Raw genomic sequence first — 57,671 nt, forward strand, 5'->3', positions numbered from 1 at the left:
TATACCTTCACCATTACGGATGATTGTGGAAACAGCGATACCGAGACTACGTTAGTATCGAGAGATTACGACATGACCAATCCTGTGATAACTGATTTACCAGAAAGTTTAGAGTTATGTAATGGTGAATTGCCTGAAATTCTGAATGCTAAATGGACAGACAACTGTGCAGCAGGTGGTGATTTAGTAGCGTATCCAACTAATATAAGAGAAGAAAGTTGTGTTACATATGCAGATTATGTATTTACAGCTACAGATGATTGTGGTAATACAGTTACAGAAACTATTACAATGTCAAATAAAACAGATTTATTTGAAAACTGTGGAACTGCATTTGCAAGAGGTAATGAGTATACATGTTTCTTAGATGATGGCTTTAACCGTTGGGGTTGGACAAATTACTTTGGAGAAGAAGGAGTTTATGTATTGCCATTGTATACTGGAGCTGCACAATGTGATCCATCTAAAGGAGTACAGTCAGGAGAAGTAACCATCACTTATCAAGATGGATATGTGTCAGTAGAGTATAATCTGTATGAAGGATATGTAATGAGTGTAGCGCATGTATACATAGGATGTGAAAAATATCCTACCAAGAATGGTAAAGAAACTGTAGCACCTGGACAGTTTAATTTCAATACAGCTACTTTAGATTATGTATCTAATTACACGGTAGGACCTATTGAAGCTAGCGGACCAATTTATGTGATTGCTCATGCAGTGACCTGTGAAGAGGTTTGTAGATGTGTTCCATCAGAAGATGATGGAGGAACGTTCACTCCAAGTGGTTCAGTAGAACCTTGTAATGAAGAAGTACTGGAACCAATTCAACAAGAACCTTTAAACTTTAGTGCATACCCAGTTCCGTTTGAAAATGAGTTAACACTTGAGTATAATTATAAGTTTGACACAGATGTAGCTATTGAAATTTATAGTATGAATGGAATTTTGATTAAGAGAGTTGAAAACAATTCTTATATCAAAGGAACTTTAGAACAAATAAAAATAGATTTATCAGATGTGCAAAATCAAGCTTTAATTGTAAGAATGATTACAAGTAGAGGAGTTGTTAATAAGAAAATTATAGCAATGCGTCCTAAGAAGAAAAAGTAATCTGAATTATAAAAGGAATAGTTTGGAGGAGTAAATAGTTTAAACTCCTCTAAACTTATTCTAAAAGTAAAAAGTAAGATAATATATTTAAATAAAAAAACCGCTAAGATTTAAATCTTAGCGGTTTTATATTTATTGTTCTTTTTTTAAATTTTGAAAGTAAGCATAGGTTTAATCGATTTTTTTGATAAATGCCTAGTAATGCTTCCGTTAAAAATATGCGATAAACCACTTCTGCCATGAGTAGCTAGAGCAATAATATCAGCATTTATTTTATTAGAAAAATTTAGAATTCCCTTTTCAATAGAAGAATCATTATAAACATTAATAGAGTAATTTTTTAAATCATATTTTTTAATAAAGTTTTTAATGCGTTGGTTTGTTTCTTGTGTGTTTTCAAATTTCTGAGGTGTATTAACCTTTAATAAATGAATTTTGCTGTCGAAGTTGCTAGCAAACTCTAAAAAACGTTCAAAAGCTTGATTTTTTTCGGGTTTAAAGCTAGAAGCGAAAACAAAGTTTTTTGGATCAAAATTTTCTCCGTTCTCTTTGGTTGCTATAACAGGTATTTCAGAATTCCTTACAATTTTTTCAGTATTAGAACCGATAAGAATTTCTTCTAAATTAGTGTGTCCTTTGGCTCCCATAATAATGAGATCAACATTGTGTTTTTTAGCGTAGTCGCAAATACCATCATAAGGGTTTTGAAAACGAATAGCATGTTTAACAATTTCATTTCTTGAGAAAAATTGTTGCTTGTAATCAATAAGCCTATCACGAACTTTTCTAATGTATAACATGCTTTCAGGAATACTAAAGTTGGTTCCAGAGCCCATGTCAATAATTCCAGTAGGAAGCTCAACCATGTGTAAAAGATGAACTTCGCTGTTAGCCTTTTCAGCTAGTTTCGATGCTAGTTTCGAAGCATACTCAGACGGCTTCGAAAAATCAGTGGGTACAAGTATTTTTTTCATAATAAGAAGATTTAAAGAGAGATAGTCTTTTAAATATACAAAAAATCAGCGTAAAAAGGAAAGATATTTGTGTGTTAATGAATAACTTACTATATTTGCAGCAAATTTATTAATCAGATAGATGAAGGGGACGAGAGTCCCCTCTTTTTATACCTAGTATGAATCAAGAACGAGTTAAAGAATTATTACAAGAAGCCTTACAAGAAAACGAGTCATTATATTTAATAGACTTGCAGTTTTTGTCAGACAATAAAATAAAAGTAATAGTAGATGGAGATTCAGGTGTGCCTTTAAGCGAATGTATTCGTGTAAGTAGAAAAATTGAACACAATTTAGACAGAGAAGAAGAAGATTTTTCGTTAGAGGTAACCACACCAGATATTGCACGCCCGTTAACGGTGAAGCGTCAGTATAAAAAGAATATTAATAGAATTCTTACTGTTAAAACAGCAACAGAAGAAGAGTTCGAAGGAACGTTAACCGAAGTAACAGAAGATAACATTACGTTACATTGGAAAGCAAGAGAACCTAAACCAGTAGGTAAAGGAAAACATACGGTAGAAAAAACAAAAACACTAGCGTATGAAGATATTAAAGAAGCAAAAGTGAAGATCATATTTTAATTAGAGAATGAAATGGAAAATATTGCATTAATTGAATCATTTTCGGAGTTTAAAGATAATAAGAGTATAGACAGGGTAACCTTAATGTCTATCTTAGAAGAAGTATTTCGTGCAGCCTTAAAACGTAGGTTTGGGTCAGACGAAAACTTTGATATCATCATCAACCCTGATAAAGGAGATTTAGAGATTTGGAGAAACCGTGTAGTTGTGGCTGATGGGATGTCTGAAGATGATAATGAGGAAATAGAACTTTCTGAAGCAAGAAAAATAGAACCAGATTTTGAAATTGGTGAGGACGTATCTGAAGAAGTTAAGTTAATTGATTTAGGAAGACGTGCTATTCTAGCATTACGCCAAAACCTAATTTCTAAAATACATGAGCACGATAGTACAAATGTCTTTAAACATTTTAAAGACCTAGAAGGAGAAATTTATAGTGCAGAAGTGCATCATATTCGTCATAATGCTGTAATTTTGTTGGATGACGAAGGAAATGAGATTGTTTTACCTAAGAGTGAACAAATTCGTTCTGACTTCTTTAGAAAAGGAGATGCTGTTCGTGGAGTTATCAAATCAGTAGAGTTAAGAGGTAACAAACCAGCTATTATTTTATCAAGAACTTCACCTGCATTCCTAGTGAAGTTATTTGAACAAGAAATACCTGAAGTTTTCGACGGTTTAATTACTATTGAAGGAGTAGCAAGAATACCTGGAGATAAAGCAAAAATAGCTGTAGATTCGTATGATGATAGAATTGATCCTGTTGGAGCTTGTGTTGGTGTAAAAGGTTCTCGTATTCACGGTATTGTTCGTGAGTTAGGAAACGAAAATATTGATGTAATCAATTACACGAAGAACGAGCAATTATTCGTAGCAAGAGCACTAAGTCCTGCAAAAGTAACTTCTGTAGAGATTGAAATGTTTGACGAAGAGAAGAATGGTAAAAAAGGACGTGTAGAGGTTTTATTAAAACCAGAAGAAGTGTCAAAAGCAATTGGTAGAGCTGGGGTTAATATTCGTTTAGCAAGTGAATTAACAGGTTACGAAATTGACGTTAAGAGGGAAGGAATCGAAGAAGAAGATGTTGAGTTAACAGAATTCTCTGACGAAATCGAAGCTTGGGTAATTGAAGAATTCAAGAAAATTGGTTTAGATACTGCGAAGAGCGTTTTAGAAAAAGATGTATCAATGTTAGTACAAAGAACCGATTTAGAAGAAGAAACTATTTTAGATGTTCAACGAATTTTAAGAGAAGAATTCGAAGATTAACATATAAATTATAAAGAGGAAGCCAGTATCCTTTGTAGATTTACTACATAAAATCTGGCAAAAAGTAGAAAAAAAGCATAACTATGCGTGCTACGTGTAAAGTGTGTTTTTTCAATAAAAAAGTATAAAACAATATATGGCTGAAGGCAAAAAATTAAGACTAAATAAGGTTTTAAGAGAATTAAACATTTCTTTAGATAGAGCTGTAGAACACTTGGCTAAAAATGGTCATGATATAGAAGCTCGCCCTACTACCAAAATATCAGATGCAGAATATCAAATTTTATTTGACGGATTTCAAACTGATAAATCTAAGAAGGTGGCCTCTAAAGAAGTTAGCGAAGAAAAGAGAAAAGAAAAAGAGGCAATTCGTCAGCAATTAGAAGAGGAGCAAGAAAAGAAGAGAATAGAAGAGGAAGCTAAAAAACAAGAAGTTTTAAAAGCCAAAGCTGAAAAATTAGAACTTAAAACTGTAGGTAAAATTGATGTTGAAACAGGTAAAGCTGTAGAAAACAAAGCAGAAGAGCCTGTGGTAGAGAAAGAGATAGAAGCTCCTAAAAAAGAAGAACCTGTAGCTGTGGTAGAGAAAGAGGTTGAGGCTCCTAAGAAAGAAGAGCCTGTTAAGGTAGAAGAACCAGTAAAAGCTGAAGAAAAAAAGCCAGAGCCTCGAAAAGTAGAGCAGCCTAAAGAAGAAAAACCAGTAGAAGCTCCAAAGAAGGAAGTGAAAGCTGAAAAGCCTAAGCAAGAAAAAAAGCCTGTTGAAAAAAAGGCTCAGGAAGTAAAGCAACCTACAAAAGAGGTGGAAATTACTCCTGAAAATGCTGAAAAAATTAAAACTCAGTATAAGAAATTAGAAGGTCCTAACTTTACTGGTCAAAAAATTGATTTAAAACAATTCGAAAGACCAAAAAAGAAAAAACCTGAAAATAAAGGTGCTGCTGCAAATGATGCAGATAAGAAGAAGCGTAAAAGAATAAGTAAGCCTGCAGGAGCAACGACAGGAGGTGGTAACAACGCTGGAAGACCAAACCAAGGTCAAAATCGTGGAGGTCAGAATCGCGGTGGCCAAAACCGTGGTGGACAAAGAGGAGGAAGAAGACCTGTAGTTACCCCAAAAGAAGAGTTAACAGAAGCACAAATCCAAAAACAAGTTAGAGAAACCTTAGAAAAACTTCAAGGTAAATCTAAAAAAGGAAAAGGTGCAAAATATCGTCGTGATAAGAGAGATGCTCACCGTCAACAATCGGAAGCAGAATTACAAGCAGCACAAGCAGAAAGTAAAGTATTAAAAGTTACTGAGTTTGTTACTGTAAGTGAAGTTGCTACGATGATGGATGTTCCTGTTACACAAATCATTTCTACATGTATGATGTTAGGAATGATGGTAACTATGAACCAACGTTTAGATGCTGAAACTTTATCAATTGTTGCTGAAGAATTCAATTACACAGTAGAGTTTGTTGGTGCTGAAGTAGAAGAAGCAATTGAAGAAGTAGAAGATAATCCAGAAGATTTAATTACTCGTGCACCAATTGTAACTGTTATGGGACACGTAGATCACGGTAAAACTTCGTTATTAGATTACGTTCGTAAAGCAAATGTAATTGAAGGAGAATCTGGAGGAATTACACAGCACATTGGTGCATATTCTGTAAAAGTTGGCGATCAAAGAATTACGTTCTTAGATACACCAGGTCACGAGGCCTTTACAGCAATGCGTGCTCGTGGAGCTCAAGTTACTGACTTAGTTATTATCGTAGTTGCTGCCGATGATGATGTAATGCCACAAACAAAAGAGGCAATTGCTCACGCACAAGCAGCAGGAGTACCAATCGTATTCGCGATTAACAAAATAGATAAGCAAAACGCAAATCCAGACAATATTAAAACGCAATTATCTGCTATGAACTTATTAGTAGAAGATTGGGGTGGTAACATTCAATCACAAGAAATTTCTGCAAAAACAGGACAAGGGGTTGATGAATTACTAGAAAAAGTATTGTTAGAAGCAGAAGTATTAGAATTAAAAGCAAACCCTAGTAAGAATGCTAACGGAGCAGTAGTAGAAGCTTTATTAGATAAAGGTAGAGGGTATGTATCTACAATTTTAGTACAAGCAGGTACGTTAAAAATTGGAGATTATATATTAGCAGGAAAGCATAGTGGTAAAGTAAGAGCTATGTTTGATGATAAAGGTAAAAAAGTACAAGAAGCAGGACCTTCTATGCCAGTATCAATCTTAGGATTAGATGGTGCACCACAAGCAGGTGATAAGTTCAATGTATTTGATGATGAACGTGAAGCAAAACAAATTGCAGCAAAACGTTCTCAGTTACAACGTGAGCAATCAGTTAGAACGCAAAAGACATTAACACTTGCAGAAATTGGTCGTCGTATTGCATTAGGAGACTTTAAAGAATTAAACATTATCTTAAAAGGAGATGTGGATGGTTCGGTAGAAGCGTTAACAGACTCGTTCCAAAAATTATCTACTGAAGAAATTCAAGTAAATATTATTCATAAAGGAGTTGGAGCTATTACAGAATCTGACGTGTTATTAGCAACTGCATCAGATGCAATTATTGTTGGATTTAATGTACGTCCGCAAGGAAATGCACGTGCCGTAGCTGATAGAGAAGAAGTAGATATCAGAACGTACTCAATCATCTATGACGCTATCAATGACTTGAAAGATGCAATGGAAGGAATGTTATCTCCTGAAATGAAAGAAGAAGTTCTTGGTAATGTTGAAATTAGAGAAGTTTATAAGATTTCTAAGGTTGGTAATATTGCAGGATGTATGGTTATGTCTGGTAAGATTACAAGAGATTCTAAAGTTCGTATTATTAGAGAAGGAATCGTTGTTCATGATGGTGAATTAACTTCGTTAAAACGTTTTAAAGACGATGTTAAAGAAGTAACTAAAGGATACGATTGTGGTCTTCAAATTAAAGGTTATAACGACATTCAAGAAGGTGATGTTATAGAAGCTTACATTGAAGTAGCAGTAAAGAAAAAGCTTAAGTAAAATAAGCTAAATATATATAGAAAAGGGATGTCTTAAATAGACATCCCTTTTTTTGTTTATAAGGGAGAATGAATCTTCAATTGACTTTTTTTGAAAAATTTTACGTTTTTGATCTTTTTGATAAGCAAAAGAATTAGCTGCCTCATAAGTGATGTTTAAAGGGTTTAAGTGCTTGTTTTACAGTCTTTAAAAATATTTTTGATTGTATAATGAAAATTATATATTGCGTATCGTTAAAAAACCCTTCAAATTGTTATTAAAATAACAAAAAATTAACAACATCTTTTTTAAAAGTTTTGTTTCTCGTTTTTTAACAAAACAAAAGGCACTTTTAAGTGTATCAAATAACTAATTTTTTAAATTTTCACAACATGAAAAGAATTTTTCTTACCATGGCAATTGCCGCTGGAATTTTAGTGGGTTGTCAAAACAATGAACAAAATCCTAATTCAGAGCCAGAATTAGAAGCGATTAACTTACAAAAGGCAGAAAAACAATGTTTTACGAATGATGTTTTAGAAGCAAATATGGCAATGGATCCTAGCCTAAAAGGTAAAATGGAAAACATTGAAAGTTTTACAGCAAATTATCTTGAAAAAATAGCAAAAGGAGAAGTTCAAGCTAGACTAGTAAACGGAAAAATCCAAATTCCGGTTGTTTATCATGTAATTTACCGTCAAGCAAGCGAAAACTTATCACTTTCAGTATTACAAGATCAAATTGATGCAATGAACGAAGACTTCAATATGCAAAACCCTAACAGAGGAGCAATGCCTGCTGAGTTTGCTGGAGTTGAAGCTAATGTAAATATCGATTTTGTAATTGAAGACGTAATTAGAGTTCAAAATAAGCAAAAAAGAAGCTGGAGACCAGATGATTCAATGAAATTTACATCTTCAGGAGGTAGTGATGTTGTAAACCCACAAGAGTTCTTAAATATTTGGATTGTAAATGTTATGCCATATAGAGGAGGACAAATTTTAGGATATGCACAATTTCCAGGGGGTAGCTGGTCTACTGATGGAGTGGTTTTAGCGCATCAATTTGTGGGGCGTAATCAAAGAACAGCAACACACGAAGTTGGTCACTACTTAAATTTACGTCACATTTGGGGTGATGGTGGATGTGGTGCTAGTGACTTTGTTGCTGATACTCCTGATGCTGATGGAAATAGTAGAGGGTGTCCTACTTACCCAGTAATTGAGTGTGGAAGTGCTAACATGACTATGAACTTTATGGACTATTCTGACGATACTTGTATGTATATGTTTACTGAAGGTCAGAAAGCTAGAATGGATGCAGTTTTTGCTCCAGGAGGATTTAGAGCTACAATGGCAGACTAATTATAACTCATACGAATTTCATATATAAAGACGTTCTTTACTTAAAGAGCGTCTTTTTATTATTATAAATATTATAAATTATAAAAAATTAAGCACACATGAAATATCTAAAAATAATGACTCCTGTGGTCTTTTTATTGATGGTTAACTGCACTGCACAAAATATCTCTAAAAACTTCGATACAATCGCTTATAAAGCTCAAACAAGAGGAAGTTTAATACAGATAACTGTTGAGGATGATAAATTAAATTATAAAACAAATCAAGTTGAAGGAACAAAAGAAATCTCAAAAGAAGAACTTGAAGAGTTTAAAAAAGTGATAGGTGGGTTAAACTTAGAAAGAATAGCAGATTTAACGGCACCAAGTGAAAAAAGAATTACTGATGGAGCTTTACATGCAGAATTCACCATAAAAATAGGTGATAGGGAGTACAAATCAATTACGTTTGATGCTGGGAATCCTCCAACAGAATTAAAGAAGTTAGAAGATTTACTTTACAGTATTTCTAAAATAAAGGAATAAAAAAACCGAGCAATTTGCTCGGTTTTTAGTTTTATAATACTAGACTATTATAATCCTTTTGTCCATCCGTTAGTCCAATCAGGAGCAGCAGCACCGTTACCAGCACCAGTAGCAGTTCCTTCAGTAACAAAGGATTGGTTAGCGCCAGCGTAATCTGTTAAAGAAAAACCTGCAGCATTGTTATCAAACTGAACATTAGTCATTTTTAAATCTCCATTTTCAATTCTTACAGCAGCTTCAGCATCAGTATCTTTTACCTTTACACCTAAGTCTACTCCAGAAATATAGAAGTTATCGATAGTAAAGTTACCACCACCTTCTTTGTAATATAAAGCACCTTCGGTTACAGGTCCTACTACAGTAATATTTCTTAAAGTAGCGTTAGTTACAGGAGCAGCATCACCATCATTACCGTTGTTAGATCCTTCGATACCAGCTTTAGCACTTCCTGAGATATACCAGTATTCACCAGTTCCGGCCCATCCGTCAGCAAAGTCAATTGAATCATCTCCAGAGTTGGTTGAAACTAAATATTTACCGTTAACAGTACCTCCGAAAAACTCGATACCGTCATCACCACCTTCAAAAGATTGAACGTATTCTACAGTAGTTCCTGAACCAACACCGAATAATGAAAGTCCGTTGAATTCTTTAGAAGAGTTAAAAGTAGCTCCAGTATATTCAATTCTTAAGTAACGAATAGATCCTGAGTTGTCATCAGCAATATTGCCACCATAAGCTAAGCCAGCAACTTCAGAAGTAGCAATTGAACCTACATTTGTAGGAGCTTGACCACATACTACTAATCCTCCCCAATCTTTAGGTGCAGGAGTAGCAGCACCAGATGTCATAACTACAGGATTATTAGCTTCACCATCGATAAAGATTTGTCCTCCTTGAGCTACAGCAATATAAGCAGAAGTACCTCCGATAGCCTTAATAACTGTTCCTGCAGGAATTGTTAATTTTCCACCATCTTTTACTACAAAAGAACTAGTTAATTGATATTCAACATCAGCTTTTAAAGTTACTTCACCAGTTACTTCACCAGCTAAGTTTTCTTTAGAAACTCCACTGTTACTTAATCCTCTTGTCCAACCAGCAGTCCAATCAGGAGCAGCAGCACCGTTACCAGCACCAGATGTAACACCTTGACCAATAAAATCTTGATTAACTCCAGCGTAGTCAGTTAAAGCAAAACCGTCAACATTTTCAGCAAATTGAACATTAGTCATTTTTAAATCTCCATTTTCAATTCTTACAGCAGCTTCAGCATCAGTATCTTTTACCTTTACACCTAAGTCTACTCCAGAAATATAGAAGTTATCGATAGTAAAGTTACCACCACCTTCTTTGTAATATAAAGCACCTTCGGTTACAGGTCCTACTACAGTAATATTTTTTAAAGTAGCGTTTGTTACAGGAGCAGCATCACCATCGTTACCGTTGTTAGATCCTTCGATACCAGCTTTAGCACTTCCTGAGATATACCAATATTCACCAGTTCCAGCCCATCCGTCAGCAAAGTCAATTGAATCGTCTCCTGAGTTAGTTGAAACTAAATACTTTCCGTTAACAGTACCTCCGAAAAACTCGATACCATCATCGCCACCTTCAAAAGATTGAACGTATTCTACAGTAGTTCCTGAACCAACACCAAACAAAGAAAGGCCATTGAATTCTTTAGAAGAGTTAAAAGTAGCTCCCGTATACTCAATTCTTAAATAACGAATAGATCCTGAGTTGTCATCAACGATGTTACCACCATAAGTTAAGCCAGCAACTTCAGAAGTAGCTGTACTACCTACGTTAGTTGGTGCTTGACCACATACTACTAATCCTCCCCAATCTTTAGGAGCAGGAGTAGCTGCACCAGATGTCATTACTACTGGATTTTCTTTACTACCATCAACAAATATTTTTCCTCCTTGAGCTACAGCAATGTAAGCAGAAGTTCCACCAGTAGCTTCGATTCTTGTACCAGCAGGAATTCTTAAAATCCCACCTTCTTTTACTATATAAGACCCAGTTAATTTATAAGTAACACTAGCGTCTAAAGTTACTTCTGTAGTTACTTCACCAGCTAAGTCTACTGAAGTACATGGTTGGCAAGATCCTCCACAATCTACACCTGTTTCATCTCCATTTTGAATTCCGTCAGAACAAGAAGAAGTCTGTATTGGATCATCTTCTCCACAAGAAACTACCGTTGTTAAGGTAGCTGCTGCTATCATTAAAGTAAAAAGTTGTTTTCTCATTTTTTTTAGTTAATTTATTTTTATGCTACAAAAGAAAGACCCCAACATTAATTTAGTGTTCTTCTAAAATTAATGTTGGGTTATTGGATTGTTAATTAAAAGTTATATGATAATGATAACTTAAAGTCCACACCTTTTTTGTAAGAAAGTATTGTAACATCTTGATTATCTTGGAATCTTTCTATCGAAGGGTTTAGAAGGTTCTTAGCAGAAGCCCCAAGACTTAATCTTTCGTTTAATTTAGATTTTAATACTAAGTCTAATGTTCCGAAACCTTTATCAACTAAGTTTCCTTTTCCATCAGTACCTAAAGCAAAGATTCTATCAGAGAAGTAGTTGTATACTAATGTTGATTGAAAGTTCATCCCATTATTGAAGTCTTTTGAAAAACTTAAATCTGTATTGATTAGTAAGTCAGAAGCACCAGCGAAACCGTCTTCAGTTTTACTAAAGTCTACACTAGTTCCTGGGTTTTCTTTAATAACTTTATCTTTATTTAATTCTTGTTCATGGTTCATGTATGAAGCGTTTAAACCAAAAGATAATTTGTTGTTTAAAGCATTTTCTCCAATTTCTTTATTGAATAATACTTTTCTTAATTCAAGCTCAACTCCATAAGCCATACCCCAGTCTCCAGTGTTAGCATAACTAATGTCGTTAGAAGCAGAGTTAATTCTGATTTCGTTAATTGGGTTTTCAATGTATTTACCAAAAACACCTACAGAGATAATTTCTTCTCTCTCAGGGAAAAATTCCCATTTAAAATCAGCATTATAGTTATCTGAAGAATATAAGTTAGGATTACCAAGAGAGCTGTTTACTACACCTTCGTATAGGAAAGGAGCTCTTTCTTTAAATTGAGGTAAAGTATATGATTTACTTGCGGCAAACTTTAAGTTATGCTTATCGTTAAGTGCATACTTTAAAGATGTTGCTGGTAATATTTGGAATTCATCTAATTCACTTTGACCAACATTAACAGAAGTGTTGTATTCTAATGATTGTTTAACTTGTTCACCTCTTACACCAAAAACACCTGTGAATTTATCAGAGAATTTGTATTCAAACTCTAAATACCCAGCGTTTATATCTTGATTTCCTCCGTAAGTTTGTGGTAATAAAACATCAATAGAAGCATTTAAACCTCCCCTAAAAGTACCAATAGAATATAAACCTGCGTTAAAGTTTGCTTGATTAAAGTAGCTATCTAAATTATAAACATCATCAATGTATGGTTGCGCTGTTCTTTGGTTAATTACAAAGTTAAATTGAGTAGCGTCAAAATCTACATTTTTAAATCTTCCACTATATCCTAATTTAACTTTAGCTCTATATATATCATCGCTGTTTTTAGCAAATTGATATGTAAATGCTGCGTTAGCTGCTAATTCTTCTTCTTCTAAATCTGAGTAGAATCTATGGTTATCTGAATCGTTACTGATTAAGAAAAATGATTTAGGACCGTCAGGATCGTCGTTTCTATGTGGTAATACAGTTGTTTGTCTACGATCTGGAACATTGTTTTTGTTAAAGTTATAAGCTGCTCCCCATTCCGCTTTAAAAGCATCACTAATTCTATGATCTCCTAATAATTGATGAACATATAAAATGTTTCTCATAAATGTTTGCCTTTGAATTACAGCTCCACCTTCTGGTGCATTATCAAAAACATCATATATTCCTTGATAATCATCATGAGAGTTACTAGAGTTATTTACCATTAAAGCGTTATACTTTAACTCTTGACCTTTGTGTTTTAATCTAATATTACCCATAAAAGTAGTATTAGTGTCATAAGAATAAGATTCTCTAGTTAAATCTTTTCTAGCTACTCCAGAAACATTAACATCTCCTCTAGCTACTCCTTCTTTATAGCTGTAACCATTATCAAACGATCCAACAGCAAAAAAGCTTATTTTAGTTTCAGGAGATAAGTTGTAAGAATCTCCTCCTTTAATAGCTATAGAAGAACTTACAGGGAAGTTACCAGTTTGTCTATCCCAGCTAGTTGTAAAATTGTAGTTATTTAAAGGGAAAGCAGGGTAATATGTTTTGTAAAACCCGAAATTATTAGGGCCATCAGCAACATAAAACTTACTTTTTTGTGAAGCAACTGTATTTAAAGAAGACCCTAAACTAACTTCAGCAAATCCGTTACCTTTATATACTTTTGAAGCAATATTGATATTAGCCCCACCAAAGTCTCCATAATTTTTTGGAGAATACGTTTTATCTAAACCAATATATTCAACAATATCAGTAGAAAAAATACTTAAGTCAATGTTTTTTCTTGATGGATCATTTGATGGTAGTGGAAGTCCGTTTAATGAAGTTACATTATATCTATCTCCAAGACCTCTAACAAAAACACTACCTCCTGAACCTTCTTGTTTAGAAACTCCAGTAGTTTTTGTTACAGCTGTAGCAATGTCACTAACTCCTTTTCTTGAAAGTTCTTGATTGCCAATTTTGGTTTCAATAGTTACAGCTTTTCTTTGTTCTAAAAGTAAAGCACTTTCTTTTTCTCTACTAACAGTTGCGTTAATTTTAACTTCATCTAAAGCAACCCCTTGATTAGCTCCAATTTCTTGGTTTACAACAAGTGTTTCGTTTGCTTTAACAACTATAGCTTTTTCTTCAGTTTGGTATCCTACGAAACTAAAAACAATAGTTTGATTTCCTGCAGGAACACTTAAGGTATATTTACCTTCCATATCGGTAGTAGCACCAATTGAAGTTCCTTTAATAAAAACATTAGCAAAAGGTAATGCTTCACCGCTCATTTCTTTGTCAGTAACTGTACCAGTAACAGTACCTTTGCTTTGAGAAAATGCTAAATTACATAAGCTTAAAAAAGCTATAAATAATATTTTTTTCATTCTAATCTTTGAATTCTGTTTATTTATGGCGCAAAATTCAAGTTAAATAGTAAAGCTAATGTTATGTAGGAATTACTTTTGTATTATTAGAATGTTTACTTAATGTTAACTGCTTTTAGTTATGTTTCTTTAATGTTAATTACTAGTAAATTTTATGCCAAAAACAAAGGTTCTTGGGGTTGCGGGACCAAAAATAAAGTTACTATCTCTGTTTTTTCCTTTATCAAATTCACTTTGATAATCGTCTAAGATGTTCTTAATGCCTAGATTAAGTTCTGTGTTAGTGTTAAGTTTTTCTATAGTAAAAGTATAACTAGTGTTAACACCCAAGTTGAAAAATGATGGAGAGCTAAAATATTCACCAATATTTTCATTATCATCAGTTGGTGGATTGAAATCTGGATTAGGTATAATGTGTAAAACATCCATTTGCCCTGTGTATACTAAATTTAAAGCCGTTTTAAATTTTTGATTAGGTGTGTATGTTGCTGTAGCATAACCATAAGTGTTAGGGGTGCGTAAAAATTCTCTCTTTGAAGGTAAATTATGAAAATTATCAACAGGAGTATCAAACTTGCTAGATTGATAAGTGAATCCTGCATCTAACTGTAAAATTCCATCGTAATTTAAACGAGTTTCTAAAGTAATTCCTTGCACAACCGCTCCATCTCCATTTCTTTTTTCAAAAATTTCCCCAAAAGTATCTTTGTTAATAGCTTCTAAATAAAAAGCGTCTTTTAAATTGGTGTAAAAACTTTCAATAGTAAAACCATATATGTAATGTTCTGTAGGTTTGTCGTAATTAAACGAAAACGTATAGCTGTTAGAACGTTCTCTTTTTAAATCATCAGCTAGTACTACTCGAGATACTCCTCCACCAGCAAAGGCAATGTGTAAATCGGTATCAAAAGCTTGCGGAGCTCTAAATCCAGTACCCCAAGTCCCTCTAATTTGAGTGTTTTCAAAAGGTTTGAATAACAATGATACTCTTGGGCTTGCAACGTTGTTCGTAATGTTTTTCTGAGTGCCATCTGTTTTAAGTGTGTTTAATGTGTGGTTATCGTATCGTACTCCTGAAAGTAAGTTCCATTTGTCTGAGATTTGCCAATCACTTTGAAAAAAGAATCCGTAGTTTCTGGTAAGCTGATCTACTTTATATTGATAAGCATCAATAATATCAAAAACATCATCTTGTACAAATTCACCACCTAAAGTAAGTACATTGTTTCCTTCTAAAAACTTCTCTAATTTATGATTGAATTGTAGGCCTCCTTGAAAGGTTGTTGTGGTTGAATTTCCGTAAGGAGGGTTAGCTAAATGCTGAGTGTCTTGAGGAGTGTTAGTATCAGGACGTATACCTGTATAGTGTTCTCTTCCGGTATATTGTGTAGCAAAATAGGAGATGATTGAACTTTTATCATCGTTAAAATTAATTTGATAATCAACATTACCAACATATACATCATGTACACGTTCTTCTGATTGCATAGCAAAATGTGGAGCATTATCAATCATTTCTCCTCCATAACGATATTCATTCATTTTACTGAAGTTGACTTCTATTTTTTGATTTTCTGTTGGGAGAAAGAATAGGTTGGTTCCAAAAGAGTTGTTTTTTAGCTCTGGAAGTTCAGAAAAATTATCGCCATTAGCGTCATACATAGCTCTTCTTCGGTTATTGATAAAAAATGAAGCACCTGCGTTTCTGTCTTCATTAACGATGGTTGCATTTCCAGCAATAATATGGTCAGAAATTCCTTTAATGTTTTGATAAGTATAACCAATACTATAATTGTTTTTCTTCGGAATTTTAGTAATTATATTCACGGTTCCTCCAATAGCACTTGAACCATACAAAGCTGAACCACCTCCACGAACAACTTCAATTCGATCTATCATGTTGGTTGGTATTTGTTCCAAGCCATATAACCCTGTTAAAGGACTAAAAATAGGACGACCGTTAATTAATATTTGTGAATATCCCCCAGCTAAACCATTCATGCGAAGTTGTGTATAATTGCAAGTTTGACAGTCTGTTTCTACACGCAAACCCGTTTGAAATTTTAATCCTTCAGATAAATTACATGCCTGAACATCAGCTAAAGTTTGGCTATTGATAACATTTACAATCACTGGGCTATTCGTTCGGCGTTTATCTGTACGTGTTCCGGTAATCGTTACTTGGTCTAAGATTTCAGCAGTTTCGGTTAAAGTAAAGTTGATTGTTTTTTCTTCTGAAGGATTTATTGTTACAGTTTTTCTTTCAGATAGAAAACCTATGGAAGAGGCAACTAAAACAAACTTATGCTGAGTTGTTTTTAACTCGTAGTTTCCGTGTTCATCAGTAGTGGTTCCTTTTTCTGTTCCTTTTATATATATACTAGCAAACGATACTACATCACCTGATGTGGTGCTAACTTTTCCTTTAATAGTTTGTCCTATAGCAATATTAGATAGTAATAGAATTGTAAAAGCAACTAGATTTTTCATATTGAAAATAGTTTGTTGTTGTGGTTTTTAAATAAAATTTAATGCAAATATAAATATATTTTTAGATTAGTCTAAAAATATATTTAATTAAACTAAAATCTATATATTTGTGCATCTAAAAAAGAATATGATGTTTAGTCAATCTGAAGAAAATTATATAAAAACGATATATCATTTAGAAGCTGATTTTAAAAAAGGAATCAGTACAAATGCTATAGCTAAAAAGTTAGATACCAAAGCGTCTTCTGTAACAGATATGATTAAGAAACTATCTGAAAAAGATGTAGTGACTTATAAAAAATATCAAGGAGTAACTTTGACCGATTTTGGAAAAAAAACAGCAGCTAATATTGTTCGTAAGCATCGATTATGGGAAGTTTTTCTGGTAGATAAATTGAATTTTTCTTGGGATGAAGTGCATGAGGTGGCAGAACAGCTAGAGCATATTAAATCGCCTAAATTAATCAATGAGCTAGATGCTTTTTTAGATTATCCTAAGAGAGATCCACACGGAGACCCTATTCCAGATAAAGAAGGGAATTTACAGGTAATAGAAAAAAGTTTATTATCAACGTTGAAGGAAGATGAAATGGGAGTTTGTGTAGGAGTTGATGACAGTTCTTCAGAATTTTTACGCTTTTTAGATAAACAAGGAGTTGCTTTAGGAAAACAAATAAAAGTAAAAGAAAAAGAACCTTTTGATGGTTCTTTGGTAATAGAAATGGATGGGAAAACACTATCTGTTTCAAATAAAATAGCTAGTAACTTATATATTCAAAAATCACGTTAAACAACTAATAAGAGATATTATTATACATGAATTTATTTAATCAATTGATAGAATTTGGTAAGGAACACCCAATTCAAGCAGCATTTTATGCATCGCTTTTTACATGGGGTTTAACAGCTTTAGGAGCTAGTTTAGTGTTTTTTTTCAAAAAAATGAATCGGGCAGTTTTAGATGGGATGCTTGGATTTACAGGAGGAGTGATGGTTGCAGCGAGTTTTTGGAGTTTGTTATCTCCAGCAATTGATAATAGTCCAGGTGAAGGGTTTGTAAAAGTACTTCCTTCAGCAATTGGATTTGCTTTAGGAGCTTTAGCTTTGTTTGGGATGGATAAATTATTGCCGCACTTGCACATTAATTTTAAAGAGCATGAAGTGGAAGGTGTTAAGACGAGCTGGCATAAAACAACTTTACTAGTATTAGCAATCACACTACATAATATTCCAGAAGGTTTAGCAGTAGGAGTATTGTTTGGGGCAGCTTCTACCATGGTTGGAGTTGAACAAACAGAAATGATTATTGCGGCGATTTCATTGGCTATCGGTATAGGGATACAAAATTTCCCTGAAGGTTTTGCAGTTGCCATGCCGCTTCGTAGACAAGGAGTTAGCCGTTTTAAAAGTTTTTGGTACGGGCAAATGTCAGCAATTGTAGAGCCCATGGCAGCCGTTTTAGGAGCGGTGGCTGTATCGTTTTTTACACCAATTTTACCATATGCTTTAGCATTTGCTGCAGGTGCAATGATTTTTGTGGTAGTAGAAGAAGTGATTCCGGAAACTCAAAGAGATAAATATACTGATATTGCTACACTGGGGTTTATCGGTGGATTTATAGTAATGATGTCGTTAGACGTAGGTTTAGGATAGAAGTAGGCTAAATTAAATAAGTATAAAATTATGATTCCTGTGAAAGTGGGAATCTTTTTTTTGGTAAATTGCTTGCTTAATTATATTATCATTTTGCTTCAAAATCCATCTGTTTTTCAAGTATATAACGCTTCAGCGGGTAGTGGTAAAACCTTTACTTTAGTAAAAGAGTATCTAAAGGTATTGCTACAATCTGAAGATGTTTTTCGTTTTCAAAAAATATTAGCAATTACGTTTACCAATAAAGCTGCTGGCGAAATGAAAGAACGTGTATTGCATAATTTGCAAGTTTTTTCAGAAGGAGAAAGCAATGATTTACTTGAAATTATTTTAGAAGAAACTTTACTAGATCGAATCGTTGTAAAAGAACGAAGCAAAAAAATATTAGACGAAATCCTTCGGAATTATGCTGCATTTTCAATTACTACGATTGATAGTTTTACACATAAAATAATCAAGAGCTTTGCTTACGATTTAGGGCTGCCGCTTAACTTTGAAGTTGAAATGGATGCGGGTTCGTTACTAAATGAGGCGGTAGATGTGCTCATTTCAAAAATAGGAACCGATGAAGCTTTAACAAAAATACTGATTGACTTTTCCCTCGATAAAGCAGATGACGATAAATCGTGGGATATTTCACGTGAACTAAACGAGTTTTCTAAAATCTTACTGAATGAAGATGATACAAAGCATTTTCGAAAATTAGCCAATAAACAACTTGCTGATTTTACCAACTTAAAAGCGAAGTTGTCCAAGCATCAAAAAGAAATAAAAAAGCGTTGGAAAGAAATTGGTGAGGAAGCCTTAAAAATAATAGAAGGAATGCAACTGGCGCATAACGATTTTTATCGTTCAATGTTGCCTAATCATTTTGTAGCACTGGCTCAAAACCCAGAAAAAGCAAAGTTTTTCGACCAAAGTGCTCTTCGAGAACGAATTGAAGAGAATAACTTTTATGCTAAATCAAAATCAGATGATGTAAAGACAGCTATTGAAGGAGTTTTGCCAGAACTCTTAAAGTTGTATACGGAGTCTGAACAAATGTATCAACAATTTTTAATGAATAATTTGGCTTTGAAAAGCCTTATTCCATTAGCGGTTTTAAATAACATCAACCAAGAACTTTCACATTTAAAAGAAGAGAATAATTTACGGTTAAACGCTGAGTTTAATCAGTTAATTTCTGATAATATTAAAGACCAACCAGCGCCATTTATTTATGAGCGAATAGGGCAGCGATTTATGCATTATTTTATTGATGAAATGCAAGATACGTCAATGCTGCAATGGCAAAATCTAATTCCGTTAATTGATAATGCGTTGGCGCAAGAAAATAGTAATTTACTATTAGTAGGTGATGGTAAACAGGCAATTTACCGCTGGCGAGGAGGAAAATCTGAGCAGTTTATAGGATTAGGGTCAGAGAAAGACAATCCGTTTCATGTTCCAAAAGAAGTAAAAACCTTAGAAACCAATTTTAGAAGTTATGCTGAGGTAATTAATTTTAACAATCAGTTTTTTCAACATACAGCAAACTTCTTACAAAATGAATCGTATAAACAATTGTTTGTTGATGGAAACAAACAGCTAGAGAATGCAAAAAAAGGAGGATTTGTATCACTTACTTTTTTAGATAAAGAAGAAGATAAAGAAGAGGAGTTGATAAAATACCCGAAGAAGGTATTAGAGGTTGTAAAAAATCTTTCAACTCAGTTTTCGTTGAATGAAATATGTATTTTAGTTCGTAAAAAGAAAGATGGAATTGCAGTTGCAAATTATCTGTCAGAAAACGGAATTGACATTATCTCTTCAGAGACTTTATTGTTAGAAAATAGCTCAAAAGTTAACTTTGTAATGGATGTGTTGCAGGTAATTCAACATCCGAATGATAAAGAAACTTGTCTTCAAGTGCTTTGTTTTTTACAAGAGCATTTAAAAGTTGCAAAAGCTAAACATTCTTTTATAGCTGAGTTGATACATCAACCCAACGAAATAATTTTTCAACAATTAAAAAGCTACGGAACTTCATTTGAGTTATCAACCTTTCATCAGCTGCCTTTTTATGAGAAAATAGAAGAAATTATTCGAGGTTTTCAATTAGTTACATCTTCAGATGCATATGTGCAGTTCTTTTTAGATGTTGTGTTGGAACAGCAAAGAAAGGGCACAAGTGTTCAAGAGTTTTTAGATTTTTGGTCAGAAAAAAAAGACAAGTTAAGTATTGTAGCTCCAGAAAGTGGAAATGCAGTGCAGGTTATGACGATTCATAAATCAAAAGGATTGGAATTTCCAGTAGTGGTTTTTCCATATGATTTAGATGTGTATAGACAAGTAAACCCTAAAGTTTGGTTAGATGAATTACCTGAGAGTTTTGACGGGTTTAAAGAATTGTTGATTCCTTTTGGTAAAGATTTAAATTATGTAAACGATCGAGGTTCCGAAATTTATCAGCAACAAAGAGAAGAATTAGAGTTAGATAATTTTAACTTGCTATATGTAGCGCTAACTAGAGCTGTAGAGCAATTATATGTTGTTACAGAAAAGAAAATATCATCTAAAGGAGAAGAAAATACTAACTTTTATTCTGGAGTCTTTATTAATTATCTAAAAGTTCAAGGTTTATGGGAAGAAGAACAGTTAGAGTATACTATTGGAAATCCTGAAAGAATGAGTGAACGTAAGGAAAATGTGAATGCTGCAGAAATTCAAGAAATGTTTATTTCTACACCATGGCAAGAACATAACATTCATATGTTGGCGAGTGCCTCTAAATTATGGGATACTGAACAGGGTAAAGCTATTGAATTTGGTAATTTGATTCATGAAATGATGGCAGAAATTATTACAAAAGACGATATTGAAAAGGTTGTTTATCGTTATGAACAACAAGGAATTTTGCCTCAAGAAAAATCATCTGAAGTAATAAAAAACATACAGCAAATCGTAAATCATCCAGAGCTGGAAAAATATTTTTCAGATAACGTTGTGGTGTTTAATGAAAGAGAAATTGTAGATATTGATAACCAAATTATAATTCCAGACAGGTTAGTTTTTGATTCAGAAAATCAAATTACAATTATTGATTATAAAACAGGGAAACCATTTAAAACCTATCATCAACAATTGTTGAAATACGAAAGAGTATTGAAAACAATGAATTTTAAGGTGCAAAAAAAACTGCTTGTATATATTGATGAAGAAATTTTGGTTGAAGAAGTTTAAAAACTAACTTTGACCTTTTTATAGCAAACAACTTTCAAACATAAATTATGTACGGAAAAATAAAAGAACAATTACAACAAGAAATCCAGGATATTAAAGATGCTGGATTGTATAAATCAGAACGTATCATTACCTCGTCTCAAGATGCTGTGATAAAAATTTCAACAGGAGAAGAAGTAATTAACTTTTGTGCCAATAATTATTTAGGGTTATCAAATAACCCAGAAGTAATTCAGGCAGCAAAAGATACTATGGATACACACGGCTTTGGAATGTCATCAGTACGCTTTATCTGTGGTACACAAGATATCCATAAGCAATTAGAGCAAAAGATAGCTGATTTTTATACCACAGAAGATACCATATTATATGCAGCAGCTTTTGATGCAAACGGAGGTGTTTTTGAACCACTTTTAACAAGTGAAGATGCAATTATTTCTGATAGTTTAAATCACGCATCTATCATTGACGGAGTTCGATTGTGTAAGGCGGCACGTTATAGGTATGACAACAATGATATGGCTTCTTTAGAGGAACAGTTAATTGAAGCAAACAAACAGGGACATCGTTTTAAAATTATTGTAACTGATGGTGTTTTCTCTATGGACGGAATTGTAGCAAAGCTTGATGAAATTTGTGATTTAGCAGATAAATATGACGCTATGGTGATGGTGGATGAATGTCATGCAGCTGGGTTTATTGGAAAAACGGGGCGTGGAACTGTAGAGTTGAAAAATGTAATGGATCGTGTAGATATTGTTACAGGAACCTTAGGTAAAGCACTTGGAGGAGCCATGGGAGGATATACTACAGGTAAAAAAGAAATTATTGAAATTTTACGTCAACGTTCACGTCCGTATTTATTTTCAAACTCATTAGCACCAGCAATTGTAGGAGCTTCATTAAAGGTATTTGATTTATTATCTAATGATACTACATTACGTGATAAATTAGAATGGAATACCAATTATTTTCGTAGTGAAATGGAAAAAGCAGGTTTCGATTTAGTAGGGGCTGATGCTGCTATTGTACCTGTAATGCTATACGATGCAAAATTGTCGCAAGTAATGGCAAATAAACTGTTAGATGAAGGTATTTATGTAATTGGCTTCTTTTACCCTGTAGTACCAAAAGAGCAAGCAAGAATTCGTGTGCAACTTTCAGCAGCACATGAAAAAGAGCATTTAGATAAGGCAATAAATGCATTTATAAAGGTGGGGAAAGAGTTGAACGTGATATAAATTAGTTATTCAAAAACTTGCATTTGTTGTAAGTTTTTGTAGATTTGTTTTTGTAAATAAGTTTTAACAACTTACATTTGCGTAATATATAAACGAACTTTTAATTTAAATTTTTAATAATGAAACAATTAAAATTAGCTGTGATGGCTTTATTTGCGTTTGCCGCAGTAAACGTTAGCGCACAGGATTCGAACAATCCTTGGGCAGTTGGTTTTGGAGTTAACGTTGTTGACTTTAATTATCCTTGGACTAATAATGTTCCTGTCGAAAAATTAGGTGCGGATTACATAGGTACTAGTGACTGGAATATCTTACCGTCAATTTCAAGAGTAACTGTTGATAGATACTTGAATGATGGTTTTACATTACAGTTAGCAGGATCGTTAAACAAAATCGAGACTGTTTATGAAGAGAATGATTCAGATATGCTTTACTGGGCAATTGATGCCAACGTTAAGTATGATCTAAACAATTTGTTTGGTCAAACTGGATGGTTTGATCCGTATATCTATGTTGGTGGAGGTTATACTTCTGTTGACGATGAAGGAGAAGGGATGTTAAATGGAGGTTTAGGATTTAATACTTGGTTTAACGATAACTTAGGATTAAACTTCCAATCAGGATATAAGCAAGAGTTTGCTGATAAAGTAATGAACCACTTCCAACACTCAGCTGGTTTAGTGTTTAGATTTGGAGGTAAAGATACTGACGGAGATGGAATCTATGATAAAGATGATGCATGTCCAGAAGTTGCTGGTTTAAAAGAATTCAACGGGTGTCCTGATACTGACGGAGACGGAATCAAAGATTCTGACGATGCATGTCCAGAAGTTGCTGGTTTAGCTGCTTTAAACGGATGTCCTGATGCAGATGGAGATGGTATTGCTGATAAAGATGATGCTTGTCCAACTGAAAAAGGAACTAAAGCTAACAACGGATGTCCTGATGCTGACGGAGACGGTGTTGTAGACGGAAAAGATAAGTGTCCTAACACTGCTGGTCCAGCTGCTAACAACGGATGTCCTTGGCCAGATACTGACGGAGACGGAGTATTAGACAAAGATGATAAATGTCCAAACGAAGCTGGTGTAGCATCTAACAACGGATGTCCAGAAGTAGTAATCAAAGAAGAAGCTGTTAAGCAATTAAACGAATTTGCAAGAGCTATCTACTTTAACTCAGGTAAATCTACTTTCAGAACTGGTACTACTGGTAAATTAGATTTAATCGCAGGAATTATGAAAGAGTATCCTAAGGCTAACTTTAGTATCCAAGGACACACTGATAGTTCAGGATCTAATACTTTAAACCAAAAATTATCAGAAAAAAGAGCTAAAGCTGTTTTAGATTATTTAGTTGCTAAAGGAGGAATCGCTGCTGATAGATTAACTTCTGCAGGTTTTGGTGAAGATTATCCAATCGCTGACAACAAAACTAGAGCTGGTAGAGCTGAAAACAGACGTGTTGAGATTAAATTAGTAAAATAATTTAATTACAATTATAACATCAATAAAGGCCTCACATTAGTGAGGCTTTTTTTTATGGAAAAATACTTCGAAAGGTTTTTTAAATTCCACTAAAAAAATTACCTTTGCACCTTGAAAAAATGAGTTAAAACTCATATAGTAAATAATATAACTTTAATTACATATAGTAATGTCTACAATAACAGGTAAAGTTTCTCAAATTATTGGTCCAGTAATCGATGTTGAGTTTAATACAGAAAACGCTGAATTGCCAAAGATTTATGATTCATTAGAAATTAAAAAAGCAGACGGTTCAACTTTAGTTTTAGAAGTTCAACAACATATTGGTGAAGATACAGTTCGTACTATTTCTATGGATGCAACTGATGGTTTACAAAGAGGGCAAGAAGTAATTGCTACTGGTAACCCAATTCAAATGCCAATAGGTAGCGATATCTACGGTCGTTTATTTAATGTAACAGGTGATGCAATTGATGGATTAGGAAATTTACCTAAAGAAGGTGAAGCTGGTTTACCAATTCACCGTCAAGCACCAAAGTTTGAAGAGTTATCAACTTCTACCGAAGTATTATTTACAGGGATTAAAGTAATCGATTTAATTGAACCTTACGCTAAAGGAGGTAAAATTGGATTATTTGGAGGAGCAGGAGTAGGAAAAACAGTATTAATTCAGGAGTTAATTAACAACATCGCAAAAGGACACGGAGGTTTATCTGTATTTGCAGGTGTAGGAGAAAGAACTCGTGAAGGAAACGATTTATTACGTGAGATGTTAGAATCTGGAATTATCAAATATGGTGATGATTTCATGCACTCTATGGAAGATGGAGGATGGGATTTATCTAAAGTTGATAAAGCTGGAATGAGAGATTCAAAGGCAACTTTCGTATTCGGTCAGATGAATGAGCCACCTGGAGCACGTGCTCGTGTAGCTTTATCTGGATTAACAATTGCTGAGTATTTCCGTGATGGAGCTGGTGAAGCTCAAGGAAAAGACGTATTATTCTTCGTAGATAATATCTTCCGTTTTACACAAGCAGGTTCTGAGGTGTCGGCATTATTAGGTCGTATGCCATCTGCGGTAGGTTACCAACCAACATTAGCAACAGAGATGGGAGCAATGCAAGAGCGTATTACTTCTACTAAGAAAGGATCTATTACATCTGTACAAGCGGTTTATGTACCTGCGGATGATTTAACGGATCCAGCACCAGCAACAACGTTTGCTCACTTAGATGCTACTACAGTATTATCTCGTAAGATTGCCGAGTTAGGTATTTACCCAGCGGTGGATCCATTAGATTCTACTTCAAGAATTTTAACTGCTGATATTTTAGGAGATGAGCACTATAACTGTGCACAAAGAGTAAAAGAAATTTTACAACGTTATAAAGAATTACAAGATATTATCGCAATTTTAGGTATGGAAGAATTATCTGAAGAAGATAAATTAGTAGTTCACAGAGCACGTCGTGTACAACGTTTCTTATCTCAACCATTCCACGTAGCAGAGCAGTTTACAGGAATACCAGGAGTATTAGTAGATATTAAAGATACTATTAAAGGATTCAACATGATTATGGATGGTGAATTAGATAAGTATCCTGAAGCAGCATTCAACTTAAAAGGATCGATTCAAGAAGCAATTGATGCTGGAGAAAAAATGTTAGCTGAAGCGTAATTAATTGCCTTAAGCAATAGCTTAAAGCCCTAAAGCATTAAAATATGTATTTAGAAATTGTAACACCAGAAGCTATCTTATTTTCATCAGAAGTTGATTCTGTAGTAGTACCAGGTGTAAATGGAGAATTCCAAATGTTAAATAATCACGCACCTGTGGTGTCTATTTTAAATGAAGGAAGAGTAAAAGTACATGTACATACTCAAGAGCATTTAGTTTTTGATGATTTACATGGAAGCATTGAAAGGTTGCCAGAAGATGATAAAGTTTTAACTTTAAAAATCAAATCAGGAACCATAGAAATGAAAGATAATAAAGTGATTATTCTTGCAGACTAATACATTTTATCATTATAAAATAAAAAGCAACCAAACTTGGTTGCTTTTTTTTATTCAATAAAGTATAGAACATTGAATTTAACTATCTTTGCAGTGATGAATGGAATATTTTTATTTATTGGAGGACCAGAGATTTTTGTAATCTTATTAATCGTAGTCATGTTGTTTGGAGCTGATAAAATCCCTGAAATAGCAAGAGGACTAGGAAAAGGAATGCGTCAAATTAAAGATGCAACAAATGACATTAAACGAGAGATTAATGACAGTGCAAAAAATCAAGGTATAGACACAGATTTTGTTAAAGATATAAACAACGAAATTAACGAAGTAAAAGATAATATTGATGATTTTACAGGCCCTATAAAAAGAAGCCGTTAAATCAAATAAAATTGACATAGTACGTAAGAACTATGTCAATTTTATTTTTGTAGTATTTTTTACTTGCTTCATTACAAACGAGCTTTGAATGTTCGAAATTACTTCTAATTGCGATAACTTTTTCAATACAAAATCTTGATATTCGTTCATGTCTTTTAAAACGACTTTTAGTAAGAAGTCATAGACACCAGCTATGTAAGAGACTTCTAAGATTTCATCTATTTTAGACATATACTCTTCAAACTCTTTAAATGCAGTTTCTTGATGTTTTACTAAGGTGACTTGACAATAAACAATTAAACTTTTGTCAATTGTTTCTAAGTTTACTAAAGCAATATATTTATCTATTATTCCGTTAGCTTCCATCTTTTTTACACGCTCATGAGTAGGCGTTATAGATAGATTTACTTTGCTAGCTAGTTGTTTTATAGATTGCTTACAGTCTTTTTGTAGTTCTTCTAAAAGTTTTTTATCTACACTATCTAGTTGATGCATGGTATGTTTTTCTGTTTTAAAGTGATTTTCAGAAGTTAAATAGAGATTTAATCTTTTTAAAATTTAAAAATAGGTGTTTTTTCTTTAATGATAGTGTTAGTGTAGTTTTTTATACTTTAATAATATATTTGTTAAGTGATTTAATACTATTTAAAGTAGTTAGATATGAGTAGAATAAAAGAAATTTATGATAGAATTAGTGATGCTTCATCACATTTTCTTGGGTATCCTTTAGCAAAGGACTTCAATTATAGTGAATTTGCACCTTTTTTAAACTTATGTATTAATAATGTAGGCGATCCAGAATCACCTTCTACTTTATCTATAGATACAAAAGATATAGAGCGAGAAGTAGTTGGCTTTTTTGCTAATATATTATCTTCCTCAACTAAAGATGTGTGGGGTTATGTAACCAATGGAGGAACAGAAGGAAATCTTTATGGCTTGTATTTAGCGAGAGAGAGTTTTAATAACCCTGTGGTTTATTATAGTGAGTCTACACATTATAGTGTAAAAAAGAATTTACACTTATTAAATTTAAAGAACATAGTTGTAAGAAGTCAAGATAATGGAGAAATCGATTATGAAGATTTAGAGAATCTTATAACATTACATAGGGATAAACCAGCAGTTTTCTTTTTAAATATAGGGACTACCATGACAGAAGCTGTTGATGACTTAGACAGAATTAAAGCAATTATTAAAAAGTATGCTATCAAAGATTATTACATTCATTGTGATGCTGCTTTTTTAGGATGTATAGCTCCTTTTGTTGATCCGAAACCTAAATTTGACTTTGCTGAAGGTATTGATAGTATTTCTATATCTGGACATAAGTTTATTGGCGGACCAATACCCTGTGGAATAGTTTTGGCAAAACGAAAACATAGAGATAGAATTGTAAATTCTGTTTCGTATGTAGGAACTTTAGATACAACTATTACAGGTTCAAGAAATGGATTAACTCCTTTATTATTGTGGGCTTTTATTGAAAAACATGGGAAAGAAGGATTAATCTCAAGAGCAAAAAAATCACAAGAGTTAGCGGCTTACACAGAACAAAAATTAAAAGAGATAGGTATTAATGCTTGGAGAAATAACGAAGCGCTAACAGTTGTATTAGATAAACCTTCAGATGTTTTGTGTAAAAAGTACCAGTTAGCTTCAGAAAATGATATGGCGCATATCATATGTGTTCCTGGTATCGAAAAATGGCAAATAGATGCTTTTATTGAAGACTATGCAAAAGAGTTATTTATTGCTGAAAGATTAACTCATAATTAAATCGATATCACATCCATAAAGTAAAAAAGCAAACCTTCGGGTTTGCTTTTGTCTTTTATAACACTCTGCTAATCGTTAATCCGTCTCGTATGGGTAGTAAAACGGTTTCTAAGCGACTATCTTCATTTAAGAGTCTATTGTATTCTAAAAGAATTTTAGTGTCTATATCTTTAGGGTCTAGTTCCTCAATTACTTTTCCACTCCAAAGTACATTATCTGATAGAATGATACCTCCTTTATTCATTTTTTCAATGATTAAATGAAAATAATTCACATAGTTAGATTTATCAGCATCGATAAATACTAAGTCAAATTTAGTGTCAATTGTAGGAATAATATCTATAGCATTTCCAACATATTGAGTTACTTGATCCCTGTATTCCGATTTTTGAAAATATTTGTGTTGCAATTCTTCCAATTCTTCATTTTTATCAATGGTATGAATCATACCGCCTTTTGCCAACCCTTCTGCTAAACATAAAGCAGAATACCCAGTATAAGTTCCAATTTCTAAAATTGACGTGGGTTGTACTAATTTAGAAATCATTGATAAAACCCTACCTTGAAAAGCACCACTTAGCATACGCGGATTTAATACTTTTTGCCAAGTTTCTCTGCTTAACTCCTGTAGTAGTTTAGGTTCAGCTTGAGAATGCTGAACAACATAATTATCTAGTTTTTCTGGTAAAAAGTGCATATGATTATTTTTTCTGGGGCAAAATTAAAAAAACGGAATTTATCGCTACAATAAATTCCGTTTCAATCTAACAAAAAATCAAAAATTGGTTATAAAAACCAAACTTGTTAATTAAAGTTATTTAATTGTTCTTTTAAATCCTCTTTTTCTTTTTTAGAGAAACAAGAGTTGTTTTTTTTACAATCGTCTGATTTTAATTTTAAAATATCAGATATTTTTCTGTTTTGTTTAGAGTATAAAATACAAATTTTACAAACTAGTAAATGCCAACTAAGTTGCATTCTTTCATATACTGACGCCTCACCATATTGACTTTTATCACAAATAGTAGTAGCTTCATCACATGTAATTTTAAAAAATTTAAACATCTTTTTACTTATTAAACCAGTTTTGCTCCATACAATTTCTTAGTTGTGTTCTTGCTCTATGTATCATTACCCATAGGTTTGACGGAGTAATATTTAGTTCCTTACAAATATCTTCTGTTTCAAATTGTTGAATAGTTTTCATTTTAAAAACCATTGCATATTTTTCAGGAAGACTATCAATACATTTATCTAGCTGATTTTTAAGTTCTTCATTTTCAATGTTCTTTTCAGCTTCATTGTTCCATGATTGAGGAACACGTTCTTCAATCCAATTTCCTTCGTTATCACCACTATCATAAAAGTTCATTCTAATTTCAGCTTGTCCTTTTTTAGAATTTATTTTTCGATAATAATCGATAATCTTTCTTTTTAAAATTGAAACCAACCAGGTTCTTTCGCTAGATTTTCCTTCAAAATTCTTTGCAGATTTTAATCCAGCAAAAAAGGTTTCCTGTACCAAATCTTTAGCAATATTTGAATTATTTACACGAGCAATTGCGTAATTAAACAAGTAGTCAGCATAGTTGTCTACCCATTTATCAGGAAATAAAATATTTGAAGGATTCGATTGGCTCATTTTTTCAAAGATAGGTTATTTTTTAATGAATGGGCTAACATAAATTCTACTCAATCCATTAGGATTTGTGTTTAAATACTTTTGAAACTCTGACAAAGTCATTTTTTTAGGAAGCACTTTAGGAATAGATGAACTACTAGAAGTAAAATACAATGTGTTAGTTTGTAAATCGACAAACGGGCAGTAGTCTAGTTTATTAGAGTTAATATTTGTTAAATGACTAGCAGGTAACCATTCGTTATTACTTCCTTTTTTACTGATGTACAAATCGCCTCTTCCTAAATCATCTTTTCTACCATAAGAAGTAAAAATGATAAAACTTTCATCAGGAGCTACAAAGGCATTAAATTCATACTTGTCTGAATTCACTCCAGAACTTAGTGGAGTTGGTTTAGTGTACTCTCCATTAACTAATCTACTAACATAAATATCTTCTTTTCCTTTGGTGTTGTCTTTGTATTCCGCAGTGAAAAATAAATCACCTTTTTCGGTTACTGAAGGATAAAATTCATCAGCATTTGTATTTACTGTAGTTCCAATATTTATGGGTTTCGACCATTTATCATACAAAGAGTTTCTGGTTACATACCATATATCCATATCATTTTTTACTTCTCCAGAGTTGCTATCTTTCCTGTTAGAAGCAAAAAAAAGTTGTAATCCGTTAGGAGAAAGGAAAGGCTCTAAGTCTTTATACTGTCCAGAAAAATTAACCACTTCAGGTTTTTGCCATTTTCCATTTATTTTTTTTGAATAAGCTATAAATGAATATTCTTTTAAGTAGCTTTCTACAGTAAAGTAAAACTCATCTTGATTTTTACTCATTGAAAAATCTCTGACATTTGGTAAACCGCTAAATAATTCTGGATGAAACAATTTAGATTCTTGAGCAAAACTGAAACAAGAAAAAAGTAAAAAAAATAAGCTAAGCTTTTTCATATAGTTATTGTTTATTGGCTTCACAATCATTTCTACGTCTCATATCTACTAAATAGATGATTTCCCATTTCCCATTATTGTTAAAAAGTTGAAATGAATTGGCTCCACAATGACTAAAATTATTGTTTAAATAAAATTCATAAGGAGTCCATACAGAAGCTAAATTCCCATCAATTTTTATATCCCACAATATTAGTTTTTCTAAATAAGTGTGTTCAGGTTTTTTATTAGCAATACTAGTTAGTAATTTGCTTTTATTTTCAGTGACTAATACATTTTTACCTTCTTTATTGGTAAATGTAGTTTGAATAGTAATTGTTGGATGTAAAGTAGTGTTTACAATCGAACTGTCTCCTTTATGCAAGCCTTCAAAAAAGGTTTCAATGGTGTTTTTTATAGCTTTCTTTTGAAGGTCTTCTTGAGCGTTTACAACAGTAGAAAGTACAAAAACAATAAGTAAAGTGAATATTTTTTGCATTTTAGTTTGATTTAGTAAAGTAAAGCTATTAAAAAAATATAGGGCGATAATTTAATTAACAGAAGATTAACGGCATTAAAAAAAAGGAATCAAAAAGGTTATAAAAATGTAATAAATAAAACCAGTGAATAATTGTGTATTTTTACAATCTATAAAACAAAAGAAATGTCAGTAGCAAAAAAACAATATAAAAGAATTACTACAAAGTCTCTTGTTGAGATGAAAGCTAACGGAGAAAAAATCTCGATGCTTACAGCATACGATTACACCATGGCAAAAATTGTTGATGGCGCAGGAATTGATGTGATTTTGGTTGGTGATTCTGCATCAAATGTAATGGCAGGTCATGAAACTACATTGCCTATTACTTTAGATCAAATGATTTACCATGCAAGTTCTGTTGTAAGAGGAATAGATCGTTGTTTGGTAGTAGTTGATTTACCTTTTGGTAGTTATCAATCTGACCCTAAAGAGGCATTACGTTCTGCTATTCGAATTATGAAAGAAAGTGGAGCACATTCGATTAAATTAGAAGGAGGAAAAGAAATTAAAGATTCTATTAAGCGAATTTTAAATGCTGGTATTCCAGTAATGGGGCACTTAGGATTAACTCCACAATCTATTTATAAATTTGGAACTTATACAGTAAGAGCAAAAGAAGAAGAAGAAGCAGAAAAATTAATGCAAGATGCTTTAATGTTAGAAAGATTAGGGTGTTTTGCAATAGTACTTGAAAAAGTACCAGCTAAGTTGGCTCAAAAAGTAGCAGAAGCATTAACAATTCCTGTAATAGGAATTGGCGCTGGTGGTGGAGTAGATGGTCAAGTATTGGTAATGCATGATATGTTAGGAATGACACATGAGTTCAATCCACGTTTTTTACGTAGATATTTAGATTTACATACCGAAATGACAAATGCTTTTGAACAGTTCATAGCTGATGTAAAAAGCAAAGACTTTCCAAACGAAAACGAACAATATTAATAATAAAAGTCTTCCTTTGGAAGGCTTTTTTGTTTTAGAAAAGAATATAAAAATGAAAATACTTCATTTAGATACAAACCATCCTTTACTATTAAACCAACTTCAAGAGTTAGGGTTTGAAAATCACGAAGATTATACTTCTACTAAATCAGAAATTGAAGCAAAAATTAATGAGTACGATGGAATTATAATTCGTAGTCGTTTTACAATTGATAAGCAGTTTTTAGACAAAGCAACAAACCTGAAGTTTATAGGACGAGTAGGTGCTGGTTTAGAAAATATTGATTGTGAGTATGCTGAAAACAAAGGAGTACGTTTGATATCAGCACCAGAGGGAAATCGAAATGCAGTAGGAGAGCATACCTTAGGAATGCTGCTTTCTTTATTTAATAAGCTTAATAAAGCAGATAAAGAAGTACGAGAAGGTAAATGGTTGCGAGAAGAAAATAGAGGTATCGAACTGGATGGAAAAACAGTTGGAATCATTGGTTATGGTAATATGGGGAAAGCCTTTGCCAAAAAACTTAGAGGATTTGATGTTGAAGTAATTTGTTACGATATTAAACCAGATGTAGGTGATGAAAATGCTCAACAAGTTTCTTTAGAAGAACTTCAAAAAAGAGTTGATGTTTTAAGTTTACACACCCCACAAACAGAACTTACCATGAAAATGGTGAATTCAGACTTTATTAATGGTTTTTTAAAACCATTTTGGTTGTTAAATACAGCTAGAGGAAAATCTGTAGTAACGAAAGATTTGGTTGAGGCTTTACAGTCAGGAAAAGTACTAGGAGCAGGATTGGATGTATTAGAATACGAGAAAAAATCGTTCGAAAATCTGTTTTCTGATCAAGAAATGCCAGAAGCTTTTAAATATTTAATCAATGCTGAAAATGTGTTGCTTTCTCCTCATGTAGCAGGTTGGACTATAGAAAGCAAGGAAAAACTAGCACAAACAATAGTTGATAAAATTAGAGAGAAATTTTGCTAACTTGTAGCTTTAAATTCATGTAACATGAAGTATGAAGCATCTACAGTAGAAGAATATATTTCTCAAATTCCTGAAGAACGTCAAGAAGTTTTACAAAAACTTCGAAATATAATTAAGGAAAACTTACCTGAAGGTTTTGAAGAAGGAATTAATTATAATATGATTGGGTATTATGTTCCTCATTCAAAATATCCTGATGGCTATCATTGTGATCCTAAACTTCCGCTGCCTTTTATGAATTTAGCTTCGCAGAAGAATTCAGTAAATTTATACCATAGTGGGATTTATGCTGAAAAAGAGTTACATGATTGGTTTGTAGCAGAATATCCTAAATATTCAAAAAGAAAATTAGATATGGGTAAAAGTTGTATTCGTTTTAAAAAGATGGACGATATACCATATGAATTAATTGCTGAACTCTGTACTAAAATGACTGTAGATAAATGGATTTCCATTTATGAATCAGCTGTAAAAAAGAAGTAAAATGAAGAAAAAAGGTAAAGTAACTGGTATAGGAGGTGTTTTTTTAAAACAGAAGATCCGAAAGCAACAAAAGATTGGTATAAAAATAACCTAGGTTTTAATACTGATGATTGGGGTTGTACGTTTTGGTGGAAAGACAATGAAGGAAAGAAAGCTTCTACACAATGGAGCCCGTTTGCAAAAGATACCAACTATTTTCAACCATCTAAAAAAGATTTTATGTTTAACTATCGAGTAGAAAATTTAGTTGAGTTATTAGAAGATCTTAAGAAAAAGGGAGTTACGGTAATTGATAAAATAGAAGAGTATGATTATGGGAAATTTGGCTGGATTTTAGATTTAGATGGAAATAAAATTGAGTTATGGGAACCAAAAGACGAAGCTTTTTTATAAATTTAGCACCGTCTAATAAATTAAAAATTAAAAAAATGGATGTAATTGATGAAAATGGGAATACTGTTCCTAATCAAGAAAGTAAACGAGTGTTAGCAGGTATCTTAGCTATTTTAATTGGATCAATTGGGATACATAAATTTGTGTTAGGGTATACCAAAGAAGGTATTATACAGATTATTGCTACAATTATAACTTGTGGATTTGCTGGAATTATTCCTTTTATAGAGGGAATAATTTATTTAACAAAATCAGATGATGATTTTATTGAAACGTATCAAGTAAATCATAGAGGTTGGTTCTAAACATTCTTTTTTAATTCTATACTATGTCTGAAAATAAGAACACGAATAATGGCTTAAATAAAGGGTTAGACAAAGCTAAAGAAGTTATGGATAACATAACAGAAGAAGCAAGTAGTTTAGCTGGAGAAGCAGGTGAGCATATTGTAGATATAGTAGAAGATGTAAAAGAAAAAGTTGAAGAAATTATTTCCGATGAATCAATTCAAAAAGCTAAGAAAAAGGCGAACGAATTAACAAACGAAGCTAAAGAAGTACTAGATGATATAACTGAAAAAGCTTCAGAAGTTGCAGGAGAAGCTAGTGAACACCTTGCTGATTTTGCTGAAGATGCTAAAGAAGAATTTCAAGAAACTAAAACCAAAACAAAAAGTTTGTTTCAACGACTTTTTGGAAAGAAATAATAAAAAAGCGCCTATTAGGCGCTTTTTTTATGAAATAATATTATTTGCTTTATTTGTTTTAATAATGGCTTGTTCGTTTTTCCAATCAATCCATTTTTGACCTTTAATACGACGCATTACATTATCTATTGTGCGCATAATAAATACATTATAAACAGCTTTTCCTAAGTTTTTAGGATTACGAGCAATAGCACGTAAACTCATTGAAAAACCAGGGGTAACATAGCGCATATAATGCCAGTATCCTTCAGGCATATACAAAACATTTCCGTGTTCTAATTCAGCAACATAACCTTTGGCATTTTTTAGTGCAGGCCACTTGTCAAAATCTGGATCGTTAAAATCAATGTCTTCGCGAGTAATTAACGAATGCGGAATTTTGTATAAGTATTTGTTTTGTTTTTGATCGAATAAAATACATTTCTTTTTTCCTTCAAAGTGAAAGTGAAAGATGTTAGCTAAGTCAATATCATAGTGCATGAACGTATACGAATCACGTCCACCAAAAAATAACATTGGTAAGCCTTTCATTAAGCTTAAACCAAAATCAGGAAATTTAAAATCTTTTTGTAATTGAGGTACTTCCTTTAAAATATTCCATAAGAAAATTCTAAATTTAGTAGGTTCTCGCCTTAACAAATCAACATACTCACTCATTTTCATGGTAGCATGAGGTTCGTTAAAACCATCTTTATAATCAACAGGTCTATCATCGTATAAAGGTACCGTTTTATCACCTGCTATTTCTTTCATATAATCTAAAGACCATTTAGAATATGCTGGCCAATCTTCAATAAAACGTTCGATAACCACAGGTTTTTGCGGTTTAAAATAATTCTTGATAAAGTCTTCCTTGGTAATTGTTTCGACTCTTTCAATTTGAGAAAGATTTAATCCCATAACATGTTGTTTAAAGGAGCAAAGTTAAGAAATCGTTACGACACTTTATTCTTAAATTTTTGGTATATTAAAGTTAATACAATGATTGAATTCTTTGAGGTTTTTTGGAGGTTATTATAGATGATGGTAAAGATTTAAAATCTATCGAAAACTGAAATAATTAGTTAAAAGTTTATTCTAAAACTTAAGTTTGGAGTAAATGGTAACGAATAAGTATTTACTTTTCTAACATTAGTTTCGCTGTTGTTATCTATAACATAGTAAGTGTTTATACTATTCTTTCTGTTAGTAATGTTAGTAAAACCAACTCTAACTGTTGATTTAATATTATTAGAAATATTGAATTGATAGCTTCCTGAAGCATTAACTCTAAAAAAGTTTCTTAATCTTTCTTTGTTAGGAGTGTCGTAGTTTACAACAGTTCTATCTCCATATTGTATAGTTTCGTTTCCTACTACAGGCGTCGTATATGGAGTTCCGTTTCGTAAAATTGTTCCAGCAGAGAGTCTAATCTTAGGGGTAATGCTGTAATTTAATGCAGCGCTTAAAGAATGGGTAATGTCTAAACTACTAGGAAATATGCTAGGAGAAAAAGTATTAAAAGTATAGTCGTTTTCTGCAAAAGTGTAGCTTAACCAAGTACTGATTTTTTTACTTTTTTTATTAATTAAGAATTCAACTCCCTTACTTTCATAACTACCAATAGAGTTTAATGTTTGCACATTGTTGTAAAAACCTTGATTAGCAGCTGTAATCCCATCAACAAATTTATAGAATCCAGTAAGATCTATTTGTAAGTTGTTTTTTGAAAATTCAGCACCAAAAGAAACCTGTTTACTTTTAATAATAGGGGTCTTATCATTGTCTGCTAATACCCATCTTCTTTTTTCTATCCCTAAAAAATTATCTTGAAAGTCCATTTTTTGGGTTGTTGTTTGATTTTTTAATTCTCCTTTTAATTTTAAATATAAGTTGTTAATTACTTTTTGTCTAACATTTATTCTAGGTTCAATTAAAAATTGATTAAAGTCATGGAAATAGTTAGCGCGTAAACCTAAACGAGCATACGTGTTTTTCTTTTTATATTCTAGTTCAGAAAAAATAGCAGATTTAAGTAATACATCCTTAACTGATTTGGTATAAGAAGGAGCGTTTACAGTAGTTTTATTAGCAATTCCTATTTCGTTAAAAACAGCTCCATTTGTAAAATTTAAAATGTCAGAAAATTGATACTTAGTAAGTAGTTTTATTTCGGTTTCTAATACATTATTGAATTGTGTTTGCAGCTGATTAGAATCTATGTTAAAGTCTGAAGAGTTAATGGTGTACTCAGATAAAAAAGTAGATAATTCAGAAGAAAAACGATTATTCCAATTAGTTTTCCATGTAATATTAGCTCCTAAATTTTCTTGTTTTAGTAAGCTGTTTTCTTCAAAAGTTGTATTTTCAGAAGTATATTCTTCAGTGTAGTCTAAGTTGTTTTTAATGTTTATTAAATTAGCTCTTAAAGAGTGTTTGTTATTAATATCATATAAAACCTTAAAAGAGTAATCGTAAAAGTAAAAGTTGGTAGTAGTTTTATGTTCTTTGTTTGAAGCAATAGAGTTTTCTTGAAAACTTCTATCAAAGTAATTGTTGTAAGTTGGTGTATTTAGTATATCGGTAAAAGATCGTCTTGCTGAAGCGTGAATTTCTAATTTATTAGAAATAGGAACGTGTATAAAAGCATCTCCGCTTAGTAAATTAAAACCACCACCTCCAGAAAATCTACGTGTAATTTCATTGTCGGTCAGCATATTTACAGTACTAGAAACACCGTCGCTAAATTGTGAACTAGTACCGTTTTTTATTACAGTAGCTTTTTTAGTCAGATAGGGATTGTAAGCAGAAATCAGTCCAAAAAAATGACCTGTGTGATACATTTTTATTCCATCCCACAGCATAAGGTTTTGATCGTTTGTACCCCCACGAACGTTAATGTTAGCGATACTTTCATTTACACTTTCAATACCAGGTAATACTTTTATAGTTTTTAAAATATCAGGTTCTATTAGTCCAGGAAGAATCCCAAATTTTTTAGAGTTTAATGTTGTACTTCCATCAATGTTTTTTTGTAACCCTGCTGTTAAAAAATTAGGAATGATAATTTCTGAAAGTTCTTCTGAAAGTTCATTTAGGCCAATTTCTTTACACGGAGTTTCAAAAAGTTCTTCAACGGGCAAGGTAATTGAATTATATCCGATATAAGAAATTGTAGCCGTTGAATTAATAGGAACTTTTTTTAAAACAAAATCTCCATTATAGCTTGTACTAGTTCCTATATTGCTGTTGTTAATTATAATTGAAGCTAAGGTAAGTGGTTCAAGAGTTTGCGAGTCTATCACTTTTCCGCAGATGGTTATTTTCTTATCTAAAAAAGAAACTGTTATAAATCGATCGTTTAAAACTTTAAAATTAAATAACGTAGTACTATTTAGATAATCAATCACCTCGCTTAAAGACAAGTTTTTTTGAGGAGTAGTAATAACATTTCCTTTTAAATCCTTATCAGAATAAGTAAATTTAACATCGTGTTGTTTTTCTATTTCAACCAAAAAACTTTTAAGTTCAATTTTGTTTTGCGCTTTTATAGTTAGTGAAAGGAGAAAAATAAAAACAAGGCTAAGTTTCTTACTTATCATATTTATAAATAGTAATTATTTTTCCTTCTATTTTGTACGATAATTGTAAAGGAATTGTAATTGCTTGAAGAGCGACATTTAAGTCGTTATGAGTAAAACCACCAGTGTAAAGCTGTTCAAGGTTTATATCTTTAGTTTTTACAGTATAATCGTATTGGTTTTGTAATTCGTCTAAAATCAGTTTAAGCGGCACACTTTTAAAATTCGATTCTTTCTGCAACCAAGACTTATTGGTAAGGTTAAAAGTGTTTAGAGTGTCTGTTTGTCCATTAATTACCTTAAATATATTCCCTTTCGCTAATTTAACTAATGTGTCTTGGTATTGTACACTAACTAAACCTTCAAAAGTTTTTACTTCAAAATAGTTGGCTCTTTCTTTTACGTTAAATTGAGTTCCGAGTACGGTAACTTTTCCAATAGAAGTATTTACCGTAAATGATTTCCCTTTTTTTACTTTAAAGTAAGCCTCGCCTTTAAGGTGTATACTTCTATTATCTTCCCATTTCTTTTTGTTGAATGAAATAGTAGAATTAGCATTTAAAATTACTTCAGATTCATCTGGTAAATTAAATGTTTTTGTTTCTGCAAATTGTGTGTCATAGTTTGTAGTTCCATTAAAAAACAAGAAGTATGAAGAAACTAATAAAACTACTATTGTAGCAGCATATTGGTAAAATCTTTTATAATTGAATGAAACGACTTTTCCTTTTTTGGTAGTAGTCGCTTTTTTAAGTTCAAACTCCTTAAAGGTTTTGTCTATATCTATGGTTGGTGTTTCTATCTGAGAAGAGTAATGTGCTATTTTTTCAAGATTTTTGAAATTAGGGTCTTGTTTTAATAACGATAGTTCCTCTTCAGAGATTTCTCCGTTTAACCATTTTAGTATATATTTTTCATCTTTCATTTTTGTACTTAACTAACTTTTAGACAATAAAGAAGTAAATTTCCCTACCCTTATAACAAATCTATTTTTGATCTCAGTTTTTTTAAGGCTGATGACATCCTTTTTTCTACTGCTTTTTGAGAAATATTTAATAATTCAGCTATTTCTCTATACTTTTTACCATCTATTCTATTCATTAAAAAAACCTCTCGTTCAGCTTCAGTTAAACCTTCAATTGCTTTTTTAAGTTTATGTTTAAACTCTTCTTCTTCTAATAAATATTCAGGACTTTGATTGTTAATATCAATATAAGGCGAGCTTTTAGCATAATTTAAAACAACCTTTTCATGTTTTAAACTGTTTAAAAAAAGGTTATTTACACTCGTAAATAAGTACGATTTGGCTTTGTCATATGATATTTCAGAACATTTTTCCCACATTTTTAAAAAAACTTCTTGTATCAAATCCAGAGCAGTATCTTTATCTCCCGATTTATAATGTGAGAAGTTAGTAATAAACTGAATATTAGATTTGTAGAATTCGTTAAAATCTTCTTCGTTACAAAGTGATTTTTTAGTCATGCAATTTGTTTTTTTGGGGAATTAAAAATAAAAAATCAAAAACAAAAGTAGGGTAAAATGTTTTATAGTTTTCTAAATGATAGAAACGTTCTAAAAATAAATAGAAATGTTTTAAAGATAAAAAGATAACAAAGGATAAAAATATTTAAAATGAAAACGATTAAATTATTAGGAGTATTTGCATTCATAGCCTTAGTTGGTTTTACTTCTTGTCAATCTGAAGAAAACGAACAAATAGGAATTAATCCTAACGCAATTACACCAACTTCAGAACTTGCAAGAAAAATTAAAAGAACAGGGATGAACGATGGGGCTAAAGATGATTTTTTAGATAGAAACTCATGTGCAGAATTAATATTTCCTATTGTTGCAACTGTAAATGGCCTTGAAATAACTATAAACAATGAAGCTGATTATGAACTAGCTGTAGAAATAATGGATGAGTTTAATGATGATGACGATACAGTAGCATTCAACTTTCCAATAACAGTAAAACTGAGTGATTATTCAGAAATAGTTATTTCATCACAAGAAGAGTTTGAAGACTTAAACCAAGAATGTGATAATGCTTCTGATGATATGGAAAGCGCAATTTCTTGTGCAAAAGTAGATTTTCCAATTTCAATATTAACTTATGATGTTAATTTAGAACAAACAGGAACTGTAGTTGTAGAATCGGAACAACAATTATACGGTTTTGTGGATGATTTAGAAGATTCGGATAAATTATTCTCTATAAAATACCCAATTACAGTAACATTAAGCAACGGAACTTCTGTGCAAATTAATGATGATTCTGAATTTGAAGATGCACTAGAAGAGTGTACTGCTTATGAGGCAGAAGAAGAATTAGCAGAAGAAAAAGCAGAAGAAGTAGAAGGTATTGTTAGTAAAGCTACTTTTATAGTTGAAAGTTTTGTTACAGGTGGTGTAAATATAGCAGAAGATTTTGCTGAATATACTATAGAATTTACAAACGAAGAAAAATTGATAGCAAGAAATACTGTTAATACAGCCTTAGAAAATATTGAAGGAGAATATGATGTAGATTCTGATACAAGAGTGCTTTTAGAGCTAGATTTTACAAATGAAACTGTGTTTAGTGTTTTAAATAATGAATGGGTTGTAACCGCTTATACAAGTAGTTTGTTAACATTACAAAGCAAAACAGATTCATCAATTATACTTGAGTTAAAGAGACTGTAGGTTAGTTTTCTCCGTAGTAGTTAATGTAATTTATGGTTATCGCAAATAAGTGATAGCCATAAAAACTTAAGATAGTATAGAGTTTACTAGTTTTATTTTCAATTTTATAAATTTGTAGTATATTAAAGTTACTACAATGATTGAATTATCTGAATCTTTTTGGAATAATAAATATTTGAATGATAAAACAGGATGGGATTTAGGAGAAATTTCTAATCCGTTAAAAGAATATTTTGATCAATTAAAAGATAAAAATCTTCGAATTTTAATACCCGGTGGAGGGAATTCGTATGAAGCAGAGTATTTGTTTAGTTTAGGTTTTTCAAATGTTTTTGTGGTTGATATTGCTGAAGAACCTTTAAAGAGAATTCAAAAAAGAGTTCCTAATTTTCCTAAGGAAAATCTTATTCATGCTAACTTTTTTGAATTAGAAGGTGTTTTTGATTTAATTATAGAGCAGACTTTTTTCTGTGCTATCAATCCAGAATTACGACCAGACTATGCACAAAAAGTAAATGAATTATTAACCGGTAGGGGAAAACTAGTAGGTTTATTATTTGATGCAATACTAAATGAAGACCATCCACCTTTTGGAGGGAGTAAAAGAGAGTATGAAGAATATTTTACACCGTATTTTAAAGGAAGTATGGAGCCTTGTTATAATTCGTCAGAAAGCAGACAAGGAATGGAATTATTTATAAAAATGATAAAAAAATAGCCATCAAGTACTTGATGGCTATTTTTTATGTTGTTACTTAGAATTAACTTCTTAAAGCTTTAGCTTCTTGCTTCTTTTGTTCGTTACGTTCAATTTTATGTTCAGGTCTTGTCCATTTTGGATTTTCACCTAAAGCTTCAAACTGAGAATCTTTAGCTTCAACCGATTCTCTTTGTTCGTGCTTAAAGAATGGTTTTTGTGTATTTAATCCTAATTCTTCAAACATTCTCATATCTTCATTAATATCAGGATTCGGAGTTGTTAATAATTTATCTCCAGCGAAAATAGAATTTGCTCCAGCAAAGAAACACATTGCTTGACCTTCTCTACTCATTTGAGTTCTTCCTGCTGATAAACGCACTTGTGAATCTGGTAATACAATACGAGCAGTTGCTACCATACGAATCATCTCAAAAATGTTTACAGGAGGTTGTTCTTCTAACGGAGTACCCTCTACGGCTACCAATGCGTTAATAGGTACAGATTCAGGGTGTGGAGAAAAACGAGTTAAGGTTTCTAACATTCCAGCTCTGTCTTCTAACGATTCTCCCATACCAATAATTCCGCCAGAACAAACAGTTACGTTGGTTTTACGTACATTTTCAATAGTATTAATTCTATCATCAAAAGAACGTGTAGAAATCACATCGTCGTAATAATCTTCAGAGGTATCAATATTGTGGTTGTAAGCATATAAACCAGCTTCGGCTAAACGTTTTGCTTGGTTTTCAGTTACCATTCCTAACGTACAACAAACTTCCATGTCTAGCTTGTTAATAGTACGTACCATTTCTAACACTTGGTCAAATTCAGGGCCGTCTTTTACATTTCTCCAAGCTGCTCCCATACAAACTCTTGATGATCCACCATCTTTAGCACGTAAAGCTTGTGCTTTAACTTGGTTTACAGTCATCAAATCATTTCCTTCAACATTGGTATGATAACGTGCCGCTTGCGGACAATATCCACAATCTTCTGAACATCCACCAGTTTTAATTGAGATTAAGGTGCTTACCTGTACTGTGTTTGGGTCGTGATATTTTCTATGTATAGTTGAAGCTTCGTACAAAAGCTCCATTAAAGGCTTATTGTATACCTCCAGAATTTCCTCTTTCGTCCAATCGTGTCTAATTTCATTCATAAATTCGAGTTGTTTGTGGTGGTAAAAATAAAAAATTCCGCTTCGAAAGCGGAATTTTATGAGTCTTATTTTTCTTCGGAAGGAGAATCGTCTTGATCGACAACTTTTCCGTCACCATTCGGAAGTTCCTTTCCTTTTAAATAATCGGGTAATTGCATACCTGCCATATTGAACATTTCTTGCAGTGGCGGTACTGCATTGTACATTCCTGAAATAAAGTTAGATGTTGAGGTTTTTCCATCTTTTCCTCCTCCATTTTCCCAAACAGTAACTTTATCAATCTTAATGTTTTTAATAGCTTCTGATTGTAACTTTACCAATTCAGGTAATTTATCAGCAATTAATAATAAGGCTGCGTTTTGTGAATCGTTACCAGCAGCTTTTACGATTTGATCTAAACCAGCTGCTTGTTTGGTTAATACTTCGTATAAACCTTGAGCTTCTGCTTGTGCTTTGAATAAGATAGCATCTGCCTCACCTTTTGCTTTTCTACGAATTCTTTCAGCTTCTGCCTCTGCATCAATTTCTACTTTTCGTTTATCAATCTCAGCAGGAACGATTACATCTGCCATTTGTGAAGAACGTTCTCTTTCAGCTCTGGCAATTTCAGCTTCTTTCTCGGCAGCATACGATTCTTCTAAAGCTTTTGCTGATTGCACTTTTTCAGAAGCAATAGCCACTCTTTCTGCCTCAGCCTCTCTTTGACGACGTAATGAGTCAGAGTTTGCAACAGCAATTTTTGCGGTGTTTTCACCATCTACAGCTTTTGCATTAGCAGCAGCAACTTGAGTTCTTTCATCTTGTACTGCATTTGCTTCACCAATAGAACCGTCTCTATTTTTTTCAGCAACTGATTTACGTGCAGCGTTGATTGCATGCGCAGCAGCTTCTTTACCTAATGCCTCAATATATCCTGATTCGTCAACAATATCGGTAATATTTACGTTGATTAATTTTAAACCAACCTTTTTTAATTCCGATTCAACACTTTGTGAAATGTTGGTTAAGAACTTATCTCTATCAGAGTTAATTTCTTCAATATCCATAGAAGCAACGACTAAACGTAATTGTCCAAAAATAATTTCTTTGGCTAATTCTTGAACATCGTTCATTGCTAAACCAAGTAAACGTTCGGCAGCATTTTGCATTACTCCAGGTTCGGTAGAAACCCCAATGGTAAAACGTGAAGGCACGTTTACACGAATATTTTGTTTAGAAAGTGCATTTACCAAGTTTACTTCGATAGAAATTGGTGTTAAGTCTAAAAACTCATAATCTTGAATTACAGGAAAGATAAATGCAGCACCACCATGAATACATTTCGCTGATTGTCCGCCACCAACTTTACCATACACTACTAAAATTCTGTCGGAAGGACATCTTTTGTAGCGTTTTATTAAAGTAACGAGTAAAATGAAAATAAATAGAATGGCAATAACAAGTCCTATAGGGCCTGCAAAACCAAAACCATCAATTTGTAATAATGTAAGTTTTAACATAGTCAATTTTTATTTTTGAGATTCAACAATTAATATTCCGTTAGAGGTAACTTCGATTACTTTTATAACCATACCTTGTGTTAAATCGGCATCATTATCTGTTAAGGCATCAAGTTCACGAAGTGAGTTTTGTACTTTTATATGTACTTTTCCCATTTTAGAGCGATTAGCTCCTACGGTTAAATACACTTCACCAATTTGGTTTAATGCATTTTTCATTTGTAAAGTACCACTATCTGTTAGTTTACTAATATAGTAGAATAAGGTTGCCATGATAGTCATCATAATCAACCCGCAGAAAACAGAAATAAGTAGTGTGATTGTGTTTGAATTACCAGCATCCATACTGGCAATACCACTCCAACCAAAAATGGTGAAAAAAGCAACCATGTTTTTAAAGGTGAAAAACTGGAATCCGGCACCTGTATCGGCGTCTATTTCAGTATCAATGTCACCAATATCATCAGTATCGGCACCTATAAAGCTACCAATTAGTACAAAGACAAAAATTAGTGTAAAAACACCTGCTATTCCCCAATAAACTTGTTGAAAAGAGGTTAATTCAGAAAACCATTCCATCATAAAGCAATTATTTAAATGAGTTACTAAAAGTATACAAATTGCCTGAAATCGACAATTTTTATTTTGTTAATCAACTATCTAGGGGGAAGTCCACAAGGTACTCAAAGAAAACTATTCTAAGTGCTTTGTGGTAAGCTTCAGATAATTAAATCCTTGACTATCGCCCAGCGATTAAAACGGAAACAGCATTTCCTCCAAAACCAACAGCATTTACTAATATTTTTGATAGCTTTTTTGGGTGTTTTTGAGGTTGAGCAAACGGAACTTCAATTACTTGTTGATGTTGTAACATGAACATAGCCAATTCTAAGCTTAATAAACCTGAAGCACCGAAAGTATGACCAAGTTTCCATTTATTAGTAGTTAAAAAAGGAGTTTTGTTACAAAATACTTTTTGAATCGCATTAATTTCTGATTGATCTCCTTTAATGGTTCCTGGAGCATGCATTACGATAGCGTCTATTTCATCAGGAGAAATTGTTCCTAATGCCATTTTCATTGATTTTTGAAAACATTCAGCATCGGTAGTAACAGAAGTGTTGTGTTTTAAAACTTCTGTAGCATATCCAACTCCTTCAATAAAAGCCAAAGCATTTTCTTTATTCCCTTTTTCTAAACAAAAAACAGAAGCAGCTTCACCCAAAACCATAGTGTTTTTGGTTTTGTTTAGGTCAAAAGCCTTACAGGGGTAGCCATTTTTTTCTTTGGAATATACTTTTAATGCCTGCATTTGGGCAATAGTAAAATCAGTTAGTGAAGCTTCACTAGCACCAATCATAAATTTTTCTGACATTCCTGATTGTAACCAAGCAACACCGTTTAATAAAGAATGTAGTCCAGTTGAGCAAGTTATAGAATGTGAAATTTCAGGACCATTAGTTTGTAAATCATGTGCAATCCAAGATGAAATATTTCCTAAAGTAGTTGTAGGAGAGCTCAAAGTAGATGATTTTCCCGTTTTTAAAAACTCCTTGTGGTATTTTTCAAACAAGGAAGTTGCACCACGAGAGGAACCGATGTTGATTCCGAAGTTATCGGAAGCTTTCCAATCTGTTTGTTCCATTGCTTTTCTAGCAACAAAAAGGGTGTACAAAACAGACGGATCTAAATTTTTGTATTTATTGTCAGAGTTTCTAACATCTTCAATAGCATGTTTATCTTCATCAGGTAATTGTGCTACCCATGCTTTGGAATCTTCAAAGTCTTTAAAACTTAAAAAATGTTGATTATTTAGATAGTGCTCCCAAATTTTCTCAGGAGTACTTCCTAAGGCAGAAACAGAAGCAAATGATGTTATTGAGATGAGTTCTTTCAACACGATAAAATTTCAGCAAAAATAAAGGTAAAATCAAGTATTCTAAAGAAAATAAAAATATTTATCTTGGTATAAAATTATTAAAGTTATGAGCGAACAAAGACAAAAAAGTTGGTTTGGAAGAAACTGGTTGTGGTTTATACCATTAACAGGATGTTTAGGGTTTATTTTATTAATTGTTTTAGGTGTAGGAGCGGCATTTTTTGGAGTGTCAAAAATAATGACAAATTCAACCCCTGTTGAATATGCTATTGAACAAGCATCTAAAAACAAATTGGTTATAGAGAATTTAGGAGAACCGATTGAACAATACGGAATTCCCTCTGGAAATATTTCTCTTACTAACGACGATGGAAATGTAGATTTTTCCATTCCGATAAGAGGTGATAAAGCAGAAGGTACTTTAATTGTTAGAGGTATTAAAGTCGATGGTGAATGGATTTATGAAGATTTATACGTTCACATTAAAGAAACTCAAGAAGAAATTAACTTATTAGAAAAGGAAAAAGCTCTAGAGACTATCTAGAACCTTTTCTATAGTTGTATATATTTTGTTAAGCTGTTCCTTTGTGATAACATAGGGAGGTTGAATGTAAATGGTGTTTCCTAATGGTCGTAAAAAAACTCCTTCATTCATAAAAGATTTTAAAAGCTGGTCACGCAACGTTCCATAACGACCAGAATTGGTGTTTAAATCAATAGCTAAAATAACGCCTTTACCTCTTGTTGAATTTACTTTTTGATGACTTTCTATTTTTTTCGCAAAAGTTTTATTAGACTCTTCAATAAACTGAATATTGTCTTGGATTTCTTGAGTTTTCAATAGCTCAATACTCGCTAGTGCAGCACTACATGCTATTGGATTCGCAGAATAAGTATGACAATGAAAAAAACCTTTGGAAATATCATTGTCTAAAAAAGCAGTGTAAATTTCTTCAGTACAAGAAGTAATTGACATAGGAACTAAACCAGCTGTCAGTGCTTTACTTAAACATATAATATCTGGTTTTGTAGTAATTTCATCAGAAGCAAAATTGTTACCTGTTTTTCCAAAGCCAGTCATTACTTCATCTGCGATGGTAAGAATATTATTGATTTTGCAAACCTCCAAGATGTTGTTTAGATCCTCGGCCTTATGAATTTTCATTCCAGCAGCTCCTTGAACTAAAGGTTCATAAATGAATCCAGCAACATTGTGCTCTGAAATAATCTGTTGTAATTTTTGTGCAATAGCCTCATTGTTTTCTCCATTAGGAACAGGAATTCGTTGAATATCCATCAAAAAATCTTCAAAAGGTCCATTATACACAGATAAACCAGAAACAGACATAGCTCCAAATGTATCACCATGAAATCCATCTTCAAAAGCAATGAATGTTGTACGTTTTTCACCCTTATTAAAATAGTATTGCAAAGCCATTTTAATACCAGCTTCTACCGCAGTAGAACCATTATCATTAAAAAAGATTCTATTTTGATTTTTAGGAAGAATTTTAATCAATTCTTCTGATAATTTTACCGCAGGTTCATGGGTGAAATCGCTAAACATAATCTGATCTAAGGTTTGCATTTGTTGGTAAACACGATTTGTAATAAAATCATTACAGTGCCCAAACATGCAGGTGTACCAAGAGGAAATAGCATCGATATACTCGTTACCATGCTCGTCGGTTAGTATGCAGCCTTTTGCTTTTACAATTCCTAAACTATCAGGGTGTGTTTGGTGTTGTTTTAGCGGGTGCCACAAATGTTTTTTATCTCTTTCGGTTAAAGTCATAAATTTTCTTTGAATTTATCGGCGTATTCTTTAATCACATTTTTATCAAAATAAGGTTCTTCTTCAATACGTCCAATTACAGGAACCGTAGTCATTTTTTTGATAATATCTTCGGTGGTTTTGTGTTCGTTTCCAGAAAAAACCAAAGCAACATCAAAGCCTTTTTCTTTCAGTAAGTTAACTGTTAGTAAAGTGTGATTAATGCTTCCTAAATAATGACGAGAAACAACAATTACTTTATAATCTGGTTTTATAACATCCAATAATGTGTTTTTATCATTCAAAGGAACTAATAGTCCACCTGCACCTTCAATGACTAAATGGTTTTTTGTTGAAGGTTCTTTTATGTTATCAATTTCAATGGTAACTCCATCAATTTCTGCAGAAGCATGCGGACTCATTGGTGTTTGTAAGGCGTATGAGTTGGAGTGAAAAACAGTTTTTGAATTTGAAATGAGCTTTTCAACTTTATGAGTGTCAGAATATTCTAAATCTCCCGACTGAATAGGTTTCCAGTAATCAGCTTCTAAAGCTTCTGTTATGATTGCAGAAGCCACAGTTTTACCTACTTCTGTTGAAATTCCTGTAATAAAATATTTTTGTTGTTTCATGATGTTACAAAAGTAGCAAGCTTCTCTAAAACATCGGTAATTTCTTCTTTAGAATTATATGCGTGTAAACAAAAACGTAAACGTTCTTGATTTAAAGGAACGGTAGGTGATAAAATGGGTTTTACTTCAAAACCGCTTTTTTGTAATTGTAAGGCAATGTTTTTTACGCGTTCATTTCCTGAAATAACACAACAATGTATGGCAGAAGAACTTTCAATAAAACTTAATTGTAGTCTGTTTGATTCTGAAATGAAATGTTGAATATTTTCTTGTAGTTTCTCTAGGGAGTTACTAAAAGTTAATTCTTCGTAAGCAATCTTTATGGTAGCTAAAGCATGAGGAGACAAACCAGTAGTATAAATAAAACTACGGGCAAAATTTACAAGGTATTGTTGTAATTGTTCACTTCCTAAAATAGCTGCTCCATGACATCCTAAACCTTTTCCAAAAGTGATAATTCGAGCGAAAACGACATTTTCTAATTGCAGTTTTTGAATTAATCCAAAGCTAAAAACGCCTAAGGCATGCGCTTCATCTATAACTAAATGTGTGTTGGTTTGTTTGTTGATTAGTTGTGATATTGCTATCAAGTCAGGAGAATCTCCGTCCATAGAAAAAACAGATTCGGTAATCACATAAACTTCTAAGTCATTCTGATGAACTCGTTTTAGTAGCTCTTCAAGATGAGTTAAATCGTTATGCTTAAACTTAAACGATTTCGCATTGGATAGTTGTATGCCGTCTCGTATGGATGCGTGAATAAACTCATCATATAAAATGATATCACCGCGTTGAGGTACTGAAGCAAAAAAACCGATGTTGGCGTCGTAACCAGAATTAAAAACTAAAGCTGTTTCAGAATTATGAAGTTTTGCTAGTTGTTTTTCAACTTTGGTGTAAAGCTTGTGATTTCCTGAAAGTAGGCGAGAACCTGTTGCGCCATTAACTTTACTATTATTATCAACTAAAAATTGATGTGTTTTATTAAAAATAACTTCAGATTTAGCAAACCCTAAGTAATCGTTTGAAGAAAAATCGATAAGCGAGTTTTCTTTACCAAGTTTTCTTAGAGAGTTTTGTGCTACTCGTTGTGAAATTTTTTGCTGTAGTTTCTTAGGAAATTGCATAGTGTAAAAATAAAGAAGTACTTTTTATATTGAGACTATTTAATTAGAAAACTTAATATAAGAGTGAAAGTATTAGTTTAATAAAGTCTCACTCTTAATTACTTTTGTTTTAAAAAGGAAAAGGATTAATATTTTGTTTTTTTTAATAAAGTCTCACTTAAATAAGGTTAAATTTATCAACTATAATGTTCTAAAGTTTTTTTATTTGTTTTTTAACAGATCTTATAATTTATGATAGCGTCAGAAAAGTTAGTAACTTACATGTATGTTTTGTTAGCAGTTTATGCTGCTGTAATTTTATATTTCGTAGTACGTGGTGCGCGAAAGAATACAAATATAAAAGATTACGCTGTCGGAAATATAGGTTTTCCTGCTTGGGTGGTAGGCTTGTCATTAGCGGCTTCTATGACAAGTGCTGCAACTTTTATTATTAACCCAGGTTTTATTTCACTTTATGGTATTTCAGGGGTGATTTCTTTCGCTGTAGTTTTACCAATTGCTGCATTTATTTCTTTAATTGTTTTTACAAAAGGGTTTGCAAAGTATGGTAGTGCTGTAAAGGCAACGACTATGGCGCAGTGGATTGGGAAGCGTTACGAAAGTAAAAACTATGCTTTTTTCTTCGGAATTATAGCACTGTTACTCATCACGTTTATCGTTTTAATTAATGTAGGGCTCACACAGGTTATCTCTAAAGCATTAAATGTAGATCCTTTTTATGTGTTGATGGGAATCGTTGCATTTGTTTTTGGATATATGATGTTTGGAGGAGCGAATTCTATGGTATATACAAATACTATTCAAGCTATTATAATGTTTATAGTTGCGTTGATTTTACTAGGCTCAGGCTTCGAATTTTTTAAAGGAGGATTTGGTGGTTTTATGAATAAATTATCAAGCATTGATCCTAATTTAACGAAGCTGACAAATCCATCAAGTTTTTTATTTAGAGATTATTTTGAAATAATTGTCACGCAGATAATTATTGGAGTGGCGATTGTTTGTCAGCCGCATATTATTACCAAATCACTGTTGCTAAAAGATGCTAAAAAAATTAACAATTACTTGTTTAGTGGAATTGTGTTTATGATTGTATTCTTTTTGGTAGTTATTGTAGGCTTATATGCAAGAATAAGTTTCCCAGATTTAACAGTTGATGGAAGGGTATTAAAAATGGATGAAATTATACCAACGTATGTAGTAGCTAAGTTTTCTGTTGGGGTGGGTCTAATTATAGTTGTGGGGCTTATTTCAGCAGGACTTTCTACGTTGGAAAGTTTAATACAATCGTTGTCAATCACAATTACTTCAGATATACTTGAGCCTATTTTTAAAGATAAGATAGGTGAAAATACAATTGCAGTAAATAAAATAGTAATTGTCATTTTAGCTATCGTAAGCTTTTTATTGAGTTGGGAGCAGATTAAAAATCCAGATGTGAGTGTGGCAATCTTCGCGCAAAATGGAGTGTATGCTTATTTTGCAGCAGCATTTGTACCTGTATTGTTTGGAACTTTTTTGAAAAATGTGTCAGTAAGGTCAGTTTTTATAGCGAGTATTACTGCCATTGTAGTGCATTTTGGTATTTATTATGGTAGGCTTACACCTTACATGCAAGAGCCTGTTAACAACCCAGGGGTTTCTGCTGCTTTTGGTATAGTTGCATCACTTGTAGTGGGGTATATATTTTATAAATTAGACGCTAAAAAAACAAATGAGCACGTTAAACTGGATAGCTAAGTGGGCAGATTACACGCCTAATAAAGTAGCGCTTACTTCTTATGATACTCATGAAAATTATACGTACAGTGATTTAGATATCTATGCGGATAGATTAGTAGCTAAGTTCACTAAAAATGGGTTAGAAGAAGGGGATAGGGTTGCTGTTTTAGCAGAGCACGGTTTAGAGTACATCGTTCTTTTTGTAGCTTGTCAAAGAATGGGGGGTATTTTGGTACCTCTAAATTATCGCTTCTCGGTAAGTGAATTACAAAGATTAGTAGACGATTGTACGCCGAAATTATTTGTTTACAGTAAGGGTTTTATTGAGAAGTTTGAAGGGTTAGAATTAGGGAGTACTTCTGTATTGTTAATGAATGATGTGAAATATTTCTATAAAAACAAAGCGGTTGAAGTTGTAAGAAAAGATTATACGATAAAGGAAGAGAATCCGCTATTTATATTCTATACTTCAGGAACTACAGGAAACCCGAAAGGAGTGCTGTATACTAATAAAATGTTATTTTGGAATAGTTTGAATACTTCCATGCAGTTAGGTATTACATTTAGAGACTCTACATTAAATACTTTGCCACCTTACCATACATCAGGGTGGAATGTTTTTGTTACTCCATTATTACATAAAGGAGGGCATATAGGAATGCTAGAAAAGTTTGATGCAGAAAAGGTGTTGTGTTTGTTAGAGTTAAATGAAACGACATTGTTTATGGCGCTTCCAACAATGCTGTTAATGATGCAAAAAACATCTGTTTTTAAAAAAATAGGCCTTCAAGAGTTGCGTTATATTATTTCTGGTGGAGAAAAAGTACCGCCTGAACTGGTGTCATATTGGAAGAAAGAAAAAAACATATATATACGTCCAGGGTATGGTTTAACAGAAGCAGGCCCTAGTATAACATCACTTCATCATAAAATGGCAGTGTTAAAACCTAACTCAATTGGGAAGCCTAATTTCTATTTGGAAACCAAAATAGTAAATAGAGAAGGAGAGGAGGTAAAGCCTAATGAAGTAGGAGAATTATGTATAAGAGGTAATATCGTAACTCCAGGGTATTGGAATAACTCTGTTAAAACTAACAATACAATTAAAAAAGGATGGCTGTATACAGGTGATTTTGTGTATATGGATGAAGACGGTTATTTGTATATGAAAGGAAGAAAAAATGACATGTATATATCTGGAGGAGAAAACATTTATCCACAAGAAATAGAAGCGCATTTAGAAACACTTAAAGGAATTAAAAAAGCAGTAGTGTTAAGTATGAAAGATGAAAAATGGGGAGAAATAGGGGTGGCTTTCATAACAGTTGAAGATAAAGATATTACAGTTGAAGATGTAAGAGCAGAATTAAAAGAAACATTAGTTCCCTATAAGCATCCAAAATATATATTCTTTTTAGATGAAATACCTTTAACGAGTGTAGGAAAAGTATCGAGAAAAGATTTGTTGCGCTATTTTAATTCGATTAAAACATAAAAGATGAAACAGATAAGTTTAGTGTTAATTTTTACATTGATAAATGCCATTGCATTTGCACAAAGCACAAAAAAAACAATGAAAGAAATGCTTTCAGACTATGAGTTTAAAACTAGATGTGTAAAAATTGACGACATAAATATTACATATCTAAAAGAAGGAAAGGGAGCTAAGACCTTACTTTTTTTACATGGCTTAAGTAGTAATGCTGATGCTTGGTTTAAAAATATAGAAACTCTAAAAGAGAATTATACCTGTGTGGCTATTGATTTACCAGGTCATGGAAAATCTTCAAAGTTAGAAGAAGCTTATACGCCTACTTTCTTTGCTGATGTTGTGTTTAAATTTATCAAAAAGAAAAGATTGAAAAATGTGGTTTTAGTTGGGCATTCTATGGGAGGTCAAGCCAGTATGAAACTTGCATTGCAACATCCAGAAGTAGTGCAAAAATTAGTACTGATAGCTCCTGCAGGATTGGAGAAGTTTACTAAAGATCAAGGGAATATTCTTAAAAGTGTATATACTGCTGAGGTTGTAAAGAACACAACAAATGAACAGATTGCAAAAAATTATGCACTTAACTTTTTTGAACAACCAACCGAGGTGTCAAAAATGATTGAAGATCGTATTCGAATTAAACAAGCGTCCGATTTTGATGCTCATTGTAACGCTATTGTAAAAAGTGTATTCGGAATGTTGGATGATCCTGTATATGTCAATTTAGAGAAGATATCTCAAAAAACCTTAGTTGTTTTTGGAGACAAAGACATGTTAATTCCAAATAGGTATTTACACCCAACATTAACGATTCAAGATGTAGCAAATGTAGCAAAAGATAAAATTAAAAATGCTACTGTAAAATATATAGAAAATTGTGGGCATTTTGCTCAGTTTGAAAAGCCTAAAAAAGTTAACTTGCTCATACAAGAATTTGTAGAAAGTGATTAATGAAAACGAAGCTTAAAAAATTTACAGAGTTTAGTAAAACTATTTTGCCAAACGAGGCAAAATATCTTCAAACAGTATATCAATTTAAAGGAAAAGAGAAATGCGTAATAAGTGATCTTATTATCAAAAATGCATTGTCTAAAAATGGTTTTACAGACTTTGATACTTCTATAGATAAACGAAAATACTCGTATATAAAAGACTGGACTCAGAAAAAATTAACCAGTATAGATGTTGATGTTACGATAGATTGGTTAATGTCGTTAAAAAAGAAAATTTTAACTGATGCTATTACTTCGCAAGAAGAAAAAGAATTTCTTCACTATATAATCTCTTACAAAACCATTGAACATAATTTTCAAAGTCTATATAATTTAGCTAAAGAATACAAATCGTATTTGTTAGTACGAATGCGTTATAATGATCATGAAATTGTGGCTAACTTTATTAAGGAGTATGAGGTTAACTATTTGAAGGCAAAAGAAATACATGAAAAACTGTATGAGGCAACTACCGAAATTACCAATCAATATACCTTAAATAATAATGAAACAAAACATCTAGAAGATTGGTTGTTACAAGTGTTTAAAGATGAGTCTATCGATGGTAAAAATCGTTACCAAGCATTTGTTTTGCTAGCTTTTATGTATACAAATTATAATGAGAATGATAAGTTAAAGTTACTTTTCGATCAAATTGATGCATATTTTAGTCAGGGTATAATGTATTCTAGACGCTTACTTTCTAACTACTATGCGAGTCGAGTTTTGTTACACTCTAAACAAAATGAGTTTGATGAGGCGGAGTTTTACGGGTATCTTTCAATTAGGCAGAATAATAATGATACCTTGATGTATTTAAATAATTTGGTAGCTATTTTATTACGGAATAACAAACCCGAAGAGGCATTTTCTTTACTTGAAAAGTATGATGGACTTTATAAAGAAATTCATAATTACCATCAAAAAATAGGGTATTGTTCGTATAAGGTAAGAGTATTATCAGAACTTCATAAACATAAAATAGCCGAAGCAACGGCAAAAACTTTTTTACGAAAACATAAAAATGAGGTGTTAAAACATCGTTGGCATCATTTCTTTACCTCGTATATTAATGTGTTAGTCACAGAAGAAAAATATGACGAAGTGTTAAAGTTGGCTTCTAAATTTAATTTGATAGAAAAAGAAAATGAGCGTCAGAAAAAAAGTAATTATGTGCCTAATATTTCTTGGAGCATTTCACTTTCAAGATATATGGAAGGTAAGATTAATTCAAACCGTTTATTAGAAGAGATAAAAGAACCTTTAAAGGGTATAACACCAACAATAAATCAAAAACAGTTGATGTTCAAGGTAATAAATAAGTTGTCAGATAATCTTCCAGAGGCTTTTTTGAAATTAAAGTCTCATATTGAATAGGTTTCTTTTGAATACTGTGTTTTATATAGTTTTTTTGTATTAAAAAAAATAAAACAATTAAAAGTCACACTTTATAGTTTTTGTTTTTTAAATAGTTTATTTTTCATTTCCCGATAGATTGCGAGTGAAACAAACTTAATAACAATCTAAAATTATGAAAAAACTATTTTTCTTTTTAGTCTTAATTAGTTCTTTAACTCTAAGTGCACAAGGTACAGGAGGTATTCAAGGGGTGATTACAGATACAAATGGAGTGCCTTTAGCGGGGGCTACAGTATATATTAAAAGTATAGATAAGGGGATAGATGCTGATTTTGATGGGAAATTTGCAATTGAAAATATTAAAGAAGGAACTTATAATGTGCTTGTCTCATTTGTAGGTTTTGAAAGTTTAACCAAAACAGTAGCTGTTCAAAATGGAAAGAAAACACAACTAAACATCTCTTTAAAAGAAGCAAGTAGTGTTTTAGATGAGGTTATACTAACAGCAAATAAAAAGCCACAAAAAATTACTGAAGTACCAGCAACAGTTAATGTTATTACGGCAAAAGATATTCAGGATTTCCCAAGTTTTAATATAGGTGAATTAGCAGCAAGACAAAAGGGAGTTGATTTTGTTCGTAGTGGTGTTTTAGGAACTGGAATTAATATACGTGGTTTTAACTCAGCATTCAACTCAAAGAATTTACAAATGACTGACGATAGAGTTTCTATGTTAATTGCAACAGGGTTACCTTATGGGTCGTTTTCAACAGTTACAAAAGATGATGTTGAACGTGTAGAGATTTTATTAGGGCCAAACGGAACATTGTATGGGCCAAATGCTCATAACGGTTTGGTAAGTACAATAACTAAAAACCCAAGAACTTCAGAAGGAACTACAATAGCGGTTGGTGCTGGAGATCAAAATGTAGTTACAGGTAGATTACGTCATGCGCAAGTGTTAAGTGATAAGTTTGCATATAAAATTCATTTAGAAAGTACACAAGGTACAGAGTTTAATTATGTAGATAGTGTGTATGTAGGAACGAAAGCATATGGCGAGAAAAACTTAGATCGTGATTTTAATGCATTAAAATATGGGGCTTCGTTATACTACAAGCCTACAAGTAGTTCTGAAATTACAGCATATTATGGACATAGTAACAATACCAATTTAGCGGTAACCAACGCTGGTCGTAACCAAATTAAAGATTGGACTTTAGATATCGCTCAATTAAAATACGTGTCTAAAAACTTTTTTGCAAATGCATATTATACATGGAGTAAAACAGATGAAACCTATGCAATTAACCAGCGTACACAAAACTATGTGTCGTTTATTGAAAATGGTTTTTCAGAAGAAGAAGCATGGAGTCGTGCACTTTATGAGCAGTGGATTCCTGCTTATGGTATAGCAGTTCCAAGAGGAGCGCTTTTTAAAGATGCATCAGAAAGATTCAATGCAGAGGCGCAGTATAACAATAATTGGGGAGAGTTTTATATAACCGCAGGAGCGCAATATCAGTTAGATATGGCAGATTCTAAAGGTACTTATTTGTTAGATCAAGATGGTTCAATTGATATTGCTCAAAAAGGAGTGTATGGTCAGTTTGAGTATAAATTAGAATCAGGATGGAACTTTTTAGCAGGAATAAGAGCTGATAATCATGATTTATATGGAACTAATTTCTTGCCAAAGGCAGCAGTTACTAAAACAATTGGTGAAGGTACATTCAGGTTAACCTATGGTAGAGGTATGGCGGTGCCATCAATATTAAACTTACAAGGAAATTTATTTGGTGGGTTAGTGTTAGGAAATGGAGAAGGGTTTACGTTAACAGACGGAACTAAAATTGATAAGTTAGAAGTAGAAACTATCAACTCTTTTGAGTTTGGTTATAAAGGAAAACTTACAGATAAGTTTTATATTGATGCAAGTGCATATTACAATATGTCAGAAAACTTCATAAGCCCTTTGTTAAATATAGTTGATGCAGCTAATGGTAATTATGTTACTCATATTGGAGATAGACCTATTGATGAGGTTTCGGCAGGGGCTAGTGCATCACCTCTTTTATTAACGTATAGCAATTTTGGAAATGTAGATACTTACGGATTTGATCTTGGATTGAACTACTATTTTACAGATGCGATAAGAACATCTTTAAACTATTCATATTTCGGACGTA

49 protein-coding genes and 1 pseudogene (1 of these 50 running past the window's edge) are annotated in these 57,671 nt (G+C 32.4%); 29 read left to right on the forward strand and 21 right to left on the reverse strand.

Annotated features, from left to right (window positions below; all coding sequences use genetic code 11):
* Positions 1 to 1,113 (forward strand): T9SS type A sorting domain-containing protein (locus tag N534_RS15445; RefSeq protein WP_038005855.1); only part of this gene is annotated, 1,113 nt, incomplete at its 5' end.
* A 146-nt stretch (positions 1,114 to 1,259) separates the two neighbouring features.
* Here the strand turns inward: N534_RS15445 and N534_RS0108770 are convergent.
* Complete coding sequence (locus N534_RS0108770; RefSeq protein WP_028892130.1) at positions 1,260 to 2,087, reverse strand: universal stress protein; 828 nt, start codon at positions 2,085 to 2,087, stop codon at positions 1,260 to 1,262.
* A 158-nt stretch (positions 2,088 to 2,245) separates the two neighbouring features.
* On the opposite strand from N534_RS0108770, the gene rimP reads away from it, so the two are divergent.
* From rimP to N534_RS15085, 5 genes are all read left to right on the forward strand, one after another.
* Positions 2,246 to 2,710 carry a ribosome assembly cofactor RimP gene (rimP, locus tag N534_RS0108775; protein WP_028892131.1) on the forward strand — a complete coding sequence of 155 codons (465 nt, stop codon included), beginning with the start codon at positions 2,246 to 2,248 and terminating at the stop codon, positions 2,708 to 2,710.
* A gap of 12 nt (positions 2,711 to 2,722) precedes the next feature.
* On the forward strand, positions 2,723 to 3,979 hold the full coding sequence (gene nusA, locus N534_RS0108780) for a transcription termination factor NusA (protein WP_028892132.1): 1,257 nt from the start codon (positions 2,723 to 2,725) through the stop codon (positions 3,977 to 3,979).
* Positions 3,980 to 4,115: 136 nt separating this feature from the next.
* Positions 4,116 to 7,007, forward strand: coding sequence for a translation initiation factor IF-2 (infB, locus tag N534_RS0108785; protein WP_028892133.1), 2,892 nt, complete (start codon positions 4,116 to 4,118; stop codon positions 7,005 to 7,007).
* Between the two features lie 371 nt (positions 7,008 to 7,378).
* Positions 7,379 to 8,350, forward strand: coding sequence for a zinc metalloprotease (locus N534_RS0108790; RefSeq protein ID WP_028892134.1), 972 nt, complete (start codon positions 7,379 to 7,381; stop codon positions 8,348 to 8,350).
* A gap of 98 nt (positions 8,351 to 8,448) precedes the next feature.
* The gene (locus N534_RS15085) at positions 8,449 to 8,874 is read left to right on the forward strand and encodes a hypothetical protein (protein ID WP_156025587.1); all 426 of its coding nucleotides are present in this window, start codon (positions 8,449 to 8,451) and stop codon (positions 8,872 to 8,874) included.
* Positions 8,875 to 8,921: 47 nt separating this feature from the next.
* On the opposite strand, the gene N534_RS15450 is transcribed toward N534_RS15085, so the two are convergent.
* From N534_RS15450 to N534_RS15560, 3 genes are all read right to left on the reverse strand, one after another.
* A complete protein-coding gene (locus tag N534_RS15450) occupies positions 8,922 to 11,132 on the reverse strand; it encodes a hypothetical protein (RefSeq protein WP_197017708.1) in 2,211 nt (736 codons plus the stop codon).
* Positions 11,133 to 11,227: 95 nt separating this feature from the next.
* A complete protein-coding gene (locus N534_RS0108805) occupies positions 11,228 to 14,011 on the reverse strand; it encodes a TonB-dependent receptor (RefSeq protein WP_028892136.1) in 2,784 nt (927 codons plus the stop codon).
* Positions 14,012 to 14,146: 135 nt separating this feature from the next.
* Positions 14,147 to 16,501, reverse strand: coding sequence for a TonB-dependent receptor (locus tag N534_RS15560; RefSeq protein ID WP_028892137.1), 2,355 nt, complete (start codon positions 16,499 to 16,501; stop codon positions 14,147 to 14,149).
* A gap of 130 nt (positions 16,502 to 16,631) precedes the next feature.
* Here N534_RS15560 and N534_RS0108815 point away from each other — a divergent pair, with 130 nt between their 5' ends.
* The 8 genes from N534_RS0108815 to N534_RS0108850 all read left to right on the forward strand — a co-directional run bounded on the left by N534_RS0108815 (position 16,632) and on the right by N534_RS0108850 (position 26,501).
* Positions 16,632 to 17,291, forward strand: a complete 660-nt coding sequence (locus tag N534_RS0108815; RefSeq protein ID WP_028892138.1) for a metal-dependent transcriptional regulator — start codon at positions 16,632 to 16,634, stop codon at positions 17,289 to 17,291.
* 26 nt (positions 17,292 to 17,317) lie between these two features.
* Positions 17,318 to 18,154, forward strand: a complete 837-nt coding sequence (locus tag N534_RS0108820; protein WP_038005858.1) for a ZIP family metal transporter — start codon at positions 17,318 to 17,320, stop codon at positions 18,152 to 18,154.
* 30 nt (positions 18,155 to 18,184) lie between these two features.
* The gene (locus N534_RS0108825) at positions 18,185 to 21,376 is read left to right on the forward strand and encodes an exodeoxyribonuclease V subunit beta (protein ID WP_081728305.1); all 3,192 of its coding nucleotides are present in this window, start codon (positions 18,185 to 18,187) and stop codon (positions 21,374 to 21,376) included.
* 47 nt (positions 21,377 to 21,423) lie between these two features.
* On the forward strand, positions 21,424 to 22,617 hold the full coding sequence (gene kbl / locus N534_RS0108830) for a glycine C-acetyltransferase (RefSeq protein WP_028892141.1): 1,194 nt from the start codon (positions 21,424 to 21,426) through the stop codon (positions 22,615 to 22,617).
* Positions 22,618 to 22,736: 119 nt separating this feature from the next.
* Positions 22,737 to 24,104: an OmpA family protein gene (locus tag N534_RS0108835; RefSeq protein WP_028892142.1), complete on the forward strand. Its 1,368-nt coding sequence runs from the start codon at positions 22,737 to 22,739 to the stop codon at positions 24,102 to 24,104.
* 169 nt (positions 24,105 to 24,273) lie between these two features.
* Positions 24,274 to 25,785, forward strand: coding sequence for a F0F1 ATP synthase subunit beta (gene atpD / locus N534_RS0108840; RefSeq protein WP_028892143.1), 1,512 nt, complete (start codon positions 24,274 to 24,276; stop codon positions 25,783 to 25,785).
* Between the two features lie 44 nt (positions 25,786 to 25,829).
* Positions 25,830 to 26,123 (forward strand): F0F1 ATP synthase subunit epsilon, encoded by a 294-nt coding sequence (locus N534_RS0108845; RefSeq protein WP_028892144.1) that lies wholly within the window; start codon positions 25,830 to 25,832, stop codon positions 26,121 to 26,123.
* A 96-nt stretch (positions 26,124 to 26,219) separates the two neighbouring features.
* Positions 26,220 to 26,501 carry a twin-arginine translocase TatA/TatE family subunit gene (locus N534_RS0108850; protein WP_028892145.1) on the forward strand — a complete coding sequence of 94 codons (282 nt, stop codon included), beginning with the start codon at positions 26,220 to 26,222 and terminating at the stop codon, positions 26,499 to 26,501.
* Positions 26,502 to 26,531: 30 nt separating this feature from the next.
* Here N534_RS0108850 and N534_RS0108855 read toward each other — a convergent pair whose 3' ends face one another.
* Positions 26,532 to 26,996 carry an Lrp/AsnC family transcriptional regulator gene (locus N534_RS0108855; protein ID WP_028892146.1) on the reverse strand — a complete coding sequence of 155 codons (465 nt, stop codon included), beginning with the start codon at positions 26,994 to 26,996 and terminating at the stop codon, positions 26,532 to 26,534.
* 165 nt (positions 26,997 to 27,161) lie between these two features.
* On the opposite strand from N534_RS0108855, the gene N534_RS0108860 reads away from it, so the two are divergent.
* Positions 27,162 to 28,280: a histidine decarboxylase gene (locus tag N534_RS0108860; RefSeq protein ID WP_028892147.1), complete on the forward strand. Its 1,119-nt coding sequence runs from the start codon at positions 27,162 to 27,164 to the stop codon at positions 28,278 to 28,280.
* 55 nt (positions 28,281 to 28,335) lie between these two features.
* On the opposite strand, the gene N534_RS0108865 is transcribed toward N534_RS0108860, so the two are convergent.
* The 5 genes from N534_RS0108865 to N534_RS0108885 all read right to left on the reverse strand — a co-directional run bounded on the left by N534_RS0108865 (position 28,336) and on the right by N534_RS0108885 (position 31,339).
* On the reverse strand, positions 28,336 to 28,977 hold the full coding sequence (locus N534_RS0108865) for an O-methyltransferase (RefSeq protein ID WP_028892148.1): 642 nt from the start codon (positions 28,975 to 28,977) through the stop codon (positions 28,336 to 28,338).
* 107 nt (positions 28,978 to 29,084) lie between these two features.
* Positions 29,085 to 29,345: a hypothetical protein gene (locus N534_RS0108870; RefSeq protein WP_028892149.1), complete on the reverse strand. Its 261-nt coding sequence runs from the start codon at positions 29,343 to 29,345 to the stop codon at positions 29,085 to 29,087.
* Positions 29,346 to 29,349: 4 nt separating this feature from the next.
* A complete protein-coding gene (locus N534_RS0108875) occupies positions 29,350 to 29,922 on the reverse strand; it encodes a sigma-70 family RNA polymerase sigma factor (RefSeq protein ID WP_028892150.1) in 573 nt (190 codons plus the stop codon).
* 15 nt (positions 29,923 to 29,937) lie between these two features.
* The gene (locus N534_RS0108880; protein WP_038005927.1) at positions 29,938 to 30,861 is read right to left on the reverse strand and encodes a PD40 domain-containing protein; all 924 of its coding nucleotides are present in this window, start codon (positions 30,859 to 30,861) and stop codon (positions 29,938 to 29,940) included.
* Positions 30,862 to 30,865: 4 nt separating this feature from the next.
* The gene (locus N534_RS0108885) at positions 30,866 to 31,339 is read right to left on the reverse strand and encodes a nuclear transport factor 2 family protein (RefSeq protein ID WP_028892152.1); all 474 of its coding nucleotides are present in this window, start codon (positions 31,337 to 31,339) and stop codon (positions 30,866 to 30,868) included.
* Between the two features lie 165 nt (positions 31,340 to 31,504).
* On the opposite strand from N534_RS0108885, the gene panB reads away from it, so the two are divergent.
* The 6 genes and pseudogenes from panB to N534_RS0108915 all read left to right on the forward strand — a co-directional run bounded on the left by panB (position 31,505) and on the right by N534_RS0108915 (position 34,896).
* Positions 31,505 to 32,323, forward strand: coding sequence for a 3-methyl-2-oxobutanoate hydroxymethyltransferase (gene panB, locus N534_RS0108890; RefSeq protein ID WP_028892153.1), 819 nt, complete (start codon positions 31,505 to 31,507; stop codon positions 32,321 to 32,323).
* A 52-nt stretch (positions 32,324 to 32,375) separates the two neighbouring features.
* Positions 32,376 to 33,314: a 2-hydroxyacid dehydrogenase gene (locus tag N534_RS0108895; RefSeq protein ID WP_028892154.1), complete on the forward strand. Its 939-nt coding sequence runs from the start codon at positions 32,376 to 32,378 to the stop codon at positions 33,312 to 33,314.
* 24 nt (positions 33,315 to 33,338) lie between these two features.
* On the forward strand, positions 33,339 to 33,797 hold the full coding sequence (locus N534_RS0108900) for a DUF1801 domain-containing protein (RefSeq protein WP_028892155.1): 459 nt from the start codon (positions 33,339 to 33,341) through the stop codon (positions 33,795 to 33,797).
* Between the two features lies 1 nt (position 33,798).
* Positions 33,799 to 34,190, forward strand: a pseudogene (locus N534_RS14655) (VOC family protein).
* A gap of 35 nt (positions 34,191 to 34,225) precedes the next feature.
* Entirely contained in the window at positions 34,226 to 34,495 is a 270-nt protein-coding gene (locus N534_RS0108910) for a TM2 domain-containing protein (protein WP_028892156.1), read from the forward strand.
* Between the two features lie 23 nt (positions 34,496 to 34,518).
* Positions 34,519 to 34,896: a hypothetical protein gene (locus N534_RS0108915; protein ID WP_028892157.1), complete on the forward strand. Its 378-nt coding sequence runs from the start codon at positions 34,519 to 34,521 to the stop codon at positions 34,894 to 34,896.
* Positions 34,897 to 34,923: 27 nt separating this feature from the next.
* Here the strand turns inward: N534_RS0108915 and N534_RS0108920 are convergent, their stop codons facing one another.
* The 4 genes from N534_RS0108920 to N534_RS0108940 all read right to left on the reverse strand — a co-directional run bounded on the left by N534_RS0108920 (position 34,924) and on the right by N534_RS0108940 (position 39,941).
* Positions 34,924 to 35,796, reverse strand: a complete 873-nt coding sequence (locus tag N534_RS0108920; RefSeq protein WP_028892158.1) for a cupin-like domain-containing protein — start codon at positions 35,794 to 35,796, stop codon at positions 34,924 to 34,926.
* 164 nt (positions 35,797 to 35,960) lie between these two features.
* The gene (locus N534_RS0108930; protein ID WP_028892159.1) at positions 35,961 to 38,477 is read right to left on the reverse strand and encodes a carboxypeptidase-like regulatory domain-containing protein; all 2,517 of its coding nucleotides are present in this window, start codon (positions 38,475 to 38,477) and stop codon (positions 35,961 to 35,963) included.
* The gene (locus N534_RS0108935; RefSeq protein WP_028892160.1) at positions 38,467 to 39,381 is read right to left on the reverse strand and encodes a FecR family protein; all 915 of its coding nucleotides are present in this window, start codon (positions 39,379 to 39,381) and stop codon (positions 38,467 to 38,469) included. Before N534_RS0108935 ends, N534_RS0108930 begins: the two co-directional genes overlap by 11 nt.
* 50 nt (positions 39,382 to 39,431) lie before the next feature.
* A complete protein-coding gene (locus tag N534_RS0108940; protein ID WP_028892161.1) occupies positions 39,432 to 39,941 on the reverse strand; it encodes an RNA polymerase sigma factor in 510 nt (169 codons plus the stop codon).
* Between the two features lie 150 nt (positions 39,942 to 40,091).
* Here N534_RS0108940 and N534_RS0108945 point away from each other — a divergent pair, with 150 nt between their 5' ends.
* Positions 40,092 to 41,147 carry a hypothetical protein gene (locus N534_RS0108945; RefSeq protein ID WP_028892162.1) on the forward strand — a complete coding sequence of 352 codons (1,056 nt, stop codon included), beginning with the start codon at positions 40,092 to 40,094 and terminating at the stop codon, positions 41,145 to 41,147.
* Between the two features lie 139 nt (positions 41,148 to 41,286).
* Complete coding sequence (locus N534_RS0108950) at positions 41,287 to 41,865, forward strand: SAM-dependent methyltransferase (RefSeq protein WP_028892163.1); 579 nt, start codon at positions 41,287 to 41,289, stop codon at positions 41,863 to 41,865.
* Positions 41,866 to 41,908: 43 nt separating this feature from the next.
* Here N534_RS0108950 and bioB read toward each other — a convergent pair whose 3' ends face one another.
* The 4 genes from bioB to N534_RS0108970 all read right to left on the reverse strand — a co-directional run bounded on the left by bioB (position 41,909) and on the right by N534_RS0108970 (position 46,402).
* Positions 41,909 to 43,006 (reverse strand): biotin synthase BioB, encoded by a 1,098-nt coding sequence (gene bioB / locus N534_RS0108955; protein ID WP_028892164.1) that lies wholly within the window; start codon positions 43,004 to 43,006, stop codon positions 41,909 to 41,911.
* Positions 43,007 to 43,071: 65 nt separating this feature from the next.
* Positions 43,072 to 44,505: a flotillin family protein gene (locus N534_RS0108960; protein ID WP_051435885.1), complete on the reverse strand. Its 1,434-nt coding sequence runs from the start codon at positions 44,503 to 44,505 to the stop codon at positions 43,072 to 43,074.
* A gap of 9 nt (positions 44,506 to 44,514) precedes the next feature.
* Positions 44,515 to 45,087, reverse strand: a complete 573-nt coding sequence (locus N534_RS0108965; protein ID WP_028892166.1) for a hypothetical protein — start codon at positions 45,085 to 45,087, stop codon at positions 44,515 to 44,517.
* 157 nt (positions 45,088 to 45,244) lie between these two features.
* Entirely contained in the window at positions 45,245 to 46,402 is a 1,158-nt protein-coding gene (locus N534_RS0108970; RefSeq protein ID WP_028892167.1) for a beta-ketoacyl synthase N-terminal-like domain-containing protein, read from the reverse strand.
* A gap of 88 nt (positions 46,403 to 46,490) precedes the next feature.
* Here N534_RS0108970 and N534_RS0108975 point away from each other — a divergent pair, with 88 nt between their 5' ends.
* Positions 46,491 to 46,928 (forward strand): cytochrome c oxidase assembly factor Coa1 family protein, encoded by a 438-nt coding sequence (locus tag N534_RS0108975; RefSeq protein WP_028892168.1) that lies wholly within the window; start codon positions 46,491 to 46,493, stop codon positions 46,926 to 46,928.
* Here the strand turns inward: N534_RS0108975 and bioA are convergent.
* Genes bioA through N534_RS0108990 form a run of 3 tightly spaced genes read right to left on the reverse strand, consistent with a single transcriptional unit; the run spans position 46,914 to position 49,917 of the window.
* Positions 46,914 to 48,179, reverse strand: coding sequence for an adenosylmethionine--8-amino-7-oxononanoate transaminase (gene bioA / locus N534_RS0108980; RefSeq protein ID WP_028892169.1), 1,266 nt, complete (start codon positions 48,177 to 48,179; stop codon positions 46,914 to 46,916). The two genes, N534_RS0108975 and bioA, sit on opposite strands and share 15 nt — an antisense overlap.
* A complete protein-coding gene (gene bioD, locus N534_RS0108985; protein WP_028892170.1) occupies positions 48,176 to 48,790 on the reverse strand; it encodes a dethiobiotin synthase in 615 nt (204 codons plus the stop codon). Before bioD ends, bioA begins: the two co-directional genes overlap by 4 nt.
* Positions 48,787 to 49,917 (reverse strand): pyridoxal phosphate-dependent aminotransferase family protein, encoded by a 1,131-nt coding sequence (locus tag N534_RS0108990; RefSeq protein ID WP_028892171.1) that lies wholly within the window; start codon positions 49,915 to 49,917, stop codon positions 48,787 to 48,789. Before N534_RS0108990 ends, bioD begins: the two co-directional genes overlap by 4 nt.
* 231 nt (positions 49,918 to 50,148) lie before the next feature.
* Between N534_RS0108990 and N534_RS0108995 the strand changes: the two genes are divergently transcribed.
* The 5 genes from N534_RS0108995 to N534_RS0109015 form a co-directional block, all read left to right on the forward strand.
* Complete coding sequence (locus N534_RS0108995) at positions 50,149 to 51,657, forward strand: sodium/pantothenate symporter (protein ID WP_028892172.1); 1,509 nt, start codon at positions 50,149 to 50,151, stop codon at positions 51,655 to 51,657.
* Entirely contained in the window at positions 51,632 to 53,134 is a 1,503-nt protein-coding gene (locus N534_RS0109000) for a class I adenylate-forming enzyme family protein (protein ID WP_028892173.1), read from the forward strand. The genes N534_RS0108995 and N534_RS0109000 overlap by 26 nt, the downstream gene beginning before the upstream one ends.
* Positions 53,135 to 53,137: 3 nt before the next feature.
* On the forward strand, positions 53,138 to 54,082 hold the full coding sequence (locus tag N534_RS0109005; protein ID WP_028892174.1) for an alpha/beta fold hydrolase: 945 nt from the start codon (positions 53,138 to 53,140) through the stop codon (positions 54,080 to 54,082).
* Positions 54,082 to 55,500, forward strand: a complete 1,419-nt coding sequence (locus tag N534_RS0109010) for a hypothetical protein (protein WP_028892175.1) — start codon at positions 54,082 to 54,084, stop codon at positions 55,498 to 55,500. The genes N534_RS0109005 and N534_RS0109010 overlap by 1 nt, the downstream gene beginning before the upstream one ends.
* Positions 55,501 to 55,654: 154 nt before the next feature.
* On the forward strand, positions 55,655 to 57,671 hold the 5' portion of the coding sequence (locus N534_RS0109015; protein WP_028892176.1) for a TonB-dependent receptor. Its footprint extends 452 nt past the window's final position; only the first 2,017 of its 2,469 coding nucleotides appear in the window; it begins with the start codon at positions 55,655 to 55,657; its stop codon lies off the right edge, out of view.

The organism is Tenacibaculum sp. 47A_GOM-205m, from assembly GCF_000518405.1.
GTDB classification, from domain to species: Bacteria; Bacteroidota; Bacteroidia; order Flavobacteriales; family Flavobacteriaceae; genus Polaribacter; species Polaribacter lutimaris.

What these genes read in the sequence shown, in the direction of transcription:
- N534_RS0108915 (WP_028892157.1), top strand. Translation starts at nt 34,519, where the DNA reads ATGTCTGAAAATAAGAACACGAATAATGGCTTAAATAAAGGGTTAGAC.
- N534_RS0108960 (WP_051435885.1), bottom strand. Translation starts at nt 44,505, where the DNA reads ATGTTAAAACTTACATTATTACAAATTGATGGTTTTGGTTTTGCAGGC.
- N534_RS15085 (WP_156025587.1), top strand. Translation starts at nt 8,449, where the DNA reads ATGAAATATCTAAAAATAATGACTCCTGTGGTCTTTTTATTGATGGTT.
- N534_RS0108880 (WP_038005927.1), bottom strand. Translation starts at nt 30,861, where the DNA reads ATGAAAAAGCTTAGCTTATTTTTTTTACTTTTTTCTTGTTTCAGTTTT.
- N534_RS0108945 (WP_028892162.1), top strand. Translation starts at nt 40,092, where the DNA reads ATGAAAACGATTAAATTATTAGGAGTATTTGCATTCATAGCCTTAGTT.
- N534_RS0108825 (WP_081728305.1), top strand. Translation starts at nt 18,185, where the DNA reads ATGATTCCTGTGAAAGTGGGAATCTTTTTTTTGGTAAATTGCTTGCTT.
- N534_RS0109005 (WP_028892174.1), top strand. Translation starts at nt 53,138, where the DNA reads ATGAAACAGATAAGTTTAGTGTTAATTTTTACATTGATAAATGCCATT.
- N534_RS0108850 (WP_028892145.1), top strand. Translation starts at nt 26,220, where the DNA reads ATGAATGGAATATTTTTATTTATTGGAGGACCAGAGATTTTTGTAATC.
- N534_RS0108930 (WP_028892159.1), bottom strand. Translation starts at nt 38,477, where the DNA reads ATGATAAGTAAGAAACTTAGCCTTGTTTTTATTTTTCTCCTTTCACTA.
- bioD (WP_028892170.1), bottom strand. Translation starts at nt 48,790, where the DNA reads ATGAAACAACAAAAATATTTTATTACAGGAATTTCAACAGAAGTAGGT.
- N534_RS0109010 (WP_028892175.1), top strand. Translation starts at nt 54,082, where the DNA reads ATGAAAACGAAGCTTAAAAAATTTACAGAGTTTAGTAAAACTATTTTG.
- N534_RS0108870 (WP_028892149.1), bottom strand. Translation starts at nt 29,345, where the DNA reads ATGTTTAAATTTTTTAAAATTACATGTGATGAAGCTACTACTATTTGT.
- N534_RS0108820 (WP_038005858.1), top strand. Translation starts at nt 17,318, where the DNA reads ATGAATTTATTTAATCAATTGATAGAATTTGGTAAGGAACACCCAATT.
- bioB (WP_028892164.1), bottom strand. Translation starts at nt 43,006, where the DNA reads ATGAATGAAATTAGACACGATTGGACGAAAGAGGAAATTCTGGAGGTA.
- N534_RS0108895 (WP_028892154.1), top strand. Translation starts at nt 32,376, where the DNA reads ATGAAAATACTTCATTTAGATACAAACCATCCTTTACTATTAAACCAA.
- N534_RS0108920 (WP_028892158.1), bottom strand. Translation starts at nt 35,796, where the DNA reads ATGGGATTAAATCTTTCTCAAATTGAAAGAGTCGAAACAATTACCAAG.
- nusA (WP_028892132.1), top strand. Translation starts at nt 2,723, where the DNA reads ATGGAAAATATTGCATTAATTGAATCATTTTCGGAGTTTAAAGATAAT.
- N534_RS0108975 (WP_028892168.1), top strand. Translation starts at nt 46,491, where the DNA reads ATGAGCGAACAAAGACAAAAAAGTTGGTTTGGAAGAAACTGGTTGTGG.
- bioA (WP_028892169.1), bottom strand. Translation starts at nt 48,179, where the DNA reads ATGACTTTAACCGAAAGAGATAAAAAACATTTGTGGCACCCGCTAAAA.
- atpD (WP_028892143.1), top strand. Translation starts at nt 24,274, where the DNA reads ATGTCTACAATAACAGGTAAAGTTTCTCAAATTATTGGTCCAGTAATC.
- N534_RS15560 (WP_028892137.1), bottom strand. Translation starts at nt 16,501, where the DNA reads ATGAAAAATCTAGTTGCTTTTACAATTCTATTACTATCTAATATTGCT.
- N534_RS0108965 (WP_028892166.1), bottom strand. Translation starts at nt 45,087, where the DNA reads ATGATGGAATGGTTTTCTGAATTAACCTCTTTTCAACAAGTTTATTGG.
- rimP (WP_028892131.1), top strand. Translation starts at nt 2,246, where the DNA reads ATGAATCAAGAACGAGTTAAAGAATTATTACAAGAAGCCTTACAAGAA.
- N534_RS0108835 (WP_028892142.1), top strand. Translation starts at nt 22,737, where the DNA reads ATGAAACAATTAAAATTAGCTGTGATGGCTTTATTTGCGTTTGCCGCA.
- N534_RS0108885 (WP_028892152.1), bottom strand. Translation starts at nt 31,339, where the DNA reads ATGCAAAAAATATTCACTTTACTTATTGTTTTTGTACTTTCTACTGTT.
- kbl (WP_028892141.1), top strand. Translation starts at nt 21,424, where the DNA reads ATGTACGGAAAAATAAAAGAACAATTACAACAAGAAATCCAGGATATT.
- N534_RS15450 (WP_197017708.1), bottom strand. Translation starts at nt 11,132, where the DNA reads ATGAGAAAACAACTTTTTACTTTAATGATAGCAGCAGCTACCTTAACA.
- N534_RS0108875 (WP_028892150.1), bottom strand. Translation starts at nt 29,922, where the DNA reads ATGAGCCAATCGAATCCTTCAAATATTTTATTTCCTGATAAATGGGTA.
- N534_RS0108995 (WP_028892172.1), top strand. Translation starts at nt 50,149, where the DNA reads ATGATAGCGTCAGAAAAGTTAGTAACTTACATGTATGTTTTGTTAGCA.
- N534_RS0108805 (WP_028892136.1), bottom strand. Translation starts at nt 14,011, where the DNA reads ATGAAAAAAATATTATTTATAGCTTTTTTAAGCTTATGTAATTTAGCA.
- N534_RS0108855 (WP_028892146.1), bottom strand. Translation starts at nt 26,996, where the DNA reads ATGCATCAACTAGATAGTGTAGATAAAAAACTTTTAGAAGAACTACAA.
- N534_RS0108865 (WP_028892148.1), bottom strand. Translation starts at nt 28,977, where the DNA reads ATGCACTTTTTACCAGAAAAACTAGATAATTATGTTGTTCAGCATTCT.
- N534_RS0108770 (WP_028892130.1), bottom strand. Translation starts at nt 2,087, where the DNA reads ATGAAAAAAATACTTGTACCCACTGATTTTTCGAAGCCGTCTGAGTAT.
- infB (WP_028892133.1), top strand. Translation starts at nt 4,116, where the DNA reads ATGGCTGAAGGCAAAAAATTAAGACTAAATAAGGTTTTAAGAGAATTA.
- panB (WP_028892153.1), top strand. Translation starts at nt 31,505, where the DNA reads ATGTCAGTAGCAAAAAAACAATATAAAAGAATTACTACAAAGTCTCTT.
- N534_RS0108910 (WP_028892156.1), top strand. Translation starts at nt 34,226, where the DNA reads ATGGATGTAATTGATGAAAATGGGAATACTGTTCCTAATCAAGAAAGT.
- N534_RS0108940 (WP_028892161.1), bottom strand. Translation starts at nt 39,941, where the DNA reads ATGACTAAAAAATCACTTTGTAACGAAGAAGATTTTAACGAATTCTAC.
- N534_RS0108845 (WP_028892144.1), top strand. Translation starts at nt 25,830, where the DNA reads ATGTATTTAGAAATTGTAACACCAGAAGCTATCTTATTTTCATCAGAA.
- N534_RS0108860 (WP_028892147.1), top strand. Translation starts at nt 27,162, where the DNA reads ATGAGTAGAATAAAAGAAATTTATGATAGAATTAGTGATGCTTCATCA.
- N534_RS0108790 (WP_028892134.1), top strand. Translation starts at nt 7,379, where the DNA reads ATGAAAAGAATTTTTCTTACCATGGCAATTGCCGCTGGAATTTTAGTG.
- N534_RS0108990 (WP_028892171.1), bottom strand. Translation starts at nt 49,917, where the DNA reads ATGCAATTTCCTAAGAAACTACAGCAAAAAATTTCACAACGAGTAGCA.
- N534_RS0108935 (WP_028892160.1), bottom strand. Translation starts at nt 39,381, where the DNA reads ATGAAAGATGAAAAATATATACTAAAATGGTTAAACGGAGAAATCTCT.
- N534_RS0108900 (WP_028892155.1), top strand. Translation starts at nt 33,339, where the DNA reads ATGAAGTATGAAGCATCTACAGTAGAAGAATATATTTCTCAAATTCCT.
- N534_RS0108815 (WP_028892138.1), top strand. Translation starts at nt 16,632, where the DNA reads ATGTTTAGTCAATCTGAAGAAAATTATATAAAAACGATATATCATTTA.
- N534_RS0109000 (WP_028892173.1), top strand. Translation starts at nt 51,632, where the DNA reads ATGAGCACGTTAAACTGGATAGCTAAGTGGGCAGATTACACGCCTAAT.